Annotated in this window: 35 protein-coding genes and 3 pseudogenes (1 of these 38 running past the window's edge); 22 read left to right on the forward strand and 16 right to left on the reverse strand. The window is 72.0% G+C overall.

Annotated features, from left to right (window positions below; genetic code table 11):
- Window positions 1-770, reverse strand: partial view of an LCP family protein gene (locus ACZ4WQ_RS46545; RefSeq protein ID WP_361187676.1) — the 5' portion only. The gene continues 370 nt to the left of window position 1, outside the view; the window shows 770 of its 1,140 coding nt (coding positions 1-770); it begins with the start codon at window positions 768-770; the stop codon falls past the left edge of the window.
- 249 nt (window positions 771-1,019) lie between these two features.
- The gene (locus tag ACZ4WQ_RS46550) at window positions 1,020-1,787 is read right to left on the reverse strand and encodes a TIGR03089 family protein (protein WP_311729430.1); all 768 of its coding nucleotides are present in this window, start codon (window positions 1,785-1,787) and stop codon (window positions 1,020-1,022) included.
- A 128-nt stretch (window positions 1,788-1,915) separates the two neighbouring features.
- On the opposite strand from ACZ4WQ_RS46550, the gene ACZ4WQ_RS46555 reads away from it, so the two are divergent.
- The 3 genes from ACZ4WQ_RS46555 to ACZ4WQ_RS46565 all read left to right on the forward strand — a co-directional run bounded on the left by ACZ4WQ_RS46555 (window position 1,916) and on the right by ACZ4WQ_RS46565 (window position 5,671).
- Complete coding sequence (locus tag ACZ4WQ_RS46555; RefSeq protein WP_398374482.1) at window positions 1,916-3,331, forward strand: peptidoglycan recognition protein family protein; 1,416 nt, start codon at window positions 1,916-1,918, stop codon at window positions 3,329-3,331.
- A gap of 96 nt (window positions 3,332-3,427) precedes the next feature.
- Window positions 3,428-4,528: a mannose-1-phosphate guanylyltransferase gene (gene manB / locus ACZ4WQ_RS46560; protein ID WP_358846992.1), complete on the forward strand. Its 1,101-nt coding sequence runs from the start codon at window positions 3,428-3,430 to the stop codon at window positions 4,526-4,528.
- 237 nt (window positions 4,529-4,765) lie between these two features.
- Window positions 4,766-5,671 carry a DNA-3-methyladenine glycosylase family protein gene (locus tag ACZ4WQ_RS46565; RefSeq protein WP_398374481.1) on the forward strand — a complete coding sequence of 302 codons (906 nt, stop codon included), beginning with the start codon at window positions 4,766-4,768 and terminating at the stop codon, window positions 5,669-5,671.
- Between the two features lie 5 nt (window positions 5,672-5,676).
- Here ACZ4WQ_RS46565 and ACZ4WQ_RS46570 read toward each other — a convergent pair whose 3' ends face one another.
- Together ACZ4WQ_RS46570 and ACZ4WQ_RS46575 are read right to left on the reverse strand one after the other, a co-directional pair.
- On the reverse strand, window positions 5,677-6,267 hold the full coding sequence (locus ACZ4WQ_RS46570; protein WP_398374480.1) for an alpha-ketoglutarate-dependent dioxygenase AlkB: 591 nt from the start codon (window positions 6,265-6,267) through the stop codon (window positions 5,677-5,679).
- Window positions 6,268-6,306: 39 nt separating this feature from the next.
- Window positions 6,307-7,047: pseudogene (locus ACZ4WQ_RS46575) on the reverse strand (isocitrate lyase/PEP mutase family protein); the annotation flags it as partial.
- Window positions 7,048-7,181: 134 nt separating this feature from the next.
- On the opposite strand from ACZ4WQ_RS46575, the gene ACZ4WQ_RS46580 reads away from it, so the two are divergent.
- Entirely contained in the window at window positions 7,182-7,829 is a 648-nt protein-coding gene (locus tag ACZ4WQ_RS46580; protein WP_398374479.1) for a DUF7691 family protein, read from the forward strand.
- A gap of 2 nt (window positions 7,830-7,831) precedes the next feature.
- On the opposite strand, the gene ACZ4WQ_RS46585 is transcribed toward ACZ4WQ_RS46580, so the two are convergent.
- Entirely contained in the window at window positions 7,832-9,292 is a 1,461-nt protein-coding gene (locus ACZ4WQ_RS46585) for an MFS transporter (RefSeq protein ID WP_398374478.1), read from the reverse strand.
- Between the two features lie 144 nt (window positions 9,293-9,436).
- On the opposite strand from ACZ4WQ_RS46585, the gene ACZ4WQ_RS46590 reads away from it, so the two are divergent.
- Window positions 9,437-10,675: a WD40 repeat domain-containing protein gene (locus ACZ4WQ_RS46590; RefSeq protein ID WP_385348516.1), complete on the forward strand. Its 1,239-nt coding sequence runs from the start codon at window positions 9,437-9,439 to the stop codon at window positions 10,673-10,675.
- Window positions 10,676-10,718: 43 nt separating this feature from the next.
- Here ACZ4WQ_RS46590 and ACZ4WQ_RS46595 read toward each other — a convergent pair whose 3' ends face one another.
- Window positions 10,719-11,582: an NAD(P)H-binding protein gene (locus tag ACZ4WQ_RS46595; RefSeq protein WP_398374476.1), complete on the reverse strand. Its 864-nt coding sequence runs from the start codon at window positions 11,580-11,582 to the stop codon at window positions 10,719-10,721.
- Window positions 11,583-11,714: 132 nt separating this feature from the next.
- Here ACZ4WQ_RS46595 and ACZ4WQ_RS46600 point away from each other — a divergent pair, with 132 nt between their 5' ends.
- Window positions 11,715-12,143: a MarR family winged helix-turn-helix transcriptional regulator gene (locus ACZ4WQ_RS46600; protein WP_014177067.1), complete on the forward strand. Its 429-nt coding sequence runs from the start codon at window positions 11,715-11,717 to the stop codon at window positions 12,141-12,143.
- Between the two features lie 79 nt (window positions 12,144-12,222).
- Here the strand turns inward: ACZ4WQ_RS46600 and ACZ4WQ_RS46605 are convergent, their stop codons facing one another.
- Complete coding sequence (locus ACZ4WQ_RS46605; protein WP_398374475.1) at window positions 12,223-12,663, reverse strand: protein kinase; 441 nt, start codon at window positions 12,661-12,663, stop codon at window positions 12,223-12,225.
- Window positions 12,664-12,783: 120 nt separating this feature from the next.
- On the opposite strand from ACZ4WQ_RS46605, the gene ACZ4WQ_RS46610 reads away from it, so the two are divergent.
- From ACZ4WQ_RS46610 to ACZ4WQ_RS46620, 3 genes are all read left to right on the forward strand, one after another.
- On the forward strand, window positions 12,784-12,984 hold the full coding sequence (locus tag ACZ4WQ_RS46610; RefSeq protein WP_398374474.1) for a DUF397 domain-containing protein: 201 nt from the start codon (window positions 12,784-12,786) through the stop codon (window positions 12,982-12,984).
- Between the two features lie 340 nt (window positions 12,985-13,324).
- Window positions 13,325-13,639 carry a hypothetical protein gene (locus ACZ4WQ_RS46615; protein WP_311729443.1) on the forward strand — a complete coding sequence of 105 codons (315 nt, stop codon included), beginning with the start codon at window positions 13,325-13,327 and terminating at the stop codon, window positions 13,637-13,639.
- A 71-nt stretch (window positions 13,640-13,710) separates the two neighbouring features.
- Window positions 13,711-14,592: a methionyl-tRNA formyltransferase gene (locus ACZ4WQ_RS46620; RefSeq protein WP_398374473.1), complete on the forward strand. Its 882-nt coding sequence runs from the start codon at window positions 13,711-13,713 to the stop codon at window positions 14,590-14,592.
- A 4-nt stretch (window positions 14,593-14,596) separates the two neighbouring features.
- Here ACZ4WQ_RS46620 and ACZ4WQ_RS46625 read toward each other — a convergent pair whose 3' ends face one another.
- The 3 genes from ACZ4WQ_RS46625 to ACZ4WQ_RS46635 all read right to left on the reverse strand — a co-directional run bounded on the left by ACZ4WQ_RS46625 (window position 14,597) and on the right by ACZ4WQ_RS46635 (window position 17,927).
- Window positions 14,597-16,810, reverse strand: a complete 2,214-nt coding sequence (locus tag ACZ4WQ_RS46625; protein ID WP_398374472.1) for an ATP-binding protein — start codon at window positions 16,808-16,810, stop codon at window positions 14,597-14,599.
- Window positions 16,811-17,041: 231 nt separating this feature from the next.
- Window positions 17,042-17,665 (reverse strand): DUF6879 family protein, encoded by a 624-nt coding sequence (locus tag ACZ4WQ_RS46630; protein ID WP_311729446.1) that lies wholly within the window; start codon window positions 17,663-17,665, stop codon window positions 17,042-17,044.
- Window positions 17,652-17,927 (reverse strand): hypothetical protein, encoded by a 276-nt coding sequence (locus ACZ4WQ_RS46635; RefSeq protein WP_311729447.1) that lies wholly within the window; start codon window positions 17,925-17,927, stop codon window positions 17,652-17,654. Before ACZ4WQ_RS46635 ends, ACZ4WQ_RS46630 begins: the two co-directional genes overlap by 14 nt.
- A 239-nt stretch (window positions 17,928-18,166) precedes the next feature.
- Between ACZ4WQ_RS46635 and ACZ4WQ_RS46640 the strand changes: the two genes are divergently transcribed.
- Window positions 18,167-19,639, forward strand: coding sequence for a serine/threonine-protein kinase (locus ACZ4WQ_RS46640; RefSeq protein WP_398374470.1), 1,473 nt, complete (start codon window positions 18,167-18,169; stop codon window positions 19,637-19,639).
- Between the two features lie 52 nt (window positions 19,640-19,691).
- Here the strand turns inward: ACZ4WQ_RS46640 and ACZ4WQ_RS46645 are convergent.
- From ACZ4WQ_RS46645 to ACZ4WQ_RS46660, 4 genes and pseudogenes are all read right to left on the reverse strand, one after another.
- Window positions 19,692-20,087: pseudogene (locus ACZ4WQ_RS46645) on the reverse strand (LuxR C-terminal-related transcriptional regulator); the annotation flags it as partial.
- Between the two features lie 2,622 nt (window positions 20,088-22,709).
- Entirely contained in the window at window positions 22,710-24,089 is a 1,380-nt protein-coding gene (locus ACZ4WQ_RS46650) for a coenzyme F420-0:L-glutamate ligase (RefSeq protein WP_398374469.1), read from the reverse strand.
- Entirely contained in the window at window positions 24,086-25,078 is a 993-nt protein-coding gene (gene cofD, locus ACZ4WQ_RS46655; RefSeq protein WP_398374467.1) for a 2-phospho-L-lactate transferase, read from the reverse strand. Before cofD ends, ACZ4WQ_RS46650 begins: the two co-directional genes overlap by 4 nt.
- A gap of 12 nt (window positions 25,079-25,090) precedes the next feature.
- The gene (locus ACZ4WQ_RS46660; protein WP_311729451.1) at window positions 25,091-25,636 is read right to left on the reverse strand and encodes a cysteine dioxygenase; all 546 of its coding nucleotides are present in this window, start codon (window positions 25,634-25,636) and stop codon (window positions 25,091-25,093) included.
- A 684-nt stretch (window positions 25,637-26,320) separates the two neighbouring features.
- Between ACZ4WQ_RS46660 and ACZ4WQ_RS46665 the strand changes: the two genes are divergently transcribed.
- From ACZ4WQ_RS46665 to ACZ4WQ_RS46675, 3 genes are all read left to right on the forward strand, one after another.
- A complete protein-coding gene (locus ACZ4WQ_RS46665) occupies window positions 26,321-26,584 on the forward strand; it encodes a WhiB family transcriptional regulator (protein ID WP_004952403.1) in 264 nt (87 codons plus the stop codon).
- A gap of 168 nt (window positions 26,585-26,752) precedes the next feature.
- Window positions 26,753-30,739, forward strand: coding sequence for a glycosyltransferase (locus ACZ4WQ_RS46670; RefSeq protein WP_468022897.1), 3,987 nt, complete (start codon window positions 26,753-26,755; stop codon window positions 30,737-30,739).
- Window positions 30,736-32,295, forward strand: coding sequence for a DUF5719 family protein (locus ACZ4WQ_RS46675; RefSeq protein WP_468022898.1), 1,560 nt, complete (start codon window positions 30,736-30,738; stop codon window positions 32,293-32,295). The genes ACZ4WQ_RS46670 and ACZ4WQ_RS46675 overlap by 4 nt, the downstream gene beginning before the upstream one ends.
- Before the next feature lie 96 nt (window positions 32,296-32,391).
- Here ACZ4WQ_RS46675 and ACZ4WQ_RS46680 read toward each other — a convergent pair whose 3' ends face one another.
- Window positions 32,392-32,847, reverse strand: a complete 456-nt coding sequence (locus ACZ4WQ_RS46680; protein ID WP_385351609.1) for a metallopeptidase family protein — start codon at window positions 32,845-32,847, stop codon at window positions 32,392-32,394.
- A gap of 294 nt (window positions 32,848-33,141) precedes the next feature.
- Between ACZ4WQ_RS46680 and ACZ4WQ_RS46685 the strand changes: the two genes are divergently transcribed.
- From ACZ4WQ_RS46685 to ACZ4WQ_RS46715, 7 genes are all read left to right on the forward strand, one after another.
- Window positions 33,142-33,576, forward strand: coding sequence for a DUF3499 domain-containing protein (locus tag ACZ4WQ_RS46685; RefSeq protein WP_311729471.1), 435 nt, complete (start codon window positions 33,142-33,144; stop codon window positions 33,574-33,576).
- 273 nt (window positions 33,577-33,849) lie between these two features.
- Window positions 33,850-35,466 carry an L-lactate permease gene (locus ACZ4WQ_RS46690; protein WP_311729454.1) on the forward strand — a complete coding sequence of 539 codons (1,617 nt, stop codon included), beginning with the start codon at window positions 33,850-33,852 and terminating at the stop codon, window positions 35,464-35,466.
- Window positions 35,467-35,626: 160 nt separating this feature from the next.
- The gene (locus tag ACZ4WQ_RS46695) at window positions 35,627-36,988 is read left to right on the forward strand and encodes a phosphomannomutase/phosphoglucomutase (RefSeq protein ID WP_311729455.1); all 1,362 of its coding nucleotides are present in this window, start codon (window positions 35,627-35,629) and stop codon (window positions 36,986-36,988) included.
- A gap of 119 nt (window positions 36,989-37,107) precedes the next feature.
- Window positions 37,108-37,290: a Trm112 family protein gene (locus tag ACZ4WQ_RS46700; protein ID WP_398374461.1), complete on the forward strand. Its 183-nt coding sequence runs from the start codon at window positions 37,108-37,110 to the stop codon at window positions 37,288-37,290.
- A 58-nt stretch (window positions 37,291-37,348) separates the two neighbouring features.
- On the forward strand, window positions 37,349-38,569 hold the full coding sequence (locus ACZ4WQ_RS46705; RefSeq protein ID WP_311729457.1) for an SIS domain-containing protein: 1,221 nt from the start codon (window positions 37,349-37,351) through the stop codon (window positions 38,567-38,569).
- Between the two features lie 108 nt (window positions 38,570-38,677).
- Window positions 38,678-39,883 (forward strand): mannose-6-phosphate isomerase, class I, encoded by a 1,206-nt coding sequence (manA, locus tag ACZ4WQ_RS46710; protein WP_398374459.1) that lies wholly within the window; start codon window positions 38,678-38,680, stop codon window positions 39,881-39,883.
- A gap of 95 nt (window positions 39,884-39,978) precedes the next feature.
- On the forward strand, window positions 39,979-40,899 hold the full coding sequence (locus ACZ4WQ_RS46715; RefSeq protein ID WP_385351603.1) for a cation diffusion facilitator family transporter: 921 nt from the start codon (window positions 39,979-39,981) through the stop codon (window positions 40,897-40,899).
- 257 nt (window positions 40,900-41,156) lie between these two features.
- Here the strand turns inward: ACZ4WQ_RS46715 and ACZ4WQ_RS46720 are convergent.
- Window positions 41,157-43,206, reverse strand: a pseudogene (locus ACZ4WQ_RS46720) (fructose-specific PTS transporter subunit EIIC).
- A gap of 412 nt (window positions 43,207-43,618) precedes the next feature.
- Between ACZ4WQ_RS46720 and ahcY the strand changes: the two are divergent.
- Both ahcY and ACZ4WQ_RS46730 read left to right on the forward strand, forming a co-directional pair.
- Window positions 43,619-45,076: an adenosylhomocysteinase gene (gene ahcY / locus ACZ4WQ_RS46725; RefSeq protein WP_398374457.1), complete on the forward strand. Its 1,458-nt coding sequence runs from the start codon at window positions 43,619-43,621 to the stop codon at window positions 45,074-45,076.
- Between the two features lie 102 nt (window positions 45,077-45,178).
- Complete coding sequence (locus ACZ4WQ_RS46730) at window positions 45,179-45,793, forward strand: hypothetical protein (RefSeq protein ID WP_398374456.1); 615 nt, start codon at window positions 45,179-45,181, stop codon at window positions 45,791-45,793.
- Window positions 45,794-46,287 lie beyond the last annotated feature (494 nt).

Below are 46,287 nucleotides of genomic sequence, written 5' to 3' on the forward strand. Positions count from 1 at the left end.
TGCAACTTCTTCACAAGCGAGCCGAGGAACTGCTGCTGCCGGCCGATACGCTCGGTGTCGCTGCCGTCACCGATGCTGTAGCGCGCCCGGACATAGCCGAGGGCCTGCTCGCCGCGGAGCGTCTGACGGCCCGCGGGCAGCTTCAGATGCGCCTCGTCGTCGTCGATGGGCTCTTTCAGGCACACCTCGACGCCGCCGACGGCGTTCACCATCTTCTTGAAGCCGCGGAAGTCCACGATCATGTGGTGGTCGAGGCGGATGCCGGTGAGCTTTTCGACGGTGCGGATCGTGCAGGCCGCCCCGCCGAATTCGAACGCCCAATTGAATTGGGCGAACCTGGCCTTGGCTCGCGTCCCGTCGGGCCCGGTGCAGCTGGGGATGTCCACCATCAGGTCGCGCGGGATGGAGACGGCGGTCGCGCTCTTTCCGTCCGCTTGGAGATGCAGCAGGATCGTGGTGTCCGAGCGCTGGGTGCCTGTGTCCTGGCCGTACTTGCCATTGCCCTTGCCGCCGCGGTTGTCGGAGCCGATGAGCAGGATGTTCTGTGCGTCCCGGACCACCGCCACCGGCCGCTCGGCCTCGTACTTCCGCAGCTCGTTGGTGGTGCGGGTGTCGGTCTTGATGTTGCCGTCGAGGCGCTCGTAGAGCCACCACGCCGCCCCGGCCCCGGACAGCACCAGCAGGGCCACCGTGAGCGCGAGTACGCGCAGCCAGCGGCGGCGGCGCGGTCTTCGTTCCGGTGTCTCGCTGCTCGCACTGTCCGTTGTCACGTCTGCGTCCTCCCACCCGTCCCCCTCCTCGACCGGGAGGAGCGGTATCGGCCCGATGCCGGGGCCGTGATTACTGGAGCAGACGTACGAGCCCCGCACATGGTTGTACATCGCGTCGATCATCGCGCGGGGTGGGTGGCGGAGCCCGTGGGCTCGGCCCACGGGTCCGTCGGACGGGTCAGGGGTGGGGCGGGCTCTGCGGCGTCGCGGCGTGCGCGGGTGCGGCGTGGGCGGCTACGGCGCGGGCGGCTACGGCGTGCGCGGCTGCGGCGCGGTCGCGGTGACCCGCTCGCTCGCCCGGCGCTCCGCGAGGCGGTCCTCGTCCAGCCGGTCCAGGTGGCGGCACAGCACCACCGAGCCGCCCGCGGCCAGCGGCGCGTACAGCCCGTACGACAGCCCCTCCCAGGTGTCGTACGGCAGCCCGGACAGCACCCGGGAGCCGGGGCCGAGCCCCTGCCCGGCGGCGTCCGCGCGCGCCCGCTCCACCAGCTCCGCGGCCGTGAGCTCGAGGCCGCCCACGGCCAGCGCGGCCTCGTGCGGGTCCACCGGCGCGTACGGCGCGAAGCGGTCGCCCTGGCCGGGCACCTCCACGGCGTAGTCGATGAAGCCCTCCGGCGGCTGCGGGAACCGCCCGCCCAGGGGGCGCAGCGCCAGCGCCACCCGCTCCCCGGAGCAGGCGCGCGCCTCCTCCAGCGTGTCCGGGCCGCTGACCACGAGGTCGGCGGCGGCCGGGTCGCCGCCCACCTCGGCCACCACGCCCACGGAGGAGCAGGCCAGCAGCCACACCGCGGTCTGCCAGTGGGTGGGCAGCAGCAGCGCCAGCCGGTCGCCGGGTGCGGCGGCCAGCTCGCCCTGGAGGAGATTGGCGGTCTTCGCCACCCAATTGGCGAAGGTGGCCACGGACAGTTCGACGCGCTCGCCGGTCGCGTCGTCGTAGAAGGTCACAAGCGGACGCGCCGGATCCGCGGCGAGCGCGGATCGCAGCAGGTCGGCGGGGGTGTGGTCGGTAGCGTTCATCGGCGTCAGGGTACGCGGCGCCGGGGTGCGCCGGACGCGGTGTGCGGGGTCGGGGACCCCTGATCGGGGTCCGTTCCGCCGCCCTCTCGAATGGACACATTTGTTGCGTTATGTCCAGGATTTTCACCATGCGTGCATTTCTGGCATCCTCGATCGGCGTCGTGTGCACCGCCGCCCTCGCCCTCGCCCTCCCCCTCGCCCTCAACCCGCCCCCGGCCCGCGCGGACCGCGCGGCCGGTGCGGACCCGGCCGGCGGCACCCAGTCGCTGCCCCTGCTGCCGCTCGGTGGCGGCGGCCTCAACCGCGGCGCGGTGATGTCCTCCGGGCCCGTGCAGGGGGTCGCGCCACGGAGCGTGCGGCCCTTCTCCCTCGTCGGCGTGGTCTGGGACGACGCCTCCGCCCGGCTGCGCGGCCAGGTGCAGGTGCGCACCCGTGCGGCGGACACCGGCGCCTGGTCGGCCTGGCGCGACCTGGAGGCGGTCGACGACGACGCCCCCGACCCCGACTCGTCCGAGGGCGGCGGCAGCCGCCGGCGCGGCGGCACCACGCCCCTGTGGGTCGGCGACTCGGACGGCGTCCAGGCCCGGGTCCGCCCCAGCGGTGGCTCCCGTCTGCTCGCCGCCCAGCCGGCCCGCCTGCCCTCCGGGCTCCGCCTGGAGCTCGTCGACCCCGGCCGGGCACCGACCACGCTCTCCCGGCCGCTGACGACCGACCCCGGCTCGGATCCCGGCTACGACCCCGGCTCCGATCCCAACTCCTCCGAGGATCCCGCCGCGTCCGCCGAGGCCCCGGGCGACCCCGAGTACCCCTCGGCGCCCCCGGAGCTCCAGCAGCCGCCCGAGCCCGAGCCCTCCCGGCCCACCTCCGACCCCGGCGCCGACACCCCGCCCCCGCGGGAGCTCCCCGCGGAGCCGCCGGACACCAGCGCCGCCCGCCCGCACACCGCGCCGCGGCCCCGCATCGTCACCCGCGCGGGCTGGGGCGCCGACGAGAAGCTGCGTGAGAAGGGCCATCGCTACACCAAGACCGTGAAGGTGGCCTTCGTCCACCACACCGTCACCGGCAACGCGTACAGCTGCTCGCAGGCGCCGTCCATTATGCGAAGCATCTACCGGTATCACGTCCAGAGCATGAAGTGGCGTGACTTCGGCTACAACTTCGCCGTCGACAAGTGCGGAAACATCTACGAAGGCCGGTCCGGGGGAGTGACCAAGGCCGTTCAGGGCGCCCATACGCGCGGCTTCAACAAGAACAGCATGGGCATCGCGGTCCTCGGCACCTACTCCGCGAAGAAGCCCGCCGGCAAGGCGGTCAAGGCCGTGGCCAAGCTCACCGCCTGGAAGCTCGGCCTGTTCGGCAAAAATCCCCGCGGCACCACCCATCTGAAGTCCGCCGGCGGGAACAGGTACAAGAAGGGCACCAAGGCCAAGCTGCGCGTCATCTCCGGACACCGCGACGGATACAACACCGAGTGCCCGGGAGCGGGCCTCTACGGCAAGCTGGGCACCGTGCGCAGCACGGCCGCCCGGCTGCAAGGCCGCTGACCGCAGGGCCGCTGACCAGGCGCGGGCGGGCGCTCACGGTCTGCATACACTGGCCGCCGACCCCGGCTAAGCCCCAGCAGGAAGCAGAGACGATACGTGACCACAGCGCCATCGACGCCAGAAGCGATCCTCCTGGTCGGCGGCAAGGGCACCCGGCTGCGGCCGATGACGGTGAACACCCCCAAGCCGATGGTCCCGGCGGCCGGCGTCCCGTTCCTCACGCACCAGCTGGCGCGCGCCCGGGCGGCGGGCGTCGAGCACATCGTGCTGGCCACGTCGTATCTGGCCGAGGTGTTCGAGCCGTACTTCGGTGACGGCTCGTCACTCGGCCTGCACCTGGAATACGTGACCGAGGAGGAGCCGCTGGGCACCGGCGGCGCGATCCGCAACGTCGCCGCGCGGCTGCGCTCGGGCCCGGACGATCCGGTGCTGATCTTCAACGGCGACATCCTGACCGGGCTCGACATCGGCGCGCTCGTCGACACCCACCGCTCCACCGGCGCCGATGTCTCCCTGCACCTCACCCGCGTCACCGACCCGCGCGCGTACGGTCTGGTGCCGACCGACGCCACCGGGCGCGTCACCGCCTTCCTCGAAAAGCCGCAGACCGCCGAGCAGATCGTCACCGACCAGATAAACGCGGGCGCCTACGTCTTCAACCGCTCGGTGATCGACGCCATCCCGGCCGGCCGCTCCGTCTCCGTCGAACGCGAGACATTCCCCGGCCTGCTGGCCGCGGGCGCCCACCTCCAGGGCATGGTCGACTCCACGTACTGGCTGGACCTCGGCACCCCCCAGGCCTTCGTACGCGGCTCCGCCGACCTCGTGCTCGGCCGCGCCCCCTCCCCGGCGGTGCCCGGCCGCTGCGGCGACCGGCTGGTCCTGGACAGCGCGTTCGTGGCGCGCGACGCCAAGCTCACCGGCGGCACGGTCATCGGGCCCCGGGCCCGGGTGGGCGCGGGCGCCCGCATCGACGGTTCCACGGTGCTGGCCGGCGCGGTGGTCGAGGAGGGCGCGCAGGTCAGCGACTCCCTCATCGGCGCGCGGGCCCGGATCGGGGCCCGTACGGTGCTCCAGGGCGCGGTGGTCGGGGACGGCGCGCTGGTGGGGCCGGACAACGAACTGCGGGACGGCGTGCGGGTGTGGTGCGGGGCGGACATTCCGGCGGGGGCGCTGCGGTTCTCGTCCGATCAGTAGGGGTGGCCTGCCGGCTGCGGCTTGTGGGTGGCTGGTGTGCGGTGGGTGCGGGGGCGGGGCCTTAAGGGGCTGTCACCCTGGACCGCGTATTTACGGCGCCGGTGCCCGGAAGCGTGGTCTTACCCGGAAGCGTGGCGCCACACATATGCGTAAGCGTCCAGGGCACCACCCCTGTATTCCCACCCCCTCCCGCCGTCCCCCGGCTCTCCCGTCCCGCGCGGGTCGTAGGGTGGCGCTGTGCCCGCCCACCGCAGCTGGACCCCCTCCGGTCCGTACGACCTCGCGCGCAGCCTGAGCGTGCTGCGGCGGGGACCGGGCGACCCGGCGTTCCAGGTGTCCGCCGACGGCGCCATCTGGCGCGCCAGCCGGACCCCGGAGGGCGCGGGGACGCTACGTGTGGTGCCCAGGGGCGAGGCGGTCGAGGCGCAGGCCTGGGGGCCGGGCGCCGACTGGCTGCTGGAGCGGCTGCCCGCCCTGCTCGGCGCCGACGACGACCCCTCCGCCTTCACCCCCCGCCACCGCCTGGTGCACGAGGCACACCGCCGTCACCCGGGCCTCCGGCTGATCCGCACGGGTCTGGTTCTGGAGTCGCTGATCCCCTCGATCCTGGAGCAGAAGGTCACCAGCGACGAGGCGTACCGGGGCTGGCGGCTGCTGCTCCAGCGCCACGGCGAGCCCGCCCCCGGCCCCGCCGGGCGGCTGCGGATCATGCCCGATCCGCGCACCTGGGCGCTGATCCCGTCCTGGGAGTGGCACCGGGCCGGCGTCGACGCCAAGCGCTCGTCGACCATCCTGCGGGCCGTACGGGTCGCCCGGCGCCTGGAGGAGGCCGCGGCCATGGACCTCGCCGCCGCCTCGGCCCGGCTCCAGGCCATCCCGGGCATCGGGCCGTGGACGGCGGCGGAGACCCTTCAGCGCAGCAACGGGACGCCTGATGCGATCACGGTCGGCGATCTGCATCTGCCGAAGATCATCGGCTATGCGCTCACCGGCGAGCGCGGCACTGATGACGCGGCGATGCTGGAGCTGCTGGCCCCCTACGCCGGCCAGCGCCACCGCGCCGCCCGGCTGATTGTGCTGGCCGGCCGGGTTCCCCCACGCCGCGCTCCGCGCTTCTCGGTTCGGGACTTCCGGGCGATCTGAGTCACTTAGTGCTGGATGGTGCGGAATGTCACCGACACCCGACGTCCGCGGGGGACACGGCCTGCCGCGCCGGGGTCGCTCTTGCGCGGGGCGATGGCGTGGCGCCAAGTGTACCGGGCCGGGCCCGCCATGACCAGCAGGCTGCCCGGCGCCAGGGGCACCGCGAGCTTTGTGGCGTCGGTGGGGTCGGTGAAGTCCATGAGGCAGCTGGAACCCAGGGATATCGCGGCGACGACCGGGCCGAAGCACGGCACGCAGTCGACGTGGGCGCTGATCCCCTGCCCCGGCTGGTACTCGTTGACGATGACTTGCTCCGCCTTTTCGTCCATCAACTTTTCGGCCACCAGCCGGGTGGCCAACTCCCGGGCCCAGTCCGGAAGCGGCGGCGCGGATTCCGCCGAGTCGGCGGCCACGCTGCGGCGGCCGTAGTCGTACCGATGGCCGTAATGCTGCACACGCCGCTTCAGCTGCGCCGACCATGACGCCGCGTCGATCCGCGCGAGCAAGGCCGCGCCGGCGTGGGGAGTGAGCCAGTCGGCGATGTAGCGCAGCCCGGGTACGGCCGCCGGCGTGGCGTGGTCAGAGGTCTCGGACATGCCGGCACATTAGCCATCCGTTTTGGTGGTCCGTGCCACCAGTGCCTGTACCTCCGCATAGGAGGGGGCTGTGAGGTCCGTCGACTGGCCGTCGCGGATGGCGGTCGCGGCGGTCACGGCCGCCGCCAGGGCACTGCGGTAGAGCAGCGAGCCGAGGCTGACCCTGCGCACGCCCAGCGCGGCCAGCTCGGCGACGGTGGGCCCGGTCGGCGTGTACAGGATGTTCAGCGGTACGAGGAGGGCCGCCGTCAGGGCGGCGATCCCGTCCGGGTCCGACAGCCCCGGCACGAACACCCCGTCCGCCCCGGCCTGTTCGTAGGCCGCGAGGCGCGCCGCGGTGTCTTCCCTGTGGCGTCCGAGCCAGTGGGTGTCGGTGCGGGCGTTGACGAACAGTGCGGGCGCGGCAGCTTTGACCGCGGCGATCTTCGCGGCGTGCAGCTCCACGGGGGCGAGGGTGCCGTCCGGCCGGCCGTCTTCGAGGTTGATCCCCGCCGCGCCCGCGTCGTACAGCTCTCGGGCCAGCTCGGCCACTTCCTCCGGGTCGTCGCTGAAGCCCCCTTCGGCGTCGACGGTGAACAGGAAGGAGCCCTGCCCGAGGCTGCGGGCCAGGGCCAAGGTCGCGTTCCTGGTCGCGGCCGCCCCGTCCGGCAGTCCGGCGGCCGCGGCCACGCCCAGGCTCGTGGTGCCGATCGCCGGGAAGCCCTCCGCCGCCAGGGCGGCCGCGGAGGCGTAGTCCCAGGCGTTGGGCAGCAGGAGTGGGGCGCCGGGCCGGTGGTGCAGGGCGCGCAGCCGGGCGGCACCATCATGCGTTGTGTGTGTCATGTCCCGACGCTACGGCGGGGACGGTTCGGCGCCGCCCTAACGGTTCGCGGCTGGGCGACGGCTGTGTCGGTAGGGCTTGCGAACATGGGCGCATGAGCAAAGCGATCACGATGAAGACGGTCACCCTGAGCGAGACTCTCGCCTATGTGCGGGGCGGTGAACTCACCGCCCTCCAGGAGGAGACCCTCGGCACCATGCGCGAGCGGGCGCGGGCCGACCAGCACGACCTCGAGCGCCAGGGCATCGACTGGGGCCTCACCGTCCCCGAGGCCCTGGAACACCTCATCACGGGCCGGGCCGACGCGGACGGCGAGTGTGCCGGCAACGCGTACTACACCGCGCTGCTGGCCGTCATCGGGCGCACCGGATCCGACCCCATCGACGTGGGCGTGTATTCCAAACCGTCGACCTTCTTCGGCCTCATGGATGATGAGCTCCGGGCTCTGGGAGTCCCCGCCGACCTGCTGCCGCGTAGTTTCCTGTTCGCGCACTTCGCCGAGCTGCTCCCGTTCGGGGTGCCGGGCCCCGCGGACGGTTACCCGGCCATCGGCTATCTCCCCCTGGCCAAGGCGAAGACCGTCGCCGACGCCTATGCGGCTGTACTCGACCGCATGGACGACGACTTCACCCGCCACGCCGAACTCCTCATCGACAAACTCAATGTGGAGCACGAGGAGTGGCAGACCTCCCTGAAGTACGGCCACACCATGGACACGCTCGTGTTCTGGATCGAGGACTGATCTTATGACCGCTGTTGTTTGAGGATCAGCGGTGCCGTGACGCACGCGGCGGCGAGGAGGATGCCGAAGCCGACCGTCAGGGCGGTGGTGTAGCCGTGCACGGATGCCCCCGTCGGCGTGGCGTGGCGCGCGGAGGCCAGGTGTGAGGCCGCGGCGCTGGTCGCGATGGTGTTGAGCAGCGCGGTGCCGAGCGCGGCCCCGAGTTGCTGGGAGGCGTTGTAGGCGGCCGACGCGGCTCCGATGTCGTACGGGTGCACGTCCGAGGTGGCCAGGCCGGCGGTCGGGGGCAGGACGCAGCCGAGGCCGAGGCCGGTGAGCACCAGGGCGGGTACGAGATACAGCGGCAGGACGTCCGTGGTCTGCGGCGTCAGGCGGGTCAGGATGAGCATCCCGGCGGCCGCGGCGATCAGCCCGGGCAGGATCAGCATCGCGGGCGGGACGCGTCCGTGCAGCCGGCCGGCGATGAGCGTGGAGCCGAGCAGGGCGGCCAGCGCGTTGATGATGAGCGTCAGGCCCGCCTGGACCGGCGAGTAGCCGAGGACGGTCTGTGTGTAGTAGCTCATGAACAGGTAGAAGCCGAACATCGCGACGAACATCAGGGTGATCGAGACGAGCGCACCTGCGCGGGCGCGGTGCGAGAGCACGCGCATCGGCAGCAGCGGGCTCGGGGCGCGCACCTCGACGGCGGCGAACGCGGCCAGCAGCAGGACACCGCCGACCAGCAGCGCCAGCACCTTCGGCGAACCCCAGCCGAGCGGCTCGGCTTCGTTGAAGGCGTACACCACGGCGCCGAAGCCCGCGGCGCTGAGCAGCGCGCCCGCGACATCGAGCCGTCCGCCGTCGCGGATCGGGCGGTCCGCCGGCACGAGCGCCGTGCCGCCCACGGCGAACAGGGCGATGGGCACGTTGATGTACAGGCACCACCGCCAGCTCGTGTACTCGGTCAGCAGCCCTCCGGCGACCAGGCCGAGGGCCGATCCGGCGGCCCCGACCGCGGCGAACACACCGAACGCCCGGCCGCGTTCGCGCTGCTCGGTGAACGTCGTGGTCAGCAACGACAGCCCGGCGGGCGCCAGCGCGGCGGCGAACACCCCTTGCAGGGCCCGGGCCCCGAAGAGCATCCCGGGGTTCACCGCGGCTCCGCCCAGCGCGGACGAGGCGGCGAAGCCGACCAGGCCGATGATGAACGTGCGCCGGTGGCCGAGCGCGCTGCTGACCCGGCCGCCGATCAGTAACAGCCCGCCGAAGGCCAGGGCGTACGCGGTGATCGCCCACTGCCGGCTCGCGTCGGACATGCCGAGCGCGGTCTGCGCGGAGGGCAGCGCGATGTTCACGATCGTCCCGTCCAGGACCACGAGAAGCTGGGCCGCGCTGACCGCGAGCAGCGTCCACCACCGCCGCCGGTTGTCGTGGGTCTTGACGGCAGGCTCCGCCCTGGGCGGTTTGATGTCTGGGGAGTTCATGTCTTCGAGTGTTTCGTTGAACTGACCCCGGAGACTTTTCACCGCCCGCGGTCCGCGACCCGGGGCCGATGAGCGGACAACCCTCAACCCCGGGTTGAACCCGGGCCGGTCCCGTGTCAGCTCCTCCGTATAGCTTCAGCTGCCATGACCAGCCTGGATACAACGATGAGGTCGTCGGCCGACCCGGCAAAGGTGAGGTTCTACCGGATCGCTGTCGAGGGCTCCCGGCTGATCCGCTCGGCGTGGACCGAGGGAAGGCGGCCCCGGGAGACCGTGACGGAGTGCGCGAGCGAGCCCGAGGCGGAGCGGGAGTTCGAGAAACTGTGCTGGAAGAAGCTGCGGGAGGGCTTCGCCCGCGTCGCCGACGCCGCCCAGGCGGCGCGCGGCGCCGTCGTGCTCGACGTCAAGGTCCCGAACCGGTGCTGGGCCGAGGCGTTCGACCTGTCTCCGGACGGCCGGACCATCGTCATCGGCACGATGCTCAAGGACGCGTACGGTGCCGAGATCCACCTGATCGACGTCGGCACCGGACACCGCCGGCTGATCCACACCGAGCCAGTGGGCGATAGGCAGACGTTCGTGCACGCCGTGCACTTCGACGCAGGCGGTGAGCACGTCGTCTACGCGCTCAATGAGGAAACGCGCCTGTTCAATCCGGCAAGCGGGCAAACCCGGGTGCTCGCCCGATACAGGGAGTTCCAGGACGCCCACTTCAACTCTTTCCGCGTGCGTCCTTCATGGGACGCGGCCCGGCGGCGGCTGCTGCTCTTCGACACCGGCGACCGCGTCCGCATAGTCGGCACACTCGACCAGGACGGGAACGACGTGTTCGCGACGTCCGGGGAAAGGCCCTCGATGCGCTGCTGGGCGGGCGCGCTTTCGCCGTCCGGGAAACTCATGGCGCTGTGCTTCACCAAGGGGTCCCGGTACAAGGACGACGACCCCGAGGTCACCGAGGTCGAGATCTGGGACATCGACCGGCGAAAGGTCGTGCGCCGCATCCCGATGGACCGGAAGCCGCATTCGATCGGCTTCGATCCCGTCGACACGCTGTTGGTCGCCAACCCCGAGTCCCACGAGGGCCCGCGCGCGTACTCCCTGGAGACCGGCGAACTCGTCTGGCACTTCCCGCACCCGTTTCTCGCCGACCGCGGGGCCACCTGCTACGGCTGGGCGTACTCGCCCGACGGCTCCACCCTGGCCATCGGCCGACGGGGCGACACCGACGTCGTCGACGCCGTGACCCGCCACAGTGACCCCGCCTTCGCACACCGCCCAGGAGACCTGGGCACGGGGCGCACCTATACGGTCAGGATCTCTGCGGACGGCACGCTCGTCGCCTCCGGCGGCGACACCGGCCGCATCATCGTCCGCAAACTCTGAGCAGGCGGGGACGAAGGGCGCTTGCCTTGTTTCCGATGGGCGCTCAGGCGTCGAGTGCCCGCCGGAACACGTCCGCGTGTGCGGCGCACCAGGCGGCAAAGGTACGGGGCTTGCGGGCGAGGAGTTGCTCGACGGTGTCCGTGCGGAGTCCGGTGGTGTCGGCGCGCATGAGGGTGAAGCCTTCTATGAGGGCCTGGGCGAGGGCCGGCGGTGCCCCGTGGGGGAATCGGGACCGTACCGCCTCGGCCGCTGTGGCGACCTCGCGGATCTTGATGGCGGTCCCGGTCGCTTCCGCGAGGAGGCGGACCTGGTCGGTGATGGTGAGCGTCTCGGCGCCGGTGAGAACGTATTCCTGGCCCTGGTGGCCGTCCTGGGTCAGGGCGAGGGCGGCCACGGCGGCGATGTCCGCGGGGTCGATGGGTGCGTAGCGGCCGGGGCCGATGGGGTCGAGGACGTAGCGGGCTTCGCGGAGGGTGGGCAGCCAGTCCAGGGCGTTGGTCATGAAGCCGCCGGGGCGCAGGAAGGTGGCCGGGATGCCGGAGGCGCGGACGAGGTTTTCGCGTTCGCGGTGCCAGCGGCCCATGGCGGGCATGGGGTCGCCCAGGACGTTGAAGGAGGACAGGTGCACGATGTGGCGTACTCCGACGGCCCGGGCGGCGGTGACCGCGTGTGCGGTGTGGGCGGTGCCGATCCCCGGGGTGAGCAGGAACAGGCGGTCTGCGCCGTGGAAGGCGGAGGTGAGTGTCGTCGGCTCGTCCAGGTCGGCCACGACGCGTTCGGCCCGCTGGGGCAGGTCGGCGGCGCGGGCCGGGTCGCGCACGAGGATGCGGAATTCGGCGCCCTGCGCGTCGAGTTGGCGGACGAGTTCGCGGCCGATGTTTCCGGTGGCTCCGGTGAGCAGTAGCATGACACTCCTTCGGTCATTTGCCGGTTAACGAGTTCATCGGGCCGGACGTTAGCCGGGAAATGATTAGCCGTCAAACGATCGACTGGTGGCCTCGGGTGCCCGTCCCGTACACCGCCTCACCGGAAGGCCGCGATGCCCGAGTTCCTGGACCTGCACAGCAAGACGTCGAAGACCCTGCGGGCCCTGGCCGAGCGCGGCATGCGGGAGCACGGCCTCCACCTCGGACAGAACCACCTCCTCGCGGCCCTCTGGGAACACGACGGCCGCACCCCGGGCGAGATCGCCGCGGCGCTCCACGTCACCACCCCCACCGTCACCAAGATGGCCACCCGCATGGCCGCCACCGGCCTGCTCACCCGGCGCCCCGACGACCGGGACAGCCGCCTCGTCAGACTGTGGCTCACCGACGCCGGACGCGCCCTGCAAAAACCGGTCGAGCAGGAACGCCGACGCATGGAGGAAGCCGTGACCGCAGACCTCACCGACGACGAACGGCGCCATTTGCTCAGCGCGCTGACGAAGATCCACCGCGCCGCGAACGACCTCCTGGACGACGCCTGAAGTCCTCGACGCCGTCCTCGACGCCGTCATCGATCCGGCTGCGTCCGCACATGCCCCGGGCCGCCGCCGATGAAGCGGTTCACAGGTGTACGCCTCGGTGTGTGGCCCACGCCTCGGTTGCCTCAGCCATGGCTGCCAGCCACCGCTCTTCGGGCCTCCGAAGGGCCCTGCGGCGGTTCATGCGGGCGTAGGCCACGGCAAAGGCGTCGATGGCCTCCGGGTCGGCGTTCGTCCACGTCGTGCATTTGGACGCCCACGACTCGGCACTCTTTGGTGTGTGGTCGGCGGCAACGAGTTGCACCACGAGCATGGCCGGATCGATGAACGCCGCGCCTCTGGTCGGCCAGGACCAGTCCACGACCCAGGACCGCCGGCCGATGAGCAGGTTGCTCGGGTTGATATCCACGTGGAGTAGCGCGTCGCCCCGGAACAGGGCCGGAGCGCCCCTGTCGGCGAACCAGTCCCACCGGGTCTCTGTCCAGTCCCGGACGCCCCTCGGAAGCACCCTCCTGGGCGTCAAGCGGCAGGAGTTTGACTGCTAGACAGCTCAGGCTCGAGGCGCCCCGGGCAAACTGTTGCCGGGGTCCCTTGAAAGATCACGACTCATCCGGCGCGTACTGCGAAGCAACGAGGAGGAAAAGTGACTCCTGAGGTTATCGGCCCGTATCGGAAGTCGTCGTATTCCCTGCAAGAGGGCAATTGTGTAGAGATTGCGGCCACGACCGGGGGCGGCCGTGCCGTGCGGGACAGCAAGGACAAGCGCGGCCCGCACCTGACGTTCACGGGAGGCGCCTGGCAGGCGTTCCTCCGGGGCGTCAAGCGGCGGGAGTTCGACCGCTAGGCAGCTCAGAAGCCTGAGGGGCCCCGGGAGCGACTGTCGGGGCCTGCCTCGTTGGCAGCGTGTGTCCCAAAACCATCGCACCGGCCCCCGTGACCGCAGCGCAATGACACCGTCGCGCTGCGTCGTTGATAGCGTCCCTGCCATGTCCACTCCACAGCATCCAGGTTGGGACGCGGGCCAGGGCCCCGGTCAGGCTCCACGGGTCGGATACGGTCCGCCCGCGGGTTACGGTCCGCAGCCACCCGGTGCCTATCAGCCCCATCTCCCGTACAACCCCCAGGCCGGGGCGGGATATCCGCCTCAGCCGATGACCATGCCGGGGACGGTCCGGGCCGCGCAGGTGCTGTTCTTCGTCATGGCCGGGCTCGTCGCCCTCGGCGTAGTGCTGTCCGGCGACCCGGAGAAGGCCGGCGCGATCGTCGGGGCGAGTTTTCCCGTGATCGTCGGCTTTGTATGTGCGCTCCGGTTCGGTAAAAGCGGGCCCGGGAACAGGACGACAGCGATTGTCTTCGCTTCCTTGATGATCGCCGTCGGGTTCGGCGCGATGGGACAGCGTCAACCGGCGGGCCTGGTCGAGTTGGTGTTCGGCATCGTGATCGTGGTGCTGCTGTCGCAGCGGCAGTCCGCCGAATGGTTCCGCCGGATCCGTTCCTGAGGCAACCGCGTTCACACTTGCCGAATGACACTCTTTACGGCGTAAACCGACCGGTCGCCCAAGGAGATGCTATGAGCGGACGCCTCAGGATCGTGCTGTTCTCGCACTCCGCCGACGGCTTCGCCATCGCACAGAGCGCATGCGAGGCGGCCGGTCACGAGCCGATCGCGTATGTGTACGCGCGTGCGTCGCGCCCCGGGCGCGGCAGTGGTCCGGGAGCGCCGACCGCGGCGGCCGGCATTGTGGAGTCCCTTCCCGCGGGGGTCGACCTGCTGTTACCCCGCAGCGCCGCGAGTCTGGCACGGGCGCTGCCGGGCTACCGGCCCGATCTGCTGCTCTGCAATGGCTTTCCCTGGCGGATCCCCCGCCGGGTGCTGGACGCGGCACGGCTCGGCGGAATCAACGTCCATCCGTCCTTACTGCCGCGCCACCGCGGCCCCATCCCGATCCATTGGGCGATCCGGGCCGGGGATCGCGAGACCGGGGTCACCGTCCACTGGATGGACGAGGAATTCGACACCGGGCGGGTGATCGTCCAGCGCGGCGGTGTGCCGCTGGAGGACGAGGTGGTGCCGGATGAGCTGTTGGCCCGCATGGACGCCCTGACCAGCGAACTGATTCCACTCGCCCTGCGGCGCGTCGACGCCGGTGGCTCCGCTGACGCCAGTGACGTCGGCGAGCCGCAGGACGAGGCGAAGGCGACCTACGCGGGCTGGATGGGGGAGGACTTTCGCCGCGTGGACCGGACCCGGACCGCGCGGGAGATCCACAACCAGGTCCGCGCCTCCCGGTTCGGCGTATACGACCCGCCCGGCCCCGTCGTTGAGGTGAACGGCCGCTGGGTGTCGGTGCTGCGGACGCGTACCGACCCGGGCGAAGGGGGCGTACGGATCGACTGTGCGGACGGGCCGCTGTGGATCGTAGAGTCGCAGTCCGTGGAGCGACCGGAGTAGCCGGTCACGCTCGCTCCAGGGCGCGGCCGATCCGGGCATGGAGGTCAGCGGCTCGTGGATCCCCGTAGCCGGCCATCAGGGTCAGCGCCTCGGACCAGTGCGTGCGCGCCTCGTCGGACCGGCCCGCCGCGTCCAGCGCGGCGGCGAGCCCGTCGAGAGCCAGGGCCAGTTGCCAATCGTTGCTCAGGTCGCGATGCGTCGCCGCCGCGCTGCGGTGGAAGTCGGCCGCCTCGTCGAACCGTTCGAGCTGCTGGTACGCCTCTCCCGCGCCCTGCCAGGCTCGTGCCTCGCGTGAACGGTCACCGAGCCGCCGCTGGAGGACGGCGGCCCGCTGGTACGAGGCCAGGGCGTCATCGGCGTGGCCGGTCGCCTGCTGGGCCCGCCCCAGCGTGAGCAGCCAGTACCCCTCCCACATGGTGTTGCGATGGCTCACCGCGATGTCCACCGCCTGCCGTGCGTGTCCAAGAGCCTCTTGCGGCTCGCCCTGGTCCAGAGAGGCGGCGCTGAGCAGCCGAAGGACATTGCCCTGGCCGCCCTTGTTGTCCAGCGCGCGGAACATCTCCAGGGCACTCTGCGCGAGGTCACGGGCCTGGTCCGCAGCTCCGAGTTCGTACGCCACCTCGGCGGAGTTCGCCAAGGCGACGGCCTCCCACTGAGGGGCGCCGATCTCCCGGAAGAGCGTCAGCGCCTCGTCGAAGCCGATCCTCGCATCGCTCAACCGCCGCTCCCTGAGGCGGATCAGGCCGACGTCGTTGAGGGAGAGCGCCTCGCCCAGCCGGTCCCCGCGCTCGCGGCGGATGGCGAGGGCGGCCTCGTGGAAGTCCGCCGCTTCGGACAGCCGGTGGGACTGGGTGCAGGCCATGCCCAGGCTTTCCAGGATCTCGGCCTCGGTGCCACGGTCACCGAGCCGCCGCGCGGCCCGCAGCCCGATATGTCCCATGGCCAGCCAGTCCTCGAACGGGTTGAGCAGCATATGGATGCCGCGCAGCACGGCCGCCAACTGCCAGGCGATCTCGTCCAGCCCGGCTGCCTCCGCCTCGCGGGCGACGGCCATCAGGTTCGCCGACTCCAGCTCGTACCAGGACATGGCCTGCTCGTAGCTGTCGAAGGTCAGGGCGGTGATACCCGCGTCCAGGGGGCTGAGCGGGATACGGGCCTCTCCCGGATTGATCCACCCCTGGGCCGCGTCGGCGGCGTGTACGTACCAGGTGAGGATCCGGCGCACCGCGGCCGCGCGGGTCTCGGGGGCCTCCTCGTACTGGGTTTGGTCGGTCGCGTAGGCGCGCAGCAGGTCATGGAACTCGTAGCGGTCGGGCGCGGTCTGTTCCAGCAGATGGGCCCCGGCGAGAGAGTCCAGCAGACGATGGGCCTGGGCGGTGCTGAGACCGGCGATCGCGGCGGCGGCCGGCACTCCGAAGGCCGGTCCCGGGTGGAGACCGAGCAGCCGGAACAGCGTCGCGGCCTCGGCGGTCAGCGCCCGGTAGGACCACGCGAACACCGTGCGTACGGCGTCGGCTTCCGGCTCGTCGCCCACGCTCAGGGCCTCCCACAGCGACGATTCGTCGCGCAGGTCCCGTATCAGGTCGTCGAGGTGCATCCACGGGCGGCTCGCGGCACGCTCGGCGGCGATCCGCAGGGCCAGCGGAAGCCGGGCGCATAACTGCGCCAACTCGGCGAGTTTCTGTCCGTCGTCTTCCGTCCGGTAGTCGGCGGAGACGACGGACAGCAGCTCGACGGCATCCGGCTCGTCCAGCATCCCGAGCGTCAGCCGACGCGCCCCGTCCCGGACGCTGAGCCCCGACAGACGGCTGCGGCTGGTGACGATGACCAGGCAGCCCGCCGTACCGGGCAGCAGAGGGCGCACCTGGGCCGCCGTGGCGGCGTTGTCGAGGACGATCAGCATTCGCCGTTCGGCCAGCAGCGACCGATAGAGCGCCGCGGCGGCCTCCTCGTCCCGCGGAATCGCCCGAGCGGGCACTCCCAGCGCGGCCAGGAACCGGTTCAGCGCCTCATGAGCGGTCACCGGCGAGCCCGGGTCGTAGCCGCGCAGGTTCACGTACAACTGGCCGTCCGGGAAGGATCGGGCGGCCTGGTGCGCCCAGTGCAGGGCGAGCGAGGTCTTGCCCACCCCGGCGGTCCCGGCGATGACATAGACGCATACGATCAGCGGCTCGCCAACCTGCGACTGGTCGTCGAGGACTGCGTTGAGCTGCCGCATCTCACTGCCGCGATTAACGAATCCGCGGATATCGGCGGGGAGTTGGCGTGGCTTCGGCGCGTCGTAACCGGAGCGGCGCTCGCCGGTATGGAAGTGAACGCCGCCTTCGATGTCTCTCGCCTGGACGACGTCGGACGCGGAGCCCGACAGCTCCGAATGGGTGCTGTGGGGTCCAGGCCCAGGCCCGCGCTCCGCGTCCTCGCCGTGCTGCTCACTGTGTCCGCTGATCTTCTACTCCATGTGGGGCGGTGGCAGGTGCCTTGTGTTTTCGTCGAAGTATGGGATCAGGTCCTCGCCCGAATCGTAGAGATCCCTGATGAATGCGCGACACCGGTCGGTGGTCTCGGTGTCGGAGTAGTGGATGGCCCCGTCCAGAACGCCCTGCTGCGTGTAGCGGATCTCGTAGACGGCGCGTTCGCCGAGCGTCAACAGCTCCGGTAACGGCGCCTCCTTCTCCAGGAACCGGACGCGCTCTGGGCTCACCACTCGGATTCTTTCCCCGCACTCCGCGCGCAGCCGCAGTAAGTGCAGTTCCCACTGGAGATAAGGGGTGAGTGGTTCCTGGACGACGCGGACACGGAAAAGAGTGATCCCGCGCCGCTCGTTCTCCTCTGAGAACTCCCGGAGATAGTCGCGCTCTTCCTGGATGAGCCTCAGGGCGCCGTGCCAGTCGCCGCGGTCGAACGCCTCCCAGCTGGCGAAACCCGGCTCCCGGAAATGCTGGCATCGTTCCAGCTTCCATGAGTCCTGCCCGTCGATCGTCCACTGGCGCTGCCGGAAGTCACGACGGTAGCTGTCCAGATCGAGAGGCGCGCCGCGCGATGTGTCGAGGCGGAGACTGTCAAGGCCGAGCATCGGGAATATCCGGTTTCGCCGTGCTCAGCATCGCACCCGGCAGGATCACCAGCCGCTCGTCCGCGGCGATCGTGACATCGTCGGGCAACCGAGCCGCGTAGGTCTCCGTCAGATCCCGGCCGATCACCGCGATGTCGCCGTTGTCCAACTGCCAGATATCGGGGCACCCGTCGCGGCCACCTGTGCAGTTCAGCTCCTTGGCGGACTTCCCTAACCGCCGCTCGAACGAGGCCGCGGGGTCGGCCTCCCAGGCTCGGTCCATTACCTCTCCCATCCCGCACCACGGAAGACAGCGACTACTCACTGTATGCATGATCGACACTCATGGCAACGGATTGTCGATCACGCGTGGGATTATCTGCGCGATTCTGAGCGCGATTGGCCGAAACCCTGACCCGGCCTTGGTGCTCAGCGGTAAGCGCACCAGGGGACGGCGCAGACACTGGCCGCCATGCCGGTCATGCCATGCTGGGTCCCGCTACGAGGCCGATGGGGGAACAGATGGCGAGCGAAACACGTGTAGGCCGCTTGGTCGCGGGACGCTATCGGCTCATCGGCGAATTGGGTTCCGGCGGGTTCGGGCGGGTGTGGAAGGCCCGGGACGAGAGTTTGCGTGTCGACGTTGCGCTCAAGGAGGTCACGCTCTCCCAGGCCGGGTCCGGCGCGGAGCGTACCGAGCGGGTGAACCGCGCCATCCACGAGGCCCGCAACGCCGCGCGGCTGCGCACCCACCCCAACATCGTGGCCGTCCACGACGTGGTGCGGGAAGACGATGTGCCGTGGATCGTCATGGAGTTGGTGACCGGGGGCACACTGGACGAGGAGATCCGCGAACGTGGCCGCGTCCCGGCCGCGGAGGTATGGAGGATCGCCCAGGCGGTCCTGGGAGCGTTGGGGGCGGCGCATGCGGCCGGCATCGTGCACCGCGACGTCAAGCCGTCCAACGTGATGCTCGCCGACGACGGCCGGGTCCTGCTGGCCGATTTCGGCATCGCCGTGCACGATGCCGACACCGCACTGACCGCAACCGGCGGGGTGATCGGCTCCCTCGAGTACATCGCGCCCGAGCGGATCGGGCACGGCGACGACAGCCCCGCCGGCGACCTGTTCTCCCTGGGCGTCACCCTCTACCACGCGGTGGAGGGTGTCTCCCCGTTCCACCGCGCCACCCCCACGGCCTCGGTCGCAGCCGTCATGGCGCACGAGCCGGACCCCCCGAAGCACGCCGGCGAACTCGCCGGACTCCTCACGCGGCTGCTGGACAAGGCCCCTGCCGCCAGGGCCACCGTCTCCGAGGCGCTGGCGATGCTGGATACCGGCCCGACCGTCCCCGTACCCGAGAGGCCAACAGCCGTCATGTCCCCTGCCGGTGCCCCTGGGCGTGCGGGGCTCCGAGGTGCGGTCGCGACAGTCTGGGCAGGCCGCTCGCGCCGTCGGCGGCTGGCGACCGCCGGTGTAGCCGGCATGGCGATTCTGCTCGCGGTCGTGCTCGCGGTGACGATCGCCACATCGGGAGACCGCACGGGCACGTCCGGGAAGCCGCGTCTGTATGAAAAGGGCGATGTCGCGTTGTGCACCCGCTCACCCGTGGTGACCTGCCCGGATCCGTCTGGTGGGAATGTCGACCTGGATACCGCGTCCCTTGGGCAGGAAGAAGAGGGGAATGCAGGCACCGACCTCGCGATCCTCCGCAACAGGCTCGCTGCCATCACCTCCGCCGAACTCGGCCGATACCCCCACGACGGCCCTCCGGCCGGCCCGGCCGACTGCCAGTCCGGCAACGTTGACTGGAAGGGTTCCCAAAACTCTGGATTCCTGGGCAGTGACCTTTCCAAGGGCATGATCCTCTGCGTCAGGACCACCGAGGGCCGATACGGCTACCTCCGGATTGCCAAGGCCGCAAGCTACGAGGACGGTGCCCTCGGGCGGGCGGATTTCACGTACCAGCTCTGGAAGAAGGCAGGCGACACGTAACCGTCGAGCCTTGCGGTGGCAAGGACGCGTGGAGCCATTCCGGCCGTGTCCGCTACTCCGGCCGGACCAGCCGGGTGTCGTACGCGAAGATCACCGCCTGGACGCGGTCCCGGGCGCCGATCTTCGCGAGGATGCGGCCCACGTGCGTCTTGACGGTGGACTCCGCGACGACCAGCCGCTCCGCGATCTCGCCGTTCGTCCAGCCCCGGCCGATCGCCGTCAGCACCTCGCGCTCGCGGCCGGTGAGGGCTGTCAGGCGGGGGTCGGCTCCGGCGGGCGCGTCCGGCGTCGGCAGGTGGTGGGCGTAGCGGTCGAGGAGGCGGCGGGTCAGGGCCGGGGCGACGACCGCGTCGCCGCTCGCCACGGCCCGTATCCCTGCGAGCAGTTCCTCCGGGCGGGCGTCCTTGACGAGGAAGCCGCTCGCACCGGCGCGCAGGCCGGCGTGGGCCGGTGGGTTATCCCGTATGTGTGTGCGGGGGCGGCCGGTGTGCGGTCGTGTCGTTCCGGCGTGGGCCTTGGGCCGCTGGGGTGCGGGTCTGGTCTCATCCGGGGTTGCCACGGTGCACTTTCCGGCGTTTAGCCGAGCAGAGGCCGTCTGTTGCCGGGGAAGGGTGTTCCCTCGGGGTTCGGCTGCCGCGCGGGTCCGGCCCGAGGGCGCGGACTTCGGTGCGGTTGACTCGGACAGGGCTTCTTGCAGCCCTTGGGTGAAGAGGATCTGGGCGGTGCGGGCGCGGTGGTGGTCGAGGCGGGCGGTGGTGGGGTCGTTGGGGTCGGTGAGGGTGGTGAAGGCGGCCAGGGCGGCGGAGACCAGGTCCCGGTCGCCGCGCAGCCCGCAGCCGCCGTCGGCCGGGTCGCAGTGGTGGATGCGGTCGCGCAGGGATTTGGGTGCGCGTCGGCCGCACAGGCAGTGCTGGGACAGGGCGGTGGTGAAGGTCGAGGCGCGCAGGAGGCGTCCGCCGGTGGCCGTGCACTCGGCGGCCAGTTGGGTGATCAGCCGTCCGGGGGTGGTGGCGGAGCAGGCGCGGCCCCACAGGCGGAACCAGGTGCGGATGTCGCAGTCCTCGACGGTCAGGTGCGGGCCGTGGGCGGCGACCAGGTGGGCGGCGATCTTCTTCGCACGGTGATGGGATGCCTCGGCCGCGCTCGCGGCCGCGGCGCTGTGGCGGGCCCGCAGATTCCGGTAGCCGGTACTGAGCGTGTCGCGGCGGTAGGCCTGCCGGGGTTTCCCGGTCGTGGTGGTGTGCCGGGGTCCGGCCGGGACGGTCACGGTCTTGGCGGGCAGGCCTGCCGCCTGTCGGCGTTCGTCGCGGGTCTGTTGGCGGCGGGAGGGGCGGTACTGCCGGGGGTTGGTGGCGCGGCGGGAGCGGTCGAGGGCGCGCTGGCGTCCCCGGGCCTTCTTGCGTGCTGTGGCCAGGGCGTGTTGCTCCTGCTGGGTCAGGGTGATCCGGTCGGAGTGCACGCCGCCGTCATCGGGGTCGAGCGTGGCGGGGAGGGAGACGACGGCGAGGTTGGAGACGTTGCCGTCCACCCCGCCGACACGCTGGAGGGCGGCGGCCTGCCGGCGCCGTGTACGGGTGGCGCGGGAGGCGTAGCCGGGGGCGAGGACCATCAGATGGGCCTCGTAGGCCCAGCCGCCCGGGGCGGCCGGATCCCGCCTGCGCACCAGGTCGATCTTGTGCCACCGGCTCGGGTCGTCCAGGTAGTGCAGCAGATAGGGCCAGCGCCCGGCACCCTGCGCAAGCCGCACCGGCAGGACGATGTCCCCGCGCCCGGTGGGCCCTCCGGCGAAGACGACGGTCAGCGGCCCGGTGTGGTCGAACCAGGACGCCGCCCTGCCGCGGGGGCGGCCTGCGGCGTCGAGGGTGCCGGTGGGGACGCCTGCGGTGGGCCGGGCGGGGGCGGGCATGCGGCGTGGCTGGGCCAGCACCCGTATGCCCGGGGCGAGGCCTGCGGCCTGGGCGGGGGTGGTGACCTGGGGCGGCAGCGCGGGGTGCCGGAAGGTGTCCAGGTGTCCGGCGAGGGTGCCGTGCAGGCGGAAGGTCTCCCACTTGCGGTCGGTGGTGTGCGAGCGGGCCCGGCCCGGGATACGGGTGTACTCCCACCACGTCCCGGTCCTGGGGCGCCCGGCCCGCCGCCCTGACGCGTCGGGGTGCAGATGCCGGGCCACCCCGGCCCACACCTCGTCGGCCTGATGCATCACCAACACCTTCGACACATGACCGCTCAACCAGCGTGAGCGCTCCAGATGCCGATACGCGCGCCGCTCCAGCCCGGTGCGGGACAGGCCCAGCTCCGCCCGCCATGCCTTCACGTCCCTCTCGCGCCGCACGTCACCGGCCCAGTAGGCGCCGGCCACATCCCGCGCGTCACGCTGCAGGGCGCGTTTGATCTGCCACATCGCCGAGAACAACTGCTCGACCCGGCGGCGGACATCCGCATCGGCGACCACCAGCGGCAGCCGGATCACCGACACCGGCGCATCCTTCGGCCGCCGCCACACCTCACCCCGGTTCGGACCCCGAAACCGCCGCCCCTCCCCAGGAGCAGGAGCAGGAGCAGCCGATGATCGACCCGCCACGCTCTCCCCCCTCTCCCGACCAGCGTCAACGTCAGGCATAACGTCATGAAGTCAGTTCGGGTTACGGTCAGTTGTGCGGAACTTCGTCTCGCCACCTGCCGTTCAGCCCAGTTGAAGGCGTGGACGGGGCTGTCCGGGCCGCAGCTGCACACCCTGATCACCCGTTGGTGGCGACGCCGCCCGGGACGGGACGGGAACTCAGCGCACAACCTCGTCGCCCTTGCATAGTGGCCGACACCACAGGTTCCAGAGTGGCCGGAGACCTGGACGCCGCGAAGGTGTCGAAGCCTGGTGGAGCCGACCGTAGGACCCACGCCATCCGACCCAGCCGCAAGGCCGGGCCGGGGAGGGCAGGCGGCGTAATCCCCACCCCACGTGGGAAGGAAGTGAGCGACCGTACTTGAACCGAAGCCCTCACGCTTTGGCGATGTGACGGACCATCCAGGCCGTAGTGCCCGGAATGCCGAGAACCGCTAAGGCTCTTGGCAACGGCTAGCGCACCACCAGGAACGCGTCCGCGTCCCGCGGTGGCCGGGCCGAGGGCGGGGCCGCCGGGCGGCCCACCGCGACCGCCCCCATCGGATCCCACTCCTCGGGCAGCCCCAGCACCTGACGCACCACCGGGCGGCAGAACATCGTCGACGACACCCACGCCGACCCCAGCCCCTCGCCTGCCAGCGCGACCAGCAGATTCTGCACCCCGGCGCCCGCCGCCACCACGAACATCTCGCGCTCGGCCGCAGCGCGCCGGGCGTCCGGGTAGGCGTGCGCGCCGTCCGCTACCAGGCAGGGCACCACCAGATACGGCGCCTTGCGCAGCACGTCCCCGCGCCGCACCCGCTTGGCGATGCTCTCCTCGGAGAAGCCGTCGCCCCGCAGATCCGCGATCCAGGCCTCGCGCATCGCGTCGAGCAGCCGCAGCCGCGACTCCGCCGACTCCAGGAGCACAAACCGCCAGGGCGTGGTGTGGTGCGGGGCCGGGGCAGTGATCGCGGCGGCCACGGCCCGGCGCACCGCGGCGCTCTCCACCGGCTCGTCGGTGAACTCCCGCACCGTACGGCGCAGGGTGACGGCCTCGCGGACGGCCTCGGAGGTGCCGAGCCGGAACATGTCGTCGGCCGCGCCCCGGATCAGCGGCCGGGCCCCGTCGTCGGGATCGGAGGGATCGGAGGGATCGTCGGGGGCGTCGGGTTCGCCGGGGGCGTTGGCGGTGTCGGCCGGCCGTACGACATGCGGCAGGCCCCGCACGACCGCCACCGGCAGCCCGCCCGCCTTCCCCTTGACCAGATCGCCCGCCGCCGCCAGCTCGTCGGCCGTGGCGACCACGGTGACGCTCAGCGCGTTGCCGTGGGCGTCGGTGCCGCCGCGCAGGTCCTCCAGGACCCGCACCCCCGCCGCCCCGATGGCGACGTCGGTCACCCCGCTGCGCCAAGGCCGCCCGAAGGTGTCGGTGACCACGATCCCCACCTCGACCCCGAGCGCGTCCCGCAGCCCGGCCCGGAGCCGCCGCGCCGAGGCGTCGGGATCCTCGGGGAGCAACAGCACGGTCCCGGCGGGGGTGTTGGAGGCGTCGACCCCGGCCGCGGCCATCACCAGGCCGTGCCGGGTCTCCACGATGCGGGTGCGCCCGCGTCGCGCGACGATGCGGACCGCCTCGGCGTCTATGGCGGCCTCGCGGTCCTCGGCCTGGACGATCCGCCCCTCCGCCTTGCTGACGATCTTGGAGGTGACGAGCAGGACGTCGCCGTCCGCGAGCCCCGGCAGCCCCTCCGCGGCCGCGGCCTCGGCGATGAGCTTGGCGAGGTCGTCGCCGGGGCGCACCTCGGGGATGCCGGGCAGCGCCCACACCCGGTACGTCGGGGCCTGCGTCATGCCCGTACCTCCTCGGCCAGCTTCAGGGCCTCCGCGGCCATCCGGGCCGTGGCCTCGACGTCGGTCATCATCAGCGGGACGGCGCGGCAGCGGATCCCGGCGGCCTCGACCTCGCCCACGGCGGCCGCGTCCACGGTGTCCACGAGCCAGCCGTCGAGCAGCCCGGAGCCGTAGTGGCGGGCGACGGCCGCGGCGGTGGACTCCACGCCCACGGCGGCCAGCACCTTGTCGGCCATGCCGCGCACGGGCGCGTCGCCGACGATGGGGGACAGGCCGACGACGGGCACCCCGGCGTCGGCGATGGCCTCCCGGACGCCGGGCACGGCCAGGATGGTGCCGACGCTGACGACGGGGTTGGAGGGCGGGAAGAGGACGACGTCGGCCGCGGCGATGGCCTCCAGCACCCCGGGCGCGGGCTTGGCCTGCTCGGCGCCGACGGGGATGACCGCGTGGGCGGGCACGGAGGCGCGCAGCCGCACCCAGTACTCCTGGAAGTGGACGGCCTTGCGCGCGGGGCGGCCCTCGTCGGCCCCCTCGGCAGCCGGCGCGTCGGGGTCGTCGATCAGGACGTGTGTCTCGATGCGGTCGTCGGTCATCGGCAGCAGCCGCACGCCGGGCTGCCAGCGCGCGCACAGGGCCTCGGTGACGGCGCTCAGCGGATAGCCCGCGCCGATCATCTGAGTCCGGACGATGTGTGTGGCGAAGTCCCGGTCGCCGAGGCCGAACCACTCGGGCCCGACGCCGTACGCCGCCAGCTCCTCCTTGACGGCGAAGCTCTCGTCGGCCCGGCCCCAGCCCTGGTCCTCGTGGATGCCCCCGCCGAGGGTGTACATCACCGTGTCGAGGTCGGGGCAGACCTTGAGGCCGAAGAGGTGGATGTCGTCGCCGGTGTTCCCGATGACGGTGATGTCGGCGTCCGGCGCCGCCGACTTCAGACCGCGGAGGAAACGGGCGCCGCCGATGCCGCCTGCCAGAACCACAATGCGCATGCGGACATACTCTCAGCCGCCTAGGACATCCAGAGTGTCCGGGGCGTCCGGAACCAAGCCATTCGTGCGGCCTTCCGCCAGCTCCCGCACCGCGTCCTGCGAGGGGTGCATCGGCATGTCGGTCAGCCCGGGGAAGTAGATGTGCAGGCTGACGGCCGGTTCGAGCGAGTCGTTGACGACGTCGTGGACATAGCCCGGCGCGAAGACGCGCTGTGCGCCCGCCGTCAGGGTGTGCCGCCCGCCGTGTCCCACCCGCTCGGTCAGCTCGCCTTCGAGGACGGTCAGCACGCCCGAGGACGCGCCGTGGTCATGGGCCCCGCTGCCCTGGCCGGGGACCCAGCTGAGCAGCCACACCTCGTAGCCGGGGCCGGTGCGCAGCCGGTGGTACCAGCGGCTGGTGGCGTCGTACTGGACCAGGGGCGCCCAGCGGGCGCGGTCGGCGGCGATGGAGCGGGCCAGTCCGGCGAAGGCGGAGACGGTGGAGGGGTGTGCGGGTGCGGGCGGCAGCAGATGCGGGATGGCGAGCGGGTCACCGGCGATCTGGACGTCGCTGTTCATGGGGGTCCTCGGCGGAAGGTGGCGTGGCGGGCGCGGGGGCGGCCGCGCGGCGGCGGCTGCGTAAGACGGCTGTGTGAGGCGGCCGCGTGAGGCGTCTGCGTAAGACGGCTCAGCGAGGCGGCTGCTGCGCGAGATGGCTGGAGCTCAGGGGCGTCGACAGGCATCAACAGCTGGAACAGCGACAGCGAGCCTGCACGGCGCAGCGGAACCCGTGGTCGCGGGTCGGCTGGGGCGCGGGGGTCACTGACATGCGGACTAGGAGACCGGGTCGCCGACCCCCGTGTCAACTTGACGTCCGGATGGTGGGCGAAGTTTCACCTCATCCGGTTGCGGGAGGGGCGGAGGGGTTTGTGCCGGGCGGGAACCGGTCAGACGGCGCAACACCTGGAGCGCCCGGAGTGCAACGGGATCGGCCTTCGTGACGTCCTCCTCTGTGAGTAAGAGAAGGGACGCGAGTGGCGATCGGGGAAGGTGTCGGCTTTAGGCTGATTTGAACACTTTCTGCTTCGCCTTGGTTCCGCAGAGTGAATAAGGGGCTCAATAGCAGATCTCGGCTTGACTGGCCCGGATCGGCACACTTGTAATTTCACTCGTGTCGTTTCTGCCCGACGCGCCGACCGACCGACCGACGGACCGACGGCAGGGCAGCGGACATGGGGACGCAATGACAGACGAGGGGCGCACATGACCGAGTTGTTCCAGCAACTGCTGGTCGAAGAGGCGGACGAGGAGCTCGGTTGGCAGGAGCGCGCACTGTGCGCCCAGACCGATCCCGAGTCGTTCTTCCCGGAAAAGGGCGGATCCACCCGTGAGGCGAAGAAGGTCTGCCTCGCCTGTGAGGTCCGTTCCGAATGCCTCGAGTACGCCCTTGCCAACGATGAGCGCTTCGGTATCTGGGGCGGTCTGTCCGAGCGGGAACGCCGCCGACTGAAAAAGGCAGCCGTCTGACCCCACGCCATACCAGACCTGAACCAGCGGTCCGTCTCCCGTCCCTTGGTGCCGGGAGGCGGACCGCTGTGTACACAGCCGTTAGTGTGGGGCCCCGTCCGAGACGCGCGGGCGCCGCCAAGGGCGCGCGCGTCCACCGCAGTCCAGCGAACCGGGGCCCGTACCTCGATGTCCGTGCACAGCCACCCGGCGGCCCAATACCCGGCCGCCAACGCCGCGTTTGCGCCCGCCCAGACGGCGGTGTCTGCTCCCGCCCACCCGCCCGAGTTTCCCCGCCACGTCGTCACCGCCGTGCTCGTCGCCCATGACGGAGCCCGCTGGCTGCCCGACGCGCTGGCCGGGCTGCTCGGCCAGGAGCGGCCCGTCCAGAGCGTCGTCGCCGCCGACACCGGCAGCGCCGACGACTCCGCGCAGCTGCTGGCCGACGCCCTCGGCCCCGACCGGGTGCTCCACCTCGCCCGCCGCAGCGGCTTCGGCACGGCCGTCGCCGAGGCGGTCCGCGGCGCCGAGGTCCTGGGCCCCGACGAGCTGCCGTACCTCAAGCGCCCCAGCGGCTGGGACCCCGTCAACCGCACCTGGCGCGACGACGCGTACGACATGCCGGAGCTGCCCCACGGCGAGCCCGTCCAGTGGCTGTGGCTGCTGCACGACGACTGCGCCCCCGCGCCGGACGCCCTCGCCGAGCTGCTGCGGGTCGCCGACGACCACCCGCGCGCCGCGATCGTCGGCCCCAAGCTGCGCAGCTGGTACGACAGCAAGCAGCTGCTCGAAGTCGGCGTCAGTATCGCCCGCAGCGGTCGCCGCTGGACCGGTCTGGAGCGGCGCGAGCAGGACCAGGGCCAGCACGACCAGGTGCGGCCCGTGCTGTCGGTGTCCAGCGCCGGCATGCTGGTGCGCCGCGACGTGTGGGAGGAACTCGGCGGCTTCGACCCCCGGCTGCCCCTCATGCGCGACGACGTGGACCTGTGCTGGCGCGCCCAGGCCGCCGGCCACCAGGTGCTGATCGCCCCGGACGCCGCGCTGCGCCACGCCGAGGCCGCCGCCCGCGAGCGGCGCCCCATCGACTGCGTGGGCCGCTCCGTCGCCGGCCCGCACCGCGTCGACAAGGCGGGCGCGACCTACGCCCTGCTGGTCAACAGCCGCGGGTCGGCCCTCCCGTACGTACTGCTGCGGCTGCTGGTCGGCACCATGGTGCGCACCCTCGCGTATCTGGTGGGCAAGGTGCCCGGGCAGGCCCTGGACGAGGTCGCCGGGCTCTTCGGCACCCTGCTGCGCCCCGAGAAGATCCTGGCCGCGCGGAAGCGGCGCGGGCGGTCCGTGGTCGAGAAGGACGAGCTGCGGCCGCTGTTCCCGCCGCCCGGCGCCACGGTGCGCGCCACCGCCGAGCAGATCGCCGGCCACTTCGGCAGCCGCTCCGATCCCGAGCTGTCCTCCGGCGGACGGCACGGGGCCGTGGAGTCCGGTCCTGGCGACGAGGACGCCGACTTCCTGGAGGTCGAGCAGTTCGCCCGGCTGAAGCGGATCGCGCGCAAGCCCGGGCCGGTGCTCTTCGCCGTCCTGCTGCTCGTCTCGCTGATCGCCTGCCGCGAACTGCTCGGCGGCGGCGCGCTGTCGGGCGGCGCGCTGCTGCCCGCGCCCGGCAGCGTCTCCGAGCTGTGGGCGCGCTACCTGGACGGCTGGCATCCGGTGGGGACCGGCGGGACGCAGAGCGCGCCGCCGTATCTGGCCGTGCTCGCCTCGGTCGCCACGCTCTTCCTGGGCAGCACCGGCTTCACGCTCACGCTGCTGCTGGTCTGCTCGGTGCCGCTGGCCGGCTTCACCGCGTACTTCGCCTCCCGGCCGCTCGTCGAGTCCCGGCTGCTGCGCGCCTGGGGGAGCGTCGCGTACGCCTTCCTGCCGGCCGCGACCGGGGCGCTGGCGAGCGGGCGGCTCGGCACCGCCGTGCTCGCCGTCGTGCTGCCGCTGATGGCCCGCGCCGCGGTCGCGGCGAGCGGGTTCGGGCTCGGCGAGCGGGCGCGCGACGGCGAGCGGCCGAGCTGGCGCGCCACCTGGGCGTACGCGCTGCTGCTGACCTTCACCATGGCGTTCACGCCCATCGTCTGGCCGATCGCGCTGCTCCTGGGCCTCGGGGTGCTCGCGCTGCGGTTCGCGGAGAGCCGCACCGAGCAGCTGACGGCGTACGGCCTGCGCTTCCTCGCGGTCGTCCTCACCCCGCTCGCCGTGCTCGCGCCCTGGTCGGCCGATCTGCTGACCGACCCAGGCCGGTTCCTGGACGAGGCCGGTCTCGGCTACACCACCGGCTCCGCGTCCGCCCTGGACCTGCTCGCGCTCAGCCCCGGCGGCCCCAAGGCAGGCGGAACGCTCCTGCTGCTCGGCTTCGTGCTGGCCGCGCTCGCCGCCCTGATGCGCGGCGAGCGGCAGCTGGCGGTCCGTACGGCCTGGGCCGTGGCGCTCACCGGCTTCCTCTTCGCCGCGCTCACCAACGGCTCCGGCTGGGCCGGGCCCGCGACCCTCGTCTACGGCCTGGCGCTGCTGAGCGCCGGTGTGGTCGGCGCCGAGGGCGCGCGGCAGCGCGTCGCCGCGCAGAGCTTCGGCTGGCGCCAGCCGGTCGCGCTGCTGATCGCGGCGGCCGCGGCCGCCGCGCCCCTGTGGGCCGCCGCGGCCTGGATGCTGAGCGGCGCGGACGGCCCGGTCGTGCGGCGCGCCCCCGACCAGGTCCCGGCCTTCGTGGCGGCCGAGAGCAGCACCCGCGACCAGGCCCGCACCCTGGTCCTCGACGGCAACGGCGCCCAGGCCGACTACGTCCTGGTGCGCGGCTCCGGCGCCCGGCTCGGCGACGCCGAGCTCACCGGCGCGGCCGGCGGCGACCGCAGGCTCGACCGGGTCGTGGCCAACCTGATCGCGGGCTCCGGCGCCGACCAGACCGGCCAGCTCGGCGGCTACGCCATCCGCTATGTGGTGGTGCGCGAGGGCTCGGCGCGCCAGATGAGCCGGGTGCTGGACGCCACACCGGGGCTCACCAGGCTCAGCCAGGAGGACGGCAGCGCCCTGTGGCGGGTCGACCAGCGGATCTCGCGGGTCACCATCGTCCCCGGCGCCCAGGCGGGCGAGACGGCCGAGACGGGGGGCCAGGGCGGCTCGACGGCCGGGTCCCAGGCCACCCCGGTGAACGTCCCCTCCGGCCCCGTCGAGGCGCACACCACCGTCCCGGCCGGCCCGGCGGGGCGGGTGCTGCGGATCGCCGACCGGGCGACGGAGGGCTGGCAGGCCACGCTCGACGGCAAGCCGCTGAAGGCGAAGACCGTGGACGGCTGGGCGCAGGGCTTCGAGCTCCCGGCGAACGGCGGACGGCTGGACCTGAGCTACGAGTCCCCCGTCACACACACCGCATGGATGTGGGCCCAGGGTCTGCTGGCGCTGGTCCTGGTGGTGCTGGCGCTGCCGGGCCGCCGCCGTACGGTCGACGACGACCTGCCGGAGGCGGAGGCCGCGGCGGTCGCGGCCGAGGACCTGACGGGCGACGGGCGGCGGGCCCGCCGGCTGCGGGCCGCCGCCGAGGCGGCGGCGCAGACAGCGCTGGATGCACCCGAGGCGGGCGCACCCGCGGCGCGCACCACCGACACGCCGGCGCCCGAGGCCCCGGGCGCGCCCCCGGCGCCGCCGGAGGGTACGGACGCGGGGCAGGAGGCCGCCGCGGCCGCCGACCCGTACGCGGCGGTGCCCCCGCAGCAGCAGTACGGCGAGTGGGACGCCCAGCCGTACGCGGGCGCGGGCGGCGCGGGCTACGGCGGGCAGCAAGGGGACCAGTACCAGGGCGACCAGTACCAGGGCGGTGACTACTCCGGCGCCGGCTATCAGAGCGGCGAATACCAGGGCACCGGCTATCAGCAGGGCGGCGAGTACCAGGCCGGCGACTACTCCGCGGCCGGCTACCAGGGCGACCAGTACGGCCAGGGCCAGTACGCGCAAGGGCAGTACGCCCAGGGCCAGTACCCGGCGGACCCGTACGCGAGCGGCCAGTACGCCGACCCGTACGCCTACGACCAGCAGCAGCCGTACGCCGACGGCGGCACGTACCCCCAACAGCAGGGCGACACGACGTACGGCGACGCCGAGCCCGAGGCCCGCCGCGACGGGAGCGAGCAGCAGCGATGAACCGCACCACCCTGTCCCTGATCGCCGCCGTCACGGCGCTCGCCGCCGTCACCGGCGTCGCCTCGCTGACCGAGGGGTCGTCCGACGACACGGCACCGGCGGCCAAGACGGCCACCAGGCTGCCCGTGGAGCGCTCCGCGCTCGTGTGCCCGACGCCCACCTCCTCGGACGTGGCGACCACCACCTACACCGCGTTCACGCCCAAGGTCACGGGCGCCCAGGGTGCGAAGAAGGGGACCGCCGCGCTGCTCCCCGCCCAGGGCTCGGAGGACGACGGCGCTCAGAAGGACACTCAGAAGGATCAGAAGGGCCGGAAGGGCCAGAAGGGCCAGGCAGGCACGGCGAGCAAGCCCGTCGTGTCCCTCAAGGAGCCCGGGAAGCCGGTCACCGCCGAGACGGACCGCTCGGACGCCCCCGCCCTCATCGGCACCGCCGACGGCCCGCTCGCACCCGGCTGGACCGTGCAGCAGACCACCACGGTGGCCGCGGGCAGCGGACGCGGCCTGCTGGGCACCACGTGCACCGCGCCCGACACGGACTTCTGGTTCCCCGGCATCAGCACCGCGAAGGACCGGCAGGACTACGTTCACCTGACCAACCCGGACGACAACGCCGCCGAGGTGGACCTCAAGCTCTACGGCCCGAACGGCCGGCTCAAGCCCTCGGCCGAAGAGGAGATCACGGTCCCGGGGCGGTCCACCGTCCCGGTGCTGCTCTCCACCCTGACGGACGTGGAGGCGCTGGACGCGACCCTCCGGGTGTCGGCGCGCTCCGGCCGGGTCGGGGCGGCCGTCCAGGCGGTGGACCAGGAGCTCGGCAGCGACTGGCTCCCCGCCTCGGCCGAGCCGTCGGACAGCGTGGTGCTGCCCGGCATCCCGGCCGACGCGACCTCGGTGCGCCTGGTCGTCTTCGCACCCGGCTCGGACGACGCGGACCTGAAGGTGCGGCTGGCCGGGCGCAGCAGTTCGATCACCCCGGCCGGGCAGGAGTCGCTGCACGTCAAGAGCGGGATGACGGCGTGGGCCGACCTCGCGGACGTCACCAAGGGCGAGGCGGGATCCCTGGTGCTCACCCCGGAGGGCGGGGAGGGCCGGGCCGCGCCGGTCGTGGCCGCGCTGCGGGTCACGCGCGGCAAGGGGAGCAGCCAGGAGACGGCCTTCATCCCCGCCACCACGAGCATCGAGCGGACCGGCACCGCCGCCGACAACCGCGCCAAGGGCTCGACGCTGTCCCTGGTGGCCCCGAACGCGTCGGCGAAGGTGCGGGTCACCGCGTCGGCCGGGAGCGGGGGCGGCAGCCCCGTCAGCAAGACCTACGACATCAAGGGCGGCACCACCCAGGCCGTGGAGCCGCCGCGCCCGTCCTCGGGCAGGGGCGGATACGCCCTGACGGTCGAGCGGATCTCGGGCGGGCCGGTGTACGCGTCCCGGATGCTGGCGCTGCCCCAGGGCGGCATCCCGATGTTCACGATCCAGCCGCTGCCCGACGACCGCGGCACGGTCGCGGTCCCGGCGGCGCGCCAGGACCTGTCCCTGCTCAACGACGGCGGCCAGTGATCCCGCGCTGACCGTTTGTGGTGAATACGGGACAGCGACACGCCGTGACGACGGCGTGTCGCTGTCCCGTATTCACCACAACATGAGCCTTGGCGACTAGTCCTGCCCGTAGCGCGGGTCCACCAGCTCCGGGGCGAGGCCGAGCAGCTCGGCGACCTGTTCGACGACGACCTCGTGGACGAGCAGCGCGCGCTCGTCGCGGGTCTTGGCGCGGATCTCGACCGGGCGGCGGTAGATCACGATGCGGTCGGGGCTGTCGCCGCGCGCGGCGATGAACCGGCCGAGCGGCACGGACTCGCCGTCCCAGCCGCCCGCGCCGCCGGGCGCGGCCGGGACCGGCACCTCGAGCACGGCGAAGTCGACGGCGGACAGCTGTGGCCAGCGTCTCTCCAGCCGTTCCGCGGACTCCTGGACGAGATCCAGGAAGGACTCCGCGCGGCTGACGGAGAGCGGCACCTGCGGCGGCGCGATCGGACCGCGCATCCCGCGCCCGTGTCGATCGCGGCGGCGCGGGCGCGGCTCGGACTGGTGGGGCGGTACGGGCCTGGTCATCACTCATGAGGGTAGCCGTCGCGGGCTCTCGGGCACGCGCTTACCGGACAGCGCCTCAGATGTCGCGTTGCTGTCACTCTCGTGTCGCCGGATGAGCGTTCCAGTCGTGCTTGCGACCGAAAACAGTCGCCCCACGGGTCGGCTTTCCCACGCAAGATGATCTATATCGGATCGCTCGATGACCGGATCCGTTCTCGCCGGTCATCGTCCGTGCCGGAGTCCGCGCTGGTCAGCGCGGCGGTTCACGGATCGGGACGCAGGGGGCGAACCGTGACGACACGGCGGAGTGAGCTGGTGGAGAGTCGTCGCGGCCCGCTCAAGAGTGCGGTACCGTCCAACGTCGTGAGCCCTGTACGTCGCTGTTCGCGCACCGCGTGCGGCCGCCCCGCCGTCGCGACGCTGACGTACGTCTACGCGGACTCGACAGCAGTCCTCGGGCCGCTCGCCACCTACGCCGAGCCGCACTGCTACGACCTGTGCTCCGAGCATTCCGAGCGGCTGACCGCCCCGCGCGGCTGGGAGGTCGTCAGGCTGGCCGTCGACACCGGCCCGCCCCGCCCCAGCGGTGACGACCTGGAGGCGCTGGCCAATGCCGTGCGCGAGGCCGCCCGCCCCCAGGAGCGCGCGTCCGGCGGGCCCTCGGGGCCCGGGACGGGCGGCCGGGAGGGCGACCCCCGGGAGGTCTCCCGCCGTGGCCATCTGAGGGTCCTGCGCTCACCGGACTCCTGAGCGCCACCCTCGCCGCCCTGAGGCCCTGACGCCCTGAGGCCCTTCTTCAAACCCCCTCCTCGGACCTCTCCCTGAGGCCGTTTCTCGAACTTCTTCCCGGCACTTGCCGATCCGTTGCCGCCGAGGCATTGACCAGAACTTGTCGCGGACACGACCATTCCTGCATCCCTGGGGCTGTGTTTTCGCATCGCGGATACGGCTTTCCAGGGGCGACTCCCCGGTGCCCGGGTCCCGGGACACCGGAAGAGACGAACCGAATGCCGGGAGGCCTGTGTGTTCGTGCAGCAACTGGAGCCGGTCGCGAGCTCCCTCTCCCTGTCCGCCCTCGTCGCCGCCCTCCCCCTCGTCACCGTCCTCGTGCTCCTCGGCGGGGTGCGGATGCGGGCCCACTACGCCGGCCCCATCGGCCTCGCCGTCGCCGCCCTGGTCGCCTGGCTCGGCTTTGGCATGCCCGTCGGCCAAACCCTCTCCAGCGCGGCCCAGGGGGCGCTTTTCGGTCTCTTCCCCATCATGTGGATCGTCGTCAACGCCCTGTGGGTGTACCGCATGACGGTCCACACCGCCCACTTCGACGTGTTGCGCCGCTCCTTCGGCCGGCTCTCCGCCGACCCGCGCATCCAGGCCCTGGTCGTCGCCTTCTGCTTCGGCGCGCTGCTGGAGGCGCTCGCCGGGTTCGGCGCCCCCGTCGCCATCTGCTCGGTCATGCTCGTCGCGCTCGGCTTCGAGCCGGCCCGCGCCGCCGTCGTCGCGCTCGTCGCCAACACCGCCCCCGTCGCCTTCGGCGCCATGGGCACCCCGGTCGTGACCCTCGCTCAGGTCACCGGGCTCCCGCTGGACTCCGTCGCCTCCGTCGTCGGGCGGCAGACCCCGCTGCTGGCCCTCGTCGTCCCCCTGCTGCTGGTCGCGCTGGTCGACGGCCGGCGCGGGCTGCGGGAGACCTGGGCGCCCGCGCTCGCCTGCGGAGTCGCCTTCGCCGCCGCCCAGTTCGCCGCGTCCAACTACCTCTCCGCGCAGCTCGCCGACATCGGCGCGGCGCTGCTGGGCGCCGCCGCGCTCGTCGCCGTACCCGGCGCCCGCAAGCCCGCCCGCGAGGAGGTGCGCGCGGCCGTGCTGACCGGCGTACGCAGCGACGACCTGGACCGCGAGGACCCGCGCCCCGAGGTGCTGCGCGCCTACGCCCCGTACGCGCTCATCGTCGTGATCTTCTCCCTCGCCCAGATCGGGCCGGTCAAGGACGCCCTCGCCGAGGCCACCCGCACCTTCGACTGGCCCTTCCTGGATGTGGCGAATCCCGACGGCGATCCCGTCGGCGGCAATGTCTTCGCCCTGCCGCTGGTCTCCACCGGCGGCACGCTGGTGCTGCTCGCGGGCGCGGCCACCGCCGTCGTGCTGCGGGTCCCGGTCCGGCAGGCGCTGGGGGAGTGGGCGGCCACCGTGCGCGAGCTGCGCCACGCGATCCTCACCGTCACCTCGGTCCTCGCCCTCGCCTACGTCATGAATCTGTCCGGACAGGCCGCCACCATCGGCCACTTCGTCGCGGCGGCCGGGGCCGGGCTGGCCTTCCTCTCCCCGGTGCTCGGCTGGTTCGGCGTCGCCGTCTCCGGCTCGGACACCTCCGCGAACGCCCTCTTCGGCGCCCTCCAGGTGACCGCCGCCCGGGAGTCCGGGCTGTCGCCCGACCTGCTCGCCGCCGCCAACAGCTCGGGCGGCGTCCTCGGCAAGATGATCTCCCCGCAGAACCTCGCCATCGCCTGCGCGGCCGTCGGCCTCAAGGGGCGCGAGGGGGATCTGCTGCGCAAGGTGCTGCCATGGAGTCTGGCCCTGCTGCTGGTGATGTGTCTCATCGTCGTCGCCCAGTCGTCCTTCCTGCTGGGCTGGATGCTGCCCTGAGCGGCCGCCCCGAGCGCGCCGCGCGACGGGCTTCACAGTTGCCCCCCAGGTCGTACGGGTAGGTTTTGAGGTCCGGAGGCCTCCAAGAGAGGCCCCGGAACGCCCAGAAGAAGACCTCAAAAGAAGACCCCCGAAGTAGAGACCTCCAGAAGGGACTGCTGTGACCGACTTGTCGCAGATCGTGAAGGCGTACGACGTGCGCGGTGTGGTCCCGGACCAGTTGAACGAGCCGCTCGCCGAGCTGTTCGGCGCCGCCTTCGCCCGGGTGACCGGCGCACGGGCGATCGTCGTCGGCCATGACATGCGGCCCTCCTCGCCCGCCCTGTCACGGGCCTTCGCGACCGGGGCCGCCGCACTCGGCACGGAGGTGACCGAGATCGGACTGTGTTCGACCGACCAGCTCTACTTCGCCAGCGGACATCTCGGCCTGCCCGGCGCGATGTTCACGGCCAGCCACAACCCCGCCCAGTACAACGGCATCAAGATGTGCCGCGCGGGCGCCGCCCCCATCGGCCAGGACACCGGGCTCGGCGAGATCCGCGCCCTGGTCGAGGAGTGGTCCGCCGGCGGCGCCCCCGGCCCGGTCGCCGACCGCGGCACGATCACCCAGCGGGACGTGCTCGACGAGTACGCCGCCCACCTGCGCTCGCTCGTCGACCTCACCGGCATCCGCCGCCTGAAGGTCGTCGTCGACGCGGGCAACGGCATGGGCGGCCACACCGTCCCCACCACCTTCGACGGGCTCCCGCTCGAGCTGGACCCGATGTACTTCGAGCTCGACGGCACCTTCCCCAACCACGAGGCCAACCCGCTCGACCCCAAGAACATCGTCGACCTCCAGGCGCGCGTCCGCGAGACCGGCGCCGACATCGGCCTCGCCTTCGACGGCGACGCCGACCGCTGCTTCGTCGTCGACGAGCGCGGCGAGCCGGTCTCCCCCTCCGCGATCACCGCCCTGGTCGCCGCCCGCGAGCTGGCCAAGCACCCGGGCGGGACGGTCATCCACAACTGCATCACCTCGTGGTCGGTCCCCGAGGTCGTCAAGGAGCACGGCGGCACCCCGGTCCGCACCCGCGTCGGGCACTCCTTCATCAAGGCCGAGATGGCCCGCACCGGCGCGATCTTCGGCGGCGAGCACTCCGCGCACTACTACTTCCGCGACTTCTGGAACGCCGACACCGGCATGCTGGCCGCCCTCCACGTCCTGGCCGCGCTCGGCGAGCAGTCCGACCGCCCGCTGTCGCAGCTGGTCGCCGCGTACGACCGGTACGCCGCCTCCGGCGAGATCAACAGCGTCGTGGACGACCAGGCCGGGCGCATGGCCGCGGTCAAGGCCGCCTACGAGGGGCGCGACGACGTCGAGCTCGACGAGCTGGACGGGCTGACGGTGACGGCCGCCGACTGGTGGTTCAACCTCCGCCCCTCCAACACCGAGCCGCTGCTGCGCCTCAACGTGGAGGCGCGCGACGCGGAGACCGTCGCCCGCGTCCGCGACGAGGCCCTGGCCATCGTCCGCGCCTGAGCGACGGCCCCCAGGGGCGGTACCGAGCCCGGAAGGGAGGGGGCGACGCTGCTGCCGCGCCGCCCCCTCCCCGGCGGTACGCTGACCACGCTGGACCCAAACCGAAGGGACGACGCCCCATGCCGCTCGAAGCCGGTCTGTTGGACATCCTCGCCTGCCCGGCGTGTCACGCGCCGCTGCGCGAGGAACAGGGGCCGGAGACGCCCGAGCTGGTGTGCGCGGGCGAGGGGTGCGGCCTCGCCTACCCGGTCCGGGACGACATCCCCGTGCTGCTGGTCGACGAGGCGCGCCGGCCGGCCTGACGGCATCCCGCGCAGTTCCCGCACCGCCCCGCCCACGGCGATCGGAGGCCGAAGCACCATGCTCGACGAATCCCTCCTCGACGCCCCCGAAGCCCTCGCCCGCGCGGATACCCGCGGGCTGCTGCGCGGGGTCGCCGAGTCCGGCGCCCGGGTGCGCACCGCGGCCCGGTACGCGGCCGAGGCGGGGGTCGCCGACCTCAAGCCCGACGGCCGGCCGCGGACCGTCCTGGTCGCCGGCCCCGGCGCGGCCGGGAGCAGCACTGCCGACCTCCTCGGCGCCCTCAGCGGCAACAACTGCCCGGTCAGCCTGATCGCGCCGACGGGCGTGGCGCCCGCCCCGGGCGCGCTGCGCTGGACGCTGCCCGGCTGGGCGGGCCCGCTCGACCTGCTGCTGCTCGTCACGCCGGACGGCGCGGAGCCGGGGCTGCCGCCGCTCGTCGAGCAGGCGTACCGGCGCGGCTGCTCGATCGTGGCGGTCGCGCCCGCGCACTCCCCGCTGGCCGGCACCGTCGAGCAGGCGCGCGGGCTGATGGTCCCGCTGGCCACCACCCCGTACAACAGCTCGGCCCCGTACGACACGGCGCCGCCCGCGCCCGCCGGATCCCCGCAGGCCGAGGGGCAGCACACCGAGCCGACGGGCACGGCGCCGGACGAGGTGACGGGGCCCGCGCTGCCGGGCACCCTGTGGGCGCTGCTCACCCCGCTGCTGGTCCTCGTCGACCGCATCGGCCTGGTGTCCGCCCCGCCCAGCGCGCTCCAGCAGGTGGCCGACCGGCTGGACCAGGTCGCCGAGCGCTGCGGCCCGGCCATCGCCACCTACACCAACCCCGCCAAGGCCCTCGCCGCCGAGCTCGCCGGCTCGCTGCCGCTGCTGTGGACCGAAGGGCCGGTCGCGGCGGCCGCCGGGCGGCGCTTCGCGGGCCTGCTCGCGCTGCTCGCCGGGCGCGCCGCGCTCGTGGCCGAGCTGCCCGGGGCGCTCGCCGCCCACGGCACGCTGCTCGCCGGGTCGCTGGCCGGCGGCGCGGACCCCGACGACTTCTTCCGCGACCGGGTGGAGGAGGCCGAGGCGCTCCGGGCCCGGGTTGTGCTCTTGTACGACGAACCGGTGGGCTCCCTCTCGGCCGTGCCGACCGCCCGGGAGCTCGCGCTCGCCCACGACACGGCGCTCAGCGAGCTCGAACCGGGCAGCGGCGGCGTCCTGGAGTGCGCGGCGGAACTGCTCGCCATCACGGATTTCACCGCTGTTTACCTGGCGCTCGCCTCGGCGGAGGGATCATGACCGAGCACCCCTGTCGGTAACCCGCGGAAGTCTTCAGAAGACTCCCGGGGTTTCGACGTCCCTGCTCGCAGAGTTCGTACAGTTTCGTACAGTCAGGAACCGCACTCCATGGACCGCCTCGTCAACACCGTCCGCCCCTACGCCTGGGGCTCCGTCACCGCCATCCCCGAGCTGCTGGGCACGGAGCCGACGGGCGAGCCGCAGGCCGAGCTGTGGATGGGGGCGCACCCCGGGGCGCCGTCCCGGGTGGACCGCGGCGAGGGCCCGGTGGCCCTCTCCGACGTGATCGCCGCCGACCCCGAGGGCGAGCTCGGCCCGGACGCCGTAAGCCACTTCGGGCCGCGGCTGCCGTTCCTGCTCAAGGTGCTCGCCGCCGCCTCGCCGCTCTCGCTCCAGGTGCACCCCGACCTCGCCCAGGCCGGGGCGGGCTTCGCGGACGAGGAGGCGCGCGGCGTCCCGCTCGACGCCGCCCACCGCAACTACAAGGACGCCAACCACAAGCCCGAACTCATATGCGCCCTCACACCCTTCGACGGGCTGTGCGGCTTCCGCGACGCCGACCAGGCCGGCGAACTGCTGGCCGCCCTTGAGGTGGACTCGCTCAAGCCGTACGTGGACGTCCTGCACGCCCACCCGGAGTCCCACGCGCTGCGCGAGGTGCTCACCGCCGTACTGACCGCCGACCGCGAGGCGATCGCGGACACCGTCCACCAGGCCGCTGCCGCCGCCGAACGGCTCGGCGCGCAGGACGGCCCGCACGCCGCCGCGTACCGCGCGTACGCCTCCATCGCCCGGCACTACCCGGGCGACCCCGGCGTGATCGCCGCGATGCTGCTCAACTACGTACGGCTCCAGCCCGGCGAGGCGCTCTACCTCGGCGCGGGCGTGCCGCACGCCTATCTCGACGGCCTCGGCGTCGAGATCATGGCCAACTCCGACAACGTCCTGCGGTGCGGGCTGACCCCCAAGCACATCGACGTCCCCGAACTGCTGCGCGTCGTCCACTTCGAGAGCGCGGCCCCCGGTGTGCTCCGCCCGGAGGCAGAGCCCTCCGGCGAGGAGGTGTACACCACCCCGATCGACGAGTTCCGGCTGTCGCGCTACGTCCTGGCCGAGGGCACCGGCAGCCTCCCGCTGTCCTCCCGCACCGCCCAGATCCTGCTGTGCGCCTCGGGCACGGCCGTGCTGCGCGGCACGGACGGGGAGGGGACCGAACTGCGGCTGGCTCAGGGGGAGTCGGCCTTCGTGTCGGCGGGTGAGGCCGTGGCGCTGTCCGGGCCCGGCACTGTGTTCCGGGCCACAGTCGCCGCCTGACGCACCGCCGTTTGGCGGGGCTGCAACAATGGCCCGCCGTACGCAGTAAAGCAACGGCAAAGCTGCCGTGCGACGGAAGGGACATTCGGCACAAAATGAGTGCATCAGGCGGAACCAAGGCGATTGTTGCCGCGCTGGGCGCCAACCTGGCCATCGCCGTAGCCAAGTTCGTGGCGTTCGCGTTCAGCGGCTCGTCGTCGATGCTCGCCGAGGGCGTGCACTCGATCGCCGACTCCGGCAACCAGGGCCTGCTGCTGCTCGGCGGCAAGAAGGCCAAGCGCGAGGCGACCCCGGAGCACCCCTTCGGCTACGGCCGGGAGCGCTACATCTACGGCTTCCTGGTCTCCATCATCCTCTTCTCCATCGGCGGCGTCTTCGCCCTCTACGAGGGCTACGAGAAGATCAAGAACCCGCACGAGCTGGAGCACTGGTACTGGCCGGTCGGCGTGCTCATCTTCGCGATCGTCGCGGAGGGCTTCTCGTTCCGTACGGCCATAAAGGAGTCGAACGAGATCCGCGGCAAGCTGTCCTGGTCGCAGTTCGTACGCCGGGCCAAGGCCCCCGAGCTGCCGGTCGTCCTGCTCGAGGACCTCGGCGCCCTGGTCGGTCTGGTGCTCGCCCTCGGCGGCGTCGGCCTGTCGGTGCTCACCGGCAACGGCGTGTGGGACGGCATCGGCACCGTCTGCATCGGCGCCCTGCTGGTCCTGATCGCCCTCGTCCTGGCGGCGGAGACGAAGTCCCTGCTGCTCGGCGAGGCCGCGGACGTGGACCAGGTAGCCAAGATCCGTGAGGCCGTCGTGGACGGCGAGACCGTCACCGGCCTGATCCACATGCGCACGCTCCACCTGGGCCCGGAGGAACTGCTGGTCGCCGCCAAGATCGCCGTCCAGCACGACGACACGGCGGCGGAGGTCGCCCACGCGATCGACGCGGCGGAGGCCCGCATCCGCGAGGCGGTCCCCATCGCCCGAGTGATCTACCTGGAGCCCGACATCCTCCGCACCACCAAGCCGTAACCCCCCACGAGGCCGCGCCCCGCCCCAGCCCGGGGCGGGGCGCTGCCTCGTGGCAGTGGGCGTGGTGTGCGCTGTGATCCGGAGAGTTCTGGGCTCCGCCCCGTGGGGTCAGGAGAGCACTCCGCTCCCCGTCCCCGGAGCCCGGGGACGGGGAGCGGAGACCCCACGCGGCCAAGCCCCGTGGGGTCTGGGGCGGAGCCCCGGTTTCGGGAAGGGGCGGGTCAGGGGAGAACCCCACTGCCCCACCCACAACCCCGCTACTCGATCTCGCCGAGCACCCGCAGAATCGCCACCTCGTCCGCCGCCCCCAGCAACCGCTCCCGGAACTCCGCACTCATCAGCTTCCGCGAGAGCAGCGCCAAGATCCGCAGGTGTTCATCCCCCGCAGCCGCCTCCGGCACCGCGATCATGAACACCAACTTGGCCTTCGTGCCGTCCAGCGCACCCCACTCGATGCCCTCGGGCGCCCGCGCGAACCCGACGACGGGCTCGGTCACCGCGTCCGTCTTGGCGTGCGGAATCGCGATCTCCTCGCCGAGCCCGGTCGTGCCCTGCTCCTCGCGGGCCAGTGCCGCGCGGACCAGCTCCGGCACATCGGCGACCTTGCCGGAGGCGGCGAGCAGCTCGGCCATCTCGCGTATGGCGGCTTCCTTGCCGTCCGCCGCAAGCCGCTCCCGTACGGTCCGCCCGGTCAGATACCCGGACAGCACCTGACCCTCCTGACCCGCAGCCGCCCTCTGGGGCACAACAGCCACAGCCGCCCCCTCCGCCACGACCCCCGCCGGCACCCGCTCACGCACCAGCACGGGAACACCCGCGCCTGCCCCCTGCCGCGCCGAGCCCCCCGCACCCCCGCCGAACGACAGCGACATCAGCCCGATCGTCGCGAGCGCCGTGGCCGCCGTACCAATCACGACGGCGACGAAGAACATCGGCACCCCGCCGACCGCCCCGAGCAGCGCCACGATCGGACCGCCGTGCGGCACGTTGTCCTCTGACCGACGCGAGACCCGCCACCGCACCGGCGACCGCGCCGCCGAGCATGTTCGCCGGAATGACCCGCGCCGGACGCGCCGCCGCGAACGGGATGGCGCCCTCGGTGATCCCGAAGAAGCCCATGAAGAGCGCGGCCAGACCGGTCTCCCGCTCCTGGTCGTCGAACATCCGGCGGCGGATGAGCGTGGCCAGCCCCTGGCCCAGCGGCGGGACCGGGATGGCCGCCGCGCACATTCCCATGATCTCGGGGTTCTTGGAGACCAGGCCGGCGCCGAAGAGGAAAGCGGTCTTGTTGACCGGCCCGCCCATGTCGAACGCGATCATCAGGCCGAGGATCGTGCCGAGCAGCGCCGCGCTGGTGCCGGTCAGCCCGCCGAGCCAGTCGGTGAGGTGCTCGAAGACCCAGGAGATCGGCTCGCCGAGCACATAGATGAAGAACAGCCCGAGCGCCGAGGTCGCCACGATCGGGATCACGATGATCGGCATGATCGGCTGGGCGAACTTGGGGACCTTGACCATCTTGATCCAGCGGACCAGATACCCGGCCAGGAACCCGGTGATGATCGCGCCGATGAACCCGGCGCCCGCCTCGCTGTCGTACAGCTCGCCGTGCGCCGCGATCCAGCCGCCGACCATGCCGGGCACCAGCGCCGGCCGGTCGGCGATCGCATAGGCGATATAGCCGGAGAGCACCGGGATCATCAGCTGGAAGCCGATCACGCCGATGTCGTTGACGGACTTCCAGAAGGAGTCGTCGGGGATGACGATGCCCTTGGGCGTCGTGTCGCCGCCCAGTGCGAGCGAGACCGCGATCAGCAGCCCGCCGACCACGACGAACGGGATCATGTACGAGACGCCGTTCATCAGGGCCTTGTAGGTGACGCTGCGCCCCTTGCCCCCGGCGGAGCCCCCCGCTCCACCGCTGCCCGCGCCCCCACCCGCACCATCCCCGCCGTACACCGGCGCGCTGCGGACCTGCTCGATCAGCTGCTCGGGGTGGTGAATGCCCTCCGCGACGCCGACGACGAGCACCCTCTTGCCGACGAACCGGCTGCGGTCGACGTCCTTGTCGGCGGCGATGATGATGCCGTCCGCGTCTCTGACATCGTTGTCGGACAGTACGTTCTCGGCCCCGATCGAGCCTTGTGTCTCCACCTTCATGGCGTGCCCGAGCGACTCCGCCGCCTGGGCCAGCTTTTCCGCGGCCATATAGGTATGCGCGATGCCGGTCGGGCAGGCGGTCACCGCAAGCAGCTTGAGCCCTGGTCCGCTGGCCCCCACGCCATTGGGGGGATCGGCTGGACTGGTCACGTGGGTCTCCTTTGACAACGTTGACAACGCGTTGATCGAGCGAGGGAAGGTGCAAGGGTCCCCGCGCCGAGCGCATCCTGCAAGAGGTCCGGACCGGAACAAATCCCAGGTCGGCAGGGCACAGACGGCGAACCGGCCGAAGATAGCGTCCACAGGTTGAAGAAAGCCGCTGCGGACTGGGGTTCGCTGCGCCGATCGGTGTAGATTCGTGACCGAGCCAGACGTCGCTGCTGATGGCGGTCGGGCGGTCCGTTCCGCGGACCGGCCGAGGGAGAGAGGGCCTCCGACGGACTGCGCACTGCGAGCAGGGGACCCGTGTGTCCAAGCCGTGTGACCACGGCGCTGCGGAACCACTGCCGCATGCCCAGCCGAAACCACTCTCGCTCGAAACCGATCAATTGAGGAGCAGCAGATGACGAATGCCGTCTCCGGTCAGGACTTCAAGGTCGCCGACCTGTCCCTGGCCGCCTTCGGCCGCAAGGAGATCACCCTCGCCGAGCACGAGATGCCCGGCCTGATGGCGATCCGCGAGGAGTACGCCGCCGACCAGCCGCTCGCGGGCGCCCGCATCACCGGCTCGCTGCACATGACGGTGCAGACCGCCGTGCTGATCGAGACCCTGGTCGCGCTCGGCGCGCAGGTCCGCTGGGCCTCCTGCAACATCTTCTCCACCCAGGACCACGCGGCGGCCGCGATCGCCGTCGGCCCGAACGGTACCCCCGAGGACCCGAAGGGCATCCCGGTCTTCGCCTGGAAGGGCGAGACCCTGGAGGAGTACTGGTGGTGCACCGAGCAGGCGCTGACCTGGCCGGGCACCGCCACCGGCGGCCCGAACATGATCCTGGACGACGGCGGCGACGCCACTCTCCTGGTCCACAAGGGCGTCGAGTACGAGAAGGCCGGCGCCGCCCCGGACGTCTCCACCGCGGAGAACGAGGAGCACCGCGTCATCCTGGAGCTGCTGAACCGCACCCTCGCGGAGAGCCCGCAGAAGTGGACGCAGCTCGCCTCGGAGATCCGCGGCGTCACCGAGGAGACCACCACCGGCGTCCACCGCCTCTACGAGATGCACCGGGACGGGACGCTGCTCTTCCCGGCGATCAATGTGAACGACGCCGTCACCAAGTCGAAGTTCGACAACAAGTACGGCTGCCGCCACTCCCTGGTCGACGGCATCAACCGCGCGACCGACGTGCTGATCGGCGGCAAGGTCGCGGTCGTGTGCGGCTACGGCGACGTGGGCAAGGGCTGCGCCGAGTCGCTGCGCGGCCAGGGCGCCCGGGTCATCATCACCGAGATCGACCCCATCTGCGCGCTCCAGGCGGCGATGGACGGCTACCAGGTCGCCACCCTGGACGACGTGGTGGAGACCGCGGACATCTTCATCACCACGACCGGCAACAAGGACATCATCCTGGCCGCCGACATGGCCAGGATGAAGCACCAGGCGATCGTCGGGAACATCGGCCACTTCGACAACGAGATCGACATGGCCGGCCTCGCCGCGATCCCCGGCATCGTGAAGGACGAGGTCAAGCCGCAGGTTCACACCTGGACGTTCCCCGAGGGCAAGGCGATCATCGTGCTGTCCGAGGGCCGTCTGCTGAACCTGGGCAACGCGACCGGTCACCCGTCGTTCGTGATGTCCAACTCCTTCGCGAACCAGACCATCGCCCAGATCGAGCTCTTCACCAAGCCGGAGTCCTACCCGACCGACGTCTATGTGCTGCCCAAGCACCTGGACGAGAAGGTCGCCCGGCTCCACCTGGACGCCCTCGGCGTCAAGCTGACCACGCTCCGCCCGGAGCAGGCCGCCTACATCGGCGTCCCGGTCGAGGGCCCGTACAAGGCCGACCACTACCGCTACTGATCGCACCACCCGGTAGCCGGTGAAGCCCCCGCCCAGTCGGGGGCCCAGGGCCCGCCCGGACCGACTCGTCCGGGCGGGCCTTCGCACGTCAAGGAACGGACCATGCCCCGCGGCCGCTACTCCCTCCACGACCCGCACGATCACGCCCCGCTCGGCGAGGAGCACTTCCACTGCGCCACCGGCCCCAGCGGCTGGCGCTATGTCTCCCAGCTCACCTCCCCCTCCGGCGAGCACAGCGGCTCCGTGGACCTCACACTCGACGAACGGGGCCGGCCACTCCGTCTGGAGCTGAACGCCGCGAGCTGGCGCGTCCGCGGCGCGGCGCTGGAGGGCGTCACCTGGGTCCGCACCGACCCGGCCGGAGAGCACGCCACCGAGGGCAATGTCGCGGCCCACTCCTTCACCGGGGCCTCGCCGGCCTTCCTGATCGCCACGGCCCGCCTGCTGCGCCTCGCCCCGAGCGCCCCAGCCACCCGCGTCCGCCTCGTCGCCTTCACCGCCCCCGTCCTGGCGCCCCGCACACTCGACCAGTCCTGGGTGCTGCTGGACAGGGCGGCACACCCGACCGACAGCGGCCCGCTGACCGTGGACGAGTACGAGGTCACCGCCCTGGACACGGGTGAGCGGCACTCGGTCCACATCGCTGGTGACGTGGTGCTGGCGGCGCCGGGGATCGAGCTCGAAGACCTCGAGAACCCGCCGTCGACGTTCGCCTGACGGAGCCTTGACGCCCGCACCCTCGGGAGTTACACAGGGAGTCGCTGGTTGTTTCACACAGACGTCGAGACATCGTCCGTCGAGACACCGGGTCGACGCACCGTCCACAACGTGTGGCGCTCTGCGCGAAGGCCCCTTCTGACCTGCTACTGTGTTGATCTCACCCAAACCTCTTGACGGGGGTTGTCGGGTGAGGTAGGTTCTAACGGTTGCGGCGCAAGCAGTGTATGCTTGTAAGCAGTTGCTCGCGGGCAACCGTGAGCACCAAGGTCGCCTCGGTTCTGAATTCTGATTCGAACGAGGCACACTTCGATCCCCGCAGGAATCGCGAAGCCGATTAGGTCGGCCGATGTGAGTCTGCTAAAGTCGAAACAGCCGAAAGGCAAAGGCCACTCCAACGGCCACCAGAAATGGGAATTCGGACCGGGAACGGACCGGAAAACGGATCTGGTAAGGTTGGAAACACCGAAGGGAAGCGCCCGGAGAAACCGGTG

It is taken from the genome of Streptomyces sp. NPDC028305, assembly GCF_055569495.1.

Excerpts from the sequence above, each read along its gene's own strand:
- ACZ4WQ_RS46550 (WP_311729430.1), bottom strand. The coding sequence starts at position 1,787 with ATGAACGCTACCGACCACACCCCCGCCGACCTGCTGCGATCCGCGCTC.
- ACZ4WQ_RS46555 (WP_398374482.1), top strand. The coding sequence starts at position 1,916 with ATGCGTGCATTTCTGGCATCCTCGATCGGCGTCGTGTGCACCGCCGCC.
- ACZ4WQ_RS46570 (WP_398374480.1), bottom strand. The coding sequence starts at position 6,267 with ATGTCCGAGACCTCTGACCACGCCACGCCGGCGGCCGTACCCGGGCTG.
- ACZ4WQ_RS46580 (WP_398374479.1), top strand. The coding sequence starts at position 7,182 with ATGAGCAAAGCGATCACGATGAAGACGGTCACCCTGAGCGAGACTCTC.
- ACZ4WQ_RS46585 (WP_398374478.1), bottom strand. The coding sequence starts at position 9,292 with ATGAACTCCCCAGACATCAAACCGCCCAGGGCGGAGCCTGCCGTCAAG.
- ACZ4WQ_RS46590 (WP_385348516.1), top strand. The coding sequence starts at position 9,437 with ATGACCAGCCTGGATACAACGATGAGGTCGTCGGCCGACCCGGCAAAG.
- ACZ4WQ_RS46595 (WP_398374476.1), bottom strand. The coding sequence starts at position 11,582 with ATGCTACTGCTCACCGGAGCCACCGGAAACATCGGCCGCGAACTCGTC.
- ACZ4WQ_RS46600 (WP_014177067.1), top strand. The coding sequence starts at position 11,715 with ATGCCCGAGTTCCTGGACCTGCACAGCAAGACGTCGAAGACCCTGCGG.
- ACZ4WQ_RS46620 (WP_398374473.1), top strand. The coding sequence starts at position 13,711 with ATGAGCGGACGCCTCAGGATCGTGCTGTTCTCGCACTCCGCCGACGGC.
- ACZ4WQ_RS46625 (WP_398374472.1), bottom strand. The coding sequence starts at position 16,810 with ATGCGGCAGCTCAACGCAGTCCTCGACGACCAGTCGCAGGTTGGCGAG.
- ACZ4WQ_RS46630 (WP_311729446.1), bottom strand. The coding sequence starts at position 17,665 with ATGCTCGGCCTTGACAGTCTCCGCCTCGACACATCGCGCGGCGCGCCT.
- ACZ4WQ_RS46635 (WP_311729447.1), bottom strand. The coding sequence starts at position 17,927 with ATGGACCGAGCCTGGGAGGCCGACCCCGCGGCCTCGTTCGAGCGGCGG.
- ACZ4WQ_RS46640 (WP_398374470.1), top strand. The coding sequence starts at position 18,167 with ATGGCGAGCGAAACACGTGTAGGCCGCTTGGTCGCGGGACGCTATCGG.
- ACZ4WQ_RS46650 (WP_398374469.1), bottom strand. The coding sequence starts at position 24,089 with ATGACGCAGGCCCCGACGTACCGGGTGTGGGCGCTGCCCGGCATCCCC.
- cofD (WP_398374467.1), bottom strand. The coding sequence starts at position 25,078 with ATGCGCATTGTGGTTCTGGCAGGCGGCATCGGCGGCGCCCGTTTCCTC.
- ACZ4WQ_RS46660 (WP_311729451.1), bottom strand. The coding sequence starts at position 25,636 with ATGAACAGCGACGTCCAGATCGCCGGTGACCCGCTCGCCATCCCGCAT.
- ACZ4WQ_RS46665 (WP_004952403.1), top strand. The coding sequence starts at position 26,321 with ATGACCGAGTTGTTCCAGCAACTGCTGGTCGAAGAGGCGGACGAGGAG.
- ACZ4WQ_RS46670 (WP_468022897.1), top strand. The coding sequence starts at position 26,753 with ATGTCCGTGCACAGCCACCCGGCGGCCCAATACCCGGCCGCCAACGCC.
- ACZ4WQ_RS46675 (WP_468022898.1), top strand. The coding sequence starts at position 30,736 with ATGAACCGCACCACCCTGTCCCTGATCGCCGCCGTCACGGCGCTCGCC.
- ACZ4WQ_RS46680 (WP_385351609.1), bottom strand. The coding sequence starts at position 32,847 with ATGACCAGGCCCGTACCGCCCCACCAGTCCGAGCCGCGCCCGCGCCGC.
- ACZ4WQ_RS46700 (WP_398374461.1), top strand. The coding sequence starts at position 37,108 with ATGCCGCTCGAAGCCGGTCTGTTGGACATCCTCGCCTGCCCGGCGTGT.
- ACZ4WQ_RS46705 (WP_311729457.1), top strand. The coding sequence starts at position 37,349 with ATGCTCGACGAATCCCTCCTCGACGCCCCCGAAGCCCTCGCCCGCGCG.
- manA (WP_398374459.1), top strand. The coding sequence starts at position 38,678 with ATGGACCGCCTCGTCAACACCGTCCGCCCCTACGCCTGGGGCTCCGTC.
- ACZ4WQ_RS46715 (WP_385351603.1), top strand. The coding sequence starts at position 39,979 with ATGAGTGCATCAGGCGGAACCAAGGCGATTGTTGCCGCGCTGGGCGCC.
- ahcY (WP_398374457.1), top strand. The coding sequence starts at position 43,619 with ATGACGAATGCCGTCTCCGGTCAGGACTTCAAGGTCGCCGACCTGTCC.
- ACZ4WQ_RS46730 (WP_398374456.1), top strand. The coding sequence starts at position 45,179 with ATGCCCCGCGGCCGCTACTCCCTCCACGACCCGCACGATCACGCCCCG.